Genomic DNA, 56443 nt, shown 5'->3' with positions numbered 1-56443 from the left:
AACGGGATCTAGTACGAGCGGCCGCTTGGGGGCCGGACCCTTGCGAGGCATATTACTTCTTCTCCATCTTTGCGCCGTAGCGGCTGCGGGCCTGCTTACGGTTCTTCACACCCTGGGTATCGAGGGCGCCACGGACGATCTTGTAGCGGACACCCGGGAGGTCCTTCACGCGACCGCCGCGAACGAGCACAATGGAGTGCTCCTGCAGGTTGTGGCCTACACCGGGGATGTAAGCGGTGACTTCAATGCCACCATTGAGGCGCACACGTGCCACCTTACGGAGAGCCGAGTTCGGCTTCTTCGGGGTGGTGGTGTAGACGCGGGTGCAAACGCCGCGGCGCATGGGGCTGCCGTTAAGCGCAGGAGCCTTGGTCTTTTTGACCTTAGGCGTGCGGCCCTTGCGGACCAGCTGGTTAATCGTAGGCACTCTCGTGTTCTCCGTTGGTTTGATCTCTACCGTCACGCGCAGGCGCCAGCCTGAGCACGATGGTTTTGGCGTTGCTCCTTGCAGCCGCGGCCTCTGTAAACTTGCGCAGGCGTGCAAAAGCGTGGCATTCGTTGCGCACCTTACCCGCAACCCGGAAACAAGCTCCACCCAGCATCATGAGAACAAAACCAAAATGATGCTGCGGCGGCCTTCATCCACTGCCACACAGAACAATTACAAAAATTCTAGCACGGCTTGCTCCCGCGCCTTAATCGGGTGTAAGGAGGCCGACGGCGGAACGTGCGCTCCGCCGTCGTCCTCCCCCGACGTCTTCCGGCTCTTAAACAGCAACGCGGGGTCACTTTGAGCCCAATCCTTGATGAGGATCGGGCCGTAAGTGACCCCGCGTTGCTTAGGCGTTAGCGGAAGTCGTTGCCGAGATCGTAGTCATCCAGCGGGATGGCGTGGAACTCAGGTGCTCCGTCGCCGCCCAGGGTGTCGTACGAGAAGTCACTGAATGCGCTCGGGCCGGTGAACAGGTTGGCCTTTGCTTCTTCAGTGGGCTCCACGGTGACCTCGGTGTAGCGCGGGAGGCCCGTGCCGGCCGGGATCAGCTTACCGATGATGACGTTCTCCTTGAGGCCGAGCAGCGGATCGCTCTTGCCTTCCATGGCCGCCTGCGTCAGGACGCGGGTGGTCTCCTGGAAGGAAGCTGCGGACAGCCAGGACTCGGTGGCCAGGGACGCCTTGGTGATACCCATGAGCTCAGGACGTCCGGAAGCCGGAGTCTTGCCCTCGGACACAACGCGGCGGTTGGCTTCCTCGAAGCGGCTGCGCTCGGCAAGCTCGCCGGGCAGAAGATCCGATTCGCCGGACTCGATGACCGTGACGCGGCGCAGCATCTGGCGGACGATAACCTCGACGTGCTTGTCGTGGATACCGATGCCCTGGCTGCGGTACACGCCCTGGACTTCGTCCACCAGGAACTTCTGCGCGGCGCGGGGGCCCATGATGCGCAGCACCTGCTTGGGATCCACCGGACCGTTGATGAGCTTCTGGCCTACGGTGACGTGCTCGCCGTCCTCAATGAGGAGGCGTGAACGGCGCAGGACCGGGTAAGCGATCTCTTCGGATCCGTCATCAGGGGTGATGACGAGGCGCATCTGGCGCTCGGACTCTTCGATGGCGATGCGGCCGGCTGCTTCAGCAATCGGTGCGACACCCTTCGGAGTACGGGCTTCGAAGAGCTCCTGGATACGGGGCAGACCCTGGGTGATGTCGTCGCCACCGCTGGCGGAAACAGCACCACCGGTGTGGAACGTACGCATGGTCAGCTGGGTACCGGGCTCGCCGATGGACTGTGCGGCGATGATGCCCACGGCCTCACCGATGTCCACGGTCTTGCCGGTTGCCAGCGAACGTCCGTAGCACAGGGCGCAGGTGCCGACGCTGGACTCACAGGTGAGTACGGAGCGGACCTTGACCTCGGTGATGCCGGCTGCAAACAGCTCAGCGATCACGACGTCGCCGCAGTCGGTGCCGGCCGGAGCCAGGACATTGCCCTTGGAGTCAAGGACATCCACGGCCAAGGTACGGGCGTACGCGCTGTTCTCGACGTTCTCGTCCAGGACCAGCTCGCCGTTGGCGTCTGCGACGGCGATGGCCGTCACCAGTCCGCGTTCGGTACCGCAGTCCTCTTCGCGGACGATAACGTCCTGGGACACATCCACCAGACGACGGGTCAGGTAACCCGAGTTGGCGGTACGCAGTGCGGTATCGGCCAGACCCTTACGGGCACCGTGCGTGGCGATGAAGTATTCCAGCACCGACAGGCCCTCACGGTAGGAGGACTTGATCGGACGCGGGATGATCTCACCCTTAGGGTTGGCCACCAGGCCACGGATACCCGCGATCTGGCGGACCTGCATCCAGTTACCACGTGCACCGGAGGACACCATGCGGTTGATGGTGTTCATCGGGGACAGGCTGTCACGCATCGCCTGGGCGATCTCGTTGGTTGCCTTGTTCCAGATCTCGATCAGTTCCTGGCGACGCTCGTCGTCGTCGATCAGGCCCTTGTCGTACTGGCCCTGGATCTTGGCGGCGCGCTCTTCGTAACCGGCGAGAATCACCGGCTTGTCCTTCGGCACCTCGATGTCGGAGATGGCGACCGTGACGCCTGAACGCGTGGCCCAGTAGAAACCGGCGTCCTTCAAGTTGTCCAGCGTTGCCGCCGTGACCACCTTCGGGTAGCGCTCGGCGAGGTCGTTGACGATCGTGGACAGTTCGCCCTTGTCCGCAACGTTCTCAACCCACGGGTAGTCGGCCGGCAGGGTCTCGTTGAAGAGAACCTGTCCGAGGGAGGTCTCGACCAGCGCGGTCTGACCCGGCTCCCAGCCTTCCGGAGCTTCCCATCCGGCGTAAGGGACAAAGCCCTCAAGGCGGATCTTGACCTTGGAGTTCAGGTGCAGCTCGTGCAGGTCGTAGGCCATGATGGCTTCCGAAACCGAACCGAAGATCCGGCCTTCGCCGGCTGAACCGACACGCTTGGTGGTCAGGTGGTACAGGCCGATGATCATATCCTGCGAGGGCAGGGTGACCGGGCGTCCATCGGACGGCTTCAGGATGTTGTTCGAGGACAGCATCAGGATGCGTGCCTCAGCCTGGGCTTCGGGGCTCAGCGGCAGGTGCACTGCCATCTGGTCGCCGTCGAAGTCAGCGTTGAACGCGCCACAGACCAGCGGGTGGAGCTGGATTGCCTTGCCTTCAACGAGCTGCGGTTCGAACGCCTGGATACCGAGGCGGTGCAGGGTAGGTGCACGGTTGAGCAGCACCGGGTGTTCGGTGATGATCTCTTCGAGCACGTCCCAGACCTGCGGACGGTAACGCTCGACCATGCGCTTGGCCGACTTGATGTTCTGGGCGTGGTTGAGGTCAACCAGGCGCTTCATCACGAACGGCTTGAAGAGCTCCAGGGCCATCTGCTTGGGCAGGCCGCACTGGTGCAGCTTCAGCTGCGGGCCGACGACGATGACCGAACGGCCGGAGTAGTCAACACGCTTGCCGAGGAGGTTCTGGCGGAAACGGCCCTGCTTGCCCTTGAGCATGTCGCTCAGGGACTTCAGCGGACGGTTGCCCGGTCCGGTGACCGGACGGCCGCGGCGGCCGTTGTCGAAGAGGCTGTCAACAGCTTCCTGAAGCATGCGCTTCTCGTTGTTGACGATGATCTCCGGAGCACCCAGGTCAAGCAGGCGCTTGAGTCGGTTGTTGCGGTTGATCACACGGCGGTAGAGGTCGTTGAGGTCGGAGGTCGCGAAGCGGCCACCATCCAGCTGGACCATCGGGCGCAGTTCCGGCGGGATCACCGGGACGGCATCCAGAACCATGCCAAGCGGGCTGTTGTTGGTGGTCAGGAACGCGTTGACAACCTTCAGGCGCTTCAGGGCGCGGGTCTTGCGCTGGCCCTTGCCGTTGGCGATGATGTCGCGGAGCAGGTCAGACTCGGCCTGCATGTCGAAGCCTTCAAGACGCTTCTTGATGGCTTCGGCACCCATGGAGCCTTCGAAGTAGATGCCATAGCGGTCGCGCAGTTCGCGGTACAGGCCTTCGTCACCTTCGAGGTCTGCGACCTTCAGGTTCTTGAAGCGGTCCCAGACCTGCTCGAGGCGCTCGATGTCGGCGTCGGCGCGCTTGCGCACGTTGGCCATCTGGCGGTCGGCGGAGTCGCGGGCCTTCTTCTTGTCGGCAGCCTTGGCGCCTTCACCTTCCAGGCGGGCAATTTCGCCTTCGAGGTCGCGGGCGATCGCCGCGATGTCGGAGTCGCGGTTGTCGATCAGCTGCTTCTTCTCGATGTCGTGCTCAACCTGCAGGTTGGGCAGTTCCTCGTGGCGGGAAGCTTCGTCGACGCTGGTGATCATGTAGGCGGCGAAGTAGATGACCTTCTCGAGGTCCTTCGGAGCCAGGTCAAGGAGGTAGCCCAGGCGGGACGGAACACCCTTGAAGTACCAGATGTGCGTGACCGGTGCGGCCAGCTCGATGTGGCCCATGCGCTCACGGCGGACCTTGGCACGGGTGACTTCAACGCCACACCGCTCGCAAATGATGCCCTTGAAGCGCACGCGCTTGTACTTACCGCAGTAGCATTCCCAGTCGCGGGAAGGGCCGAAGATCTTCTCGCAGAAGAGGCCGTCCTTCTCGGGCTTGAGCGTGCGGTAGTTGATGGTTTCCGGCTTCTTAACCTCGCCGTAAGACCAGCCACGGATGTCTTCCGCGGTGGCGAGGCCGATCTGCATGAGGCCGAAGGAGGATTCGCTGGACATATGGTCCCTGTTCTCTCTTGTTCTCTAAATTCTGAAGTCTTGGGTTACGGGAAGAGGGAGGCTGATGCCCCGGGAAAAGTCAGGCGGCGGGGCCGCTTGCTTTTCCCGGGACATCCACCTGCTAAACCTCTTCTACGGAACTGGGCTCTGCACGAGACAGATCGATGCCCAGTTCTTCCGCAGCCGTGAAGACTGCGTCATCAGAGTCACGCATTTCAATTGTGGTTCCGTCCGTGGAGAGTACTTCCACGTTCAGGCACAGTGACTGCATTTCCTTGATCAAGACCTTGAAGGACTCAGGAACGCCCGGCTCGGGGATGTTCTCGCCCTTGACGATTGCTTCGTAGACCTTCACGCGACCATGGATGTCATCCGACTTGATGGTGAGCAGTTCCTGGAGCGTGTAGGCAGCGCCGTAAGCTTCGAGCGCCCACACTTCCATTTCACCGAAGCGCTGGCCACCGAACTGTGCCTTACCACCCAGCGGCTGCTGCGTGATCATGGAGTACGGGCCGGTGGAGCGGGCGTGGATCTTGTCGTCCACCAGGTGGTGGAGCTTCAGGATGTACATGTAGCCGACGGAGATCGGGTCCGGGAACGGCTCGCCGGAGCGGCCGTCAAACAGGCGGGTCTTGCCTGAGGAGTTGATCAGGCGCTCACCGTCGCGGGTCACGTTGGTGGAGTCGAGCAGGCCCGTGATTTCCTCTTCGCGGGCGCCGTCGAACACCGGCGTTGCAACAGTGGTCTGGCCACTCTCGCGCGGCAGGTTCGGCAGCTGCTTGACCCACTCGGGCTCGCCTTCGATCTTCCAACCGGTCTTGGCAACCCAGCCGAGGTGCGTTTCGAGCACCTGGCCGACGTTCATACGGCCCGGAACACCCAGCGGGTTCAGGACGATATCAACGGGGGTACCGTCGGCAAGGAAGGGCATGTCCTCGATCGGAAGGATCTTGGAGATAACACCCTTGTTGCCGTGACGGCCGGCGAGCTTGTCGCCGTCGGTGATCTTGCGCTTGGCAGCCACGTAGACGCGGACCAGCTGGTTGACGCCCGGGGGCAGTTCGTCGTCGTTGTCGCGGTCGAAGACGCGGACGCCGATGACGGTGCCGGACTCGCCGTGCGGAACCTTCAGGGAGGTGTCGCGAACTTCGCGGGACTTCTCACCGAAGATGGCGCGCAGCAGGCGCTCTTCCGGGGTCAGTTCGGTTTCACCCTTCGGGGTGACCTTTCCGACCAGGATGTCGCCGGCTTCAACTTCGGCACCGATGTGGATGATGCCGCGCTCGTCCAGGCCTGCCAGGACTTCCTCGGACACGTTGGGGATGTCACGGGTGATTTCCTCGGCACCAAGCTTGGTGTCGCGGGCATCGATCTCGTGCTCCTCGATGTGGATGGAGGAAAGAACGTCCTCGGCAACAATGCGCTGCGAGAGGATGATGGCGTCCTCGAAGTTGTGGCCTTCCCATGACATGAATGCCACGAGCAGGTTCTTACCGAGGGCGAGTTCACCCTGGTCCGTTGCCGGGCCGTCAGCGATAATGCCGCCGACCTCAAGGCGCTGGCCTTCGTTGACCAGGACACGGTTGTTGTAGCAGTTGCCCTGGTTGGAGCGCGCGAACTTGTTGATGCGGTAGTTGGTTTCCGTGCCGTCGTCGTTGAGCATGATGACGAGCTCAGCGGAGACCTCGGTGACCACACCGGCCTTCTTCGCGATGGTGACATCACCGGCGTCGACGGCGGCGGCGCGCTCCATGCCGGTGCCCACGAAGGGAGCCTCGGAACGGACCAGCGGCACAGCCTGGCGCTGCATGTTGGCACCCATGAGTGCGCGGTTGGCGTCGTCGTGCTCGAGGAACGGGATCAGGGCCGTAGCCACAGACACCATCTGGCGCGGGGAAACGTCCATGAACTCGACGTCGGCGGCGGGAACCAGCACGGGTTCGCCTCCACCACCACGGGCGCGGACCAGGACGGTCTCTTCGGCGAACTTCTTGTTCTCATCCAGCGGAGCGTTGGCCTGTGCGATCAGGACCTCAGCTTCGTCGTCGGCCGTCAGGTACTGGACCTCATCGGAAACGACACCCTCGGACACGAGGCGGTACGGGGTCTCGATGAAGCCGAACGGGTTGATGCGTCCGTAGGAAGCCAGCGAACCGATCAGACCAATGTTCGGGCCTTCAGGGGTTTCGATGGGGCACATACGTCCGTAGTGGGACGGGTGAACGTCTCGAACTTCCATGCCTGCGCGGTCACGGGACAGACCACCCGGGCCAAGCGCGGACAGACGGCGCTTGTGGGTCAGACCCGACAGCGGGTTGTTCTGGTCCATGAACTGCGACAGCTGGGACGTTCCGAAGAACTCCTTGATGGCAGCCACAACCGGGCGGATGTTGATCAGGGTCTGCGGCGTGATCGCTTCGACGTCCTGGGTGGTCATACGCTCGCGGACAACGCGCTCCATGCGGGACAGGCCGGTGCGGACCTGGTTCTCGATGAGCTCGCCGACGGCGCGGATACGGCGGTTGCCGAAGTGGTCGATGTCATCGATCTCGACGCGCAGCTCGTGGTCCTGGCCGTCGCGCTTGCCCGTGAGGGTTTTCTCACCGGCGTGCAGGGCAACCAGGAACTTGATCATCGCAACGATGTCTTCAACGTGCAGGACCGAAGCTTCCTTGTCGCCAAGGGAGCGGTCGATGCCAAGCTTGCGGTTGATCTTGTAACGGCCAACCTTGGCCAGATCGTAGCGCTTGGAGTTGAAGTACAGGTTGTCCAGCAGCGACTGGGCAGCCTCGACTGTGGGCGGCTCGCCCGGTCGCAGCTTCCGGTAGATATCCAGCAACGCGTCTTCGCGGGTCTCGGTGGCGTCCTTCTCCAGCGTCGCGCGCATGGAGTCGTACTGGCCGAATTCTTCGAGGATCTGGCCTTCGGTCCAGCCAAGGGCCTTCAGCAGGACGGTGACGGACTGCTTGCGCTTGCGGTCGAGGCGTACGCCGACCTGGTCGCGCTTGTCGATCTCGAGCTCGAACCAGGCACCACGGGACGGGATGATCTTCGCAGTGAAGATGTCCTTGTCGCTGGTCTTGTCGGCGGTGCGCTCAAAGTAGGCGCCCGGGGAACGGACCAGCTGGGAGACGACGACACGTTCGGTGCCGTTGACAACGAACGTACCCTTCTCCGTCATCAGCGGGAAGTCGCCCATGAACACGGTCTGCTGCTTGATTTCGCCCGTGTTGTTGTTCATGAACTCGGCCTTGACGTACAGCGGTGCCGAGTACGTTGCGTCCCGGTCCTTGCACTCGGCCATGGTGTACTTCGGGTCAGCGAACTCCGGATCGGAGAAGCTCAGGGACATGGTGCCCTGGAAGTCCTCAATCGGGGAGATCTCTTCGAAGATGTCCGACAGTCCGGACGTGGTGGCGACGCTGAGGTCGTTTTCTTCTACGGCTTTCGCGACGCGTGCCTGCCAGCGTTCGTTGCCGACCAGCCAGTCAAAGCTGTCCGTCTGCAGGGCAAGAAGATTCGGAACGTCAAGCGGTTCGTGAATCTTTGCGAATGAGAGCCGGCGAGTGGCACCATCAGTGCTGTCGGCGGTGTTAGCGGTTTCGTTATTAGAGGTGCTCGAGGCGACCAAGAGGGATCCTTCCACAGACCTTCAGGCGTTTTCAGATCTCCCCCGCTGTGCACCCTGCAGAATGACTCCGCAGTGCTACCAATCCGGTTCCGCTATATGACCCGGGGCCCACGCTGCCCATACAATGACGTTGTTGACGGCACGTTGATGGTCAGCTGCCAGGCAAAGCCCACCGCTATATGAAGGCTGAAGGTAAACAGGGAAGACGCAAATATCTACGATACGGCAAAACCGATTACGTGTCTACCCCACATCGTGCGTTATTGCAAGACCCATCTTTTTTGTTCCGCCGGACCGCCTCAGAGCCGGAGCGTCACGCCCTCGGCGGTGCACTCCTGGGCGTTGGCGAAGACCGCGTCACGGACACGATCCTTTGACGACTGATCCACCTCGCCGCCGCTTTTAACCGCCGAAGAGCGGTCCAGGGACAGGATGCTCAGGGCCGTGAACAGCCCCTTCTGGTTGCCAGACACAGCATCTTTGGCGTCCTGGGCAGCGAAGTAAATGTCTTCATAAGCGTTGGCGTCGCCCTGTATCGCCTTGTAATCGGCGTAGAGCGCGTTGAACTGCTCGCAGGCCGCCTTGACCCCTCCTGCCTGGGGAGCCGGGGCGTCGGAGGAGCGCGACGGCGTCGGCCGCGACGGTGCGGGGCTGGACATCGCGGTGGTGGCATCGGGCGCGGGGGTGGCAACGGAGCAGGCAGTCAGCCCGGCGAGGCCGGCGAAAGCCGCCGCGGCGAGGATTTTTTTCACGATGCTGCTCCCTGTATACGAAAGGCGCGTCCCACAGGGGACCGACTGTCCCCGTGCTTAAGTGCCGCCGTCCACCCTACTGAGGCGTCCGCCGTCGTGCACGTTGTGGGCATGGGTAGTTCTCCCCTGCCGCAGGCCAGATGGAATTGCCCTGCCCCGGCCGGCGTTTGGATAATTAGGCGAGGAAGCTCACGGTAGCCTTGGCCTACATCGTTTCAGATCGGGAGAGATAACAATGGGCAACTCCACGGACAACACTGACGTTGTCATCCTTGCTGCGGCGCGGACACCACAGGGCCGCCTCAACGGGCAACTGGCGAGCTTCACCGCCGTCGAACTCGGGGCACACGCCATCAGGTCCGCCATCGCGGCCAGCGGTGTGGATGCCGGCCGCGTGGACGCGGTCATCATGGGACAGGTGCTGCAGGCCGGCGCGGGCCAGAACCCAGCCCGGCAAAGCGCCATCGCGGCGGGCATCGGCTGGAACGTCCCGACGGTCACCATCAACAAGGTGTGCCTGTCCGGCCTGACCGCCGTCATAGATGCGGCCCGCCTCATCCGCAGCGGTGACGCGACGGTAGTGGTGGCCGGCGGGCAGGAATCCATGACGCGCGCGCCGCACCTGCTGCCCGGCTCCCGCCAGGGCTGGACGTACGGCGCGATCCAGGCCCTCGACGTCGCGGCGCACGACGGACTCACGGACGCCTTCGACGGCCAGTCCATGGGGCTCTCCACCGAGACCCGGAACCTTTCCCTCGGCATTGACCGGACATCGCAGGACAACGTGGCTGCCCAGTCGCACCAGCGCGCCGCGCTGGCCGCGAAGAACGGCGTTTTCGACGACGAGATCGCTCCCATCAGCGTCAAACAGCGCAAGGGCGACCCCCTGGTTGTCTCCACCGACGAAGGCGTGCGGCCGAACACGTCCATCGAAACGCTGGCGGGCCTGAAGGCCGCCTTTGTCACGGACGGCACCATCACCGCCGGCAATTCCTCCCCCCTTTCCGACGGCGCCTCCGCGCTCGTGCTCACGACGCGGACGTTCGCCGAAGACAACGGCCTGGAGTACCTCGCCGTCGTCGGAAAGCCCGGACAAGTGGCCGGCCCGGACAATTCCCTCCACTCCCAGCCGTCCCATGCGATCCGGAGCGCCCTCGACCGGGCCGGCTGGAGCACGGCTGACCTGGACTTCATCGAGATCAACGAAGCCTTCGGTTCCGTGGCGGTGCAGTCGCTGAAGGACCTGGACTACCCGCTGGAAAAGTGCAATATCCATGGCGGCGCCATCGCCCTGGGCCACCCCATTGGCGCGTCCGGAGCCCGGCTGGCCCTGCACGCCGCGCACGAACTCAAACGGCGCGGGAGCGGCAAAGCGGCGGTCTCGCTGTGCGGCGGCGGAGGGCAGGGCGAAGCGCTCCTGCTCTACCGCGACTGATGGCTCCCTCTGCGGCAGCGGCCGACGGCGGCGGCAGGGCACGGTTCCTTGCCGACGCCGCGGCGCGGGGCCTCGACGTCGAGATAGTGGAACGGCTGGCCGCCCACAGCCTGGAGGAGGCGGCGGGCATCCTCGGCATCACCCCGGCGGATATCGTGAAATCACTCGTCGTCAAGCACAAGGACGGCAGCTTCCTGTTCGCCCTGATTCCCGGTGACCGGCAGATCTCCTGGCCCAAGCTCAGGGGTTTGGTAGGGGTCAACAAGCTGTCGCTGCCGCCCGCCGACGTCGCACTGGACGCCACGGGGTATGAACGCGGCACCATCACGCCGCTCGGCAGCACCAACGCGTGGCCGGTCTACGCCGACCGGACCATTACCGGCCGCCGGATCTCCATGGGCGCCGGGCAGCACGGCTACAGCGCCTTTGTGGACGCAGATGCCCTCACCTCGGCGCTGGACGCCGTGGTCGCGGACATCTCGGACCCCAACTAGCAACGCGGGGTCACTTACGGCCCGATAGTGGGCACTTCAGCGGTCTTATGTGACCCCGCGTTGGGTTAAAAGCAGGAAACCCCGCCCACCGGAGTGGACGGGGTTTCCTGTTGGAAAGCGAGTGTTACTTGAGGGTAACGGTGGCGCCGGCAGCCTCGAGCTGCTCCTTGGCCTTCTCGGCAGCTTCCTTGGTTGCACCTTCGAGGACAGCCTTGGGAGCGCTGTCAACCAGGTCCTTGGCTTCCTTGAGGCCCAGGGAAGTGATTGCGCGAACTTCCTTGATCACTGCGATCTTCTTTTCGCCAGCAGATTCGAGGACGACGTCGAAGTCGGTCTTCTCTTCGGCTTCTTCAGCAGCGGCGGCCGGGCCGGCAACGGCAACGGCAGCAGCGGTAACTTCGAAGGTCTCTTCGAAGAGCTTGACGAACTCGGAGAGCTCGATGATGGTCAGTTCCTTGAAAGCTTCAATGAGCTCTTCGTTGGTGAGCTTCGCCATGGTGTGGCGTCCTTCCTATAGGTGGTGCTTGGCGGCCTGGGCCATTGCCTTCGCACCGGAGTCTGGTTTGAAGAAGAGTTAGTTCTCTTCGGTGGCTGCGGCCTCGGCCGGAGCTTCGGTCTCTGCTGCTTCTGCGGCCGGGGCTTCTTCAGCGGCGGGCGCTTCGGCAGCTGCCGGTGCACCGTTCTCTTCTTCAAGCTTGAGGCGCAGGGCGTCAATGATGCGTGCAGCGGCGGCAGCAGGAGCCTTGAGGATTCCTGCAACCTTGGCGAGCTGCAGCTCGCGGGACTCGAGTGCTGCCAGGGCAGCAACTTCGCTGGCGTTCAGTGCCTTGCCCTCGAAGTAACCGGTCTTGATAACCAGCTGCTTGTTGGTCTTGGCAAAATCCGTCAGGCTCTTGGCCGCTGCAACTGCGTCACCCTTGATGAACGCGATTGCAGTGGGGCCGGCGAGCTGGCCGTCGAATGCTTCGACACCAGCTTCCTTGGCTGCAATGGCGGTCAGGGTGTTCTTGACGACCGAGAACTTGGTGTCCTGGCCGAGAGAAACACGCAGCTGCTTGAGCTGTGCAACAGTGAGCCCACGGTATTCGGTCAGGACAGCGGCGTTCGATTCCTTGAAATCGTTAGTGATCTCAGCTACTGCTGAAACCTTTGCAGGCGTTGCCATAACCCTCCTTCCGGGGATAGTGCCGGTATTCGACGGTCCCCGCTCAAGGTGAGCTAAAACTAAAAACGCCCCGCGCAGATGCACGGGGCTTGGCTCAACACAGTTTCAAACCGTGGAGCTTTGCTTCGTTCACCTGCGCCGGCCGCCCTACGTTCAGGGTCCTTCGTCCAGAAAACCACTTGACCTCCAGCGCACAAACTACAGAGTTGAGCTGTGTTCAGGAGAGTGGATTTCCAACAACCGACGGTCTTTGGTAGTTCAAGCTTACGGGACGCGCCGCCCCTCCACCAAATCGGGCACGATCGGCGTTCAGCTCTTGCTGGCGCCCAGGTGCGGTAGTTCCTTTTGCCAGATGCCCGTCACGCCCGCGGTGGTGAACCCCAGCTGCTTGTTGACAGTCAGGAGGTACCTGTTCTCCGGCGCGTTCCAGGTATAGATGACCCTGGCGTCGGGGAACTGTTCGGTCAGCCGTTCCATGTTGGCCACCTTGATCAGCAGCCCCAGTTTGTTTCCCCGGTGTTCCTGGAGCACCAGGGTGTCGTCCTGGAACACAACGTCGGCGCGGTGGGCCAGGACGGTGATGGTGGTCAGGCCCACCAGCGCTCCTGTGGCGAGGTGTTCGACGGCGGTAACCACTGTCTGCCGGCCCTGCGCAATGGTGGCCTCTTCGGCCTCGCGGAGGATGCCGCCGTCGAACACCATGTCCTGCTCAACGGGAGTCTCCAGCGAGGGGTCGACGTCGGCGCCCGCTTGGTTTTCCAGCACCGCCACCGCTTCCAGCCACTGGTCCGGGCAACGGTCGGTCCAGTGATGCAGGCGGTACCGCCCGTTGTTGGCTTCGTCGGCTTCCGCCTGCAGGTCCGCAACAAGCTTGGTGTCCAGAGGCAGGGCGCAGGAACTGAACTGCTCAATGTGCTGCAGCGTGTACCCGGTCTTCCGGGCGAACTCGACCTCACGGCTCTCCAGCGGCACAAAGCCCTGCCCCGAGCCGGGCACCAGCTGGGCTTTCTCGAACTCATGCAGCGACGCGCCGGGGTGGTTGGTGTCCACCAGGATCATGGTCCGGCCCTCGGCCCGCGCCAGGTGTTCGGCGGCGAGCAGCAGTTTCCGGCCTACGCCCTGCCGCTGGAATTCGGGGAGGATATCCAGCGTGAATTCGGCGAGGTCCAGGTTGTCAGTCAGCGGGAGGGCGATGTCCACCGTACCCACGATCTCGCCGTCGACCTTGGCCACCAGGATGATCTGGCGTTCGTAGGGATCCTCGAGCTCCAGCAGTTTCTCCAGCGGCGCGTAGGCCAGGTCGTCGCTCCCCCAGGTCTGCATCCGGACCTTGCGTCCCACCTCGACGGCGGCAAGGAAGTCCGCTGCGTCCGGCGAGTCCAGCGAACCCGGGATAAAAAGCTGCTCGATCTTCACGTCGTTTGCCATAAGGGGCATCATCCCAGCCGTTTCTGCCACTCACCTTCATAGCCAGCAGGCTTGAATCCAAGCGAAATATTAATCGCCAGCATATGCTGGTTTTCGCTGGCATTCCACGTAAGGACCGACCGCGCGGCGGGCCACCGCTGCTGCGCAAGGCGCAGGTTCCCGAGCTTGACCAGCATTCCCAGACGGTGTCCCCGGTGCTCCGCGGACACCAACGTGTCCTGCTGGATCACGGTTGCCGGCACGTCCGAGCGCCAATTCAGGACCGTGTACGCCGCAAGTGCGCCGGACGCAGTGTGCACAGCGGCGGTTACCTGGACCTGGACGCCGCTGCGGGCAAGCGTCCGCTCCTCATCCCGGACACGCGCGACGTCCCAATCCTCGGCGCCCCAGTCGAATCCCGCGGTGGGCACGTCCGTGCTCATCCGGGCCTTCAGGCCGGCATACTCAGCAACGAACCCATCAGGGCAGGACCCGGCCCAGGCAACCATCGCGTAGTCCCGCGCAAAGGCGGACGCCCCTGCCTCAAGCATCTCCAGACGCTCCGGCGGCACAGGCAGCGCGAGGCGGCTGGACCTCTCCACCTGCTCCAGCTCATACCCGGCCCCGGACGCGAAGGCGGTTGAGGCCTCGTCCCGCGGGAGTCCGCCGGCACCTGATTTGGCCGGAAGCAACCCGGCCGAACGATCCACCAGCTCCAGCGGGAGCTCGCAGTACGCGTCAAGGGACGTCCTGCCCCGCCCTGCCGCGACTGACTCTGCGTACTCCAGCAGCTGGCGACCCCACCCGCACCGCCGGTGCGCAGGGGCCACCAGGACGTCGATCCCGGCGGTGTTGGTGTTCTCACGCAGCGGCAGGGTGACTGAACACAGGCCCACCAGCTCCGTGCCCAGCCTCGCGATGTAGAGGTGCCGCTCCTCATACTCATTGCCCCGCCAGAATTCCATGGCCTCGGACGCGGTGGCGCAACGGTCCAGGTTGCCCCACTTCTGAAGCTCGTGGGCTTCGCGGAGGGCCTGGCAGGCACGGAAGTCCGCCGCACTGTCCGGGCGTTCCCCGCCGCCGGAACTGCCGCCGTCGGGCGTTTCCGGGATTTGAACGGCGGTGATGGCCAGGTCGGTCATGCCCCCAGCCTAGCCATCGGGGCGATTTAGTCGAGGAAGGGTTAAGCAAAGGGACCGCCCGGCGCGATGCCGGACGGTCCCTATGTAGATGCCGGACGAGCCGGCAGGAGCTGCTGAGGATTAGACCTCGGTCAGTACCTTGGTGACGTTGGGGTCAACGGAGATGCCCGGACCGAACGTGGTGGCAACGGTGGCCTTCTGGATGTAGCGGCCCTTGGAAGCGGACGGCTTCAGGCGAAGGACCTCTTCCAGTGCTGCTGCGTAGTTCTCGGCCAGCTTGATGGCGTCGAAGGAAACCTTGCCGATGATGAAGTGCAGGTTCGAGTGCTTGTCGACGCGGAAGTCGATCTTGCCGCCCTTGATGTCGTTAACAGCCTTGGCGACATCCGGGGTAACCGTGCCGGTCTTCGGGTTCGGCATCAGGTTACGGGGACCCAGCACCTTACCAAGACGGCCAACCTTGCCCATGAGGTCAGGGGTGGCTACGGCTGCGTCGAAGTCGGTCCAGCCGCCGGCGATCTTTTCGATCAGGTCATCGGAACCAACGAAGTCGGCGCCGGCAGCGATTGCTGCCTCTGCCTTGTCGCCCGTTGCGAAAACGAGGACGCGGGAGACCTTGCCGGTGCCGTGGGGCAGGTTGACCGTGCCGCGGACCATCTGGTCAGCCTTACGGGGGTCAACGCCCAGGCGGAAGGCAACCTCAACGGTGGCGTCGAACTTGGACGGGTTGGTGTCCTTGGCGAGCGTCACTGCCTCGAACGGCGCGTAGAACTTCTCCGCGTCGATCTTGGCGGCTGCTGCCTCATATGCTTTGCTGCGCTTTGCCATGCTGCTTACTTCTCCTTGTGCAGTTGTGGTCTGCGGACCGCGCTGGGCCCTGCCACAGTCGGTGGTCAGGCTGGTAGGCCCGGATTCCGACATTTCAATATTTCAGTGGTACCGGTTGCCCGGCGGGTGAAGGCGCTTAGCCTTCGACGGTGATACCCATGGAGCGGGCGGTGCCGGCGATGATCTTCGCTGCGCCTTCGAGGCTCGTGGCGTTGAGGTCTTCCATCTTGGTGGTGGCGATCTCGTTGACCTGGGCCTGCGTCAGCTTGGCAACCTTGACGGTGTGCGGCGTGGGTGAACCCTTGGCAACGCCTGCAGCCTTCTTGATGAGCTCTGCAGCCGGCGGGGTCTTGGTGATGAACGTGAATGAACGGTCCTCGTAAACCGTGATTTCCACGGGAATGACGTTTCCGCGCTGGGCTTCTGTGGCAGCGTTATACGCCTTGCAGAATTCCATGATGTTGACACCGTGCTGGCCAAGCGCAGGACCGATCGGCGGAGCCGGGTTAGCGGCACCTGCCTGGATCTGCAGCTTGATGAGGCCGGTGACCTTCTTCTTGGGAGCCAATGTAGGGTCCTTCTCTCAATAACGTCCTGGGACACAGGAGCGTGCCTCAGGTTTTTGGCCGCCATGGCGAGGCGGCCGGCCGTTCCGGAACTGCTAAGCGGGCAGCGCCGGAGCGAATTCTGTGCGTGGTGCTAGATCTTGGTGACCTGGTTGAACGCCAGGGTGACCGGGGTTTCGCGCTCGAAGATGGAGACCAGCACCACGAGGGTCTGGGATTCCACCTTGATTTCGGAAATCGTGGCCGGAAGGGTCTCGAACGGACCTTCCTTGACGATGACGGACTCGCCAACCTCGAAGTCGACGTCAACCGGGGTGGCGGCGTGCTTGACCGGCTTGCCCTTTTCGGCCTGCTCTTCTTCGAAGACCGGGGCGAGCATGGAGAAGACCTCATCGAGGCGCAGCGGCACGGGGTTGTGGGCGTTGCCCACGAAGCCGGTGACGCCCGGGGTGTGGCGGACGGCGCCCCAGGAGGCGTCTGTCAGGTCCATGCGGACCAGGACGTAGCCGGGGATGCGGACGCGGTTGATGACCTTGCGCTGGGCGTTCTTGATCTCAACGACTTCTTCCATCGGCACCTGGATTTCGAAGATGTACTCTTCCATGTCCAGGGTCTGGATGCGGGTCTCAAGGTTGGCCTTCACGCGGTTTTCGTAACCGGCGTAGGAGTGGATGACGTACCAGTCACCCTCCTGGCGGCGCAGCTTGGCCTTGAATTCCTCGGCGGGATCAACCTCTGCCTTGGCGGCCGCAGCGGCGAGGGCGTCGGCCTCTTCCGAATCTTCGTCGGAGTCGTCGCCGTCAACGTCTGCCTCTGAAGCGTCAGAGTCGTCGTCGGAATCATCAGCGTCGTCAGAGTCGTCGTCGGAATCATCAGCGTCGTCAGAATCGGCGAAGTCGGATTCGGACGCAGCGGACTCAACCTCAGACTCTTCACCGGCTTCTGCCGTGACGTCCGTGGACTCTTCCAGCTCAGTCTCGGTTACCTCGAGCTCCTGCTCAGACACTTGGTCTCCTGCTTCCTCATTGCCTAACATGCCTATTTAAATGGCTCAATTCCGCACACTGACGTGGCTTCCTCCGGTTTACCCGGACCAGACCACGCAGCCTGCGGACGATTCGCCTTAGCGGTCCCCGGGAGCGATCCCGCCGAAGACCCAGCTGACAGCGGTTCCAAAACCGATGTCCAGCAGGCTGACGATGACCATCATGATGGCCACGAACACCAGCACCACCAGTGTGTAATTGATCAGTTCCTTGCGGGTTGGTGCAACAACCTTCTTCAGTTCGCCGATGATCTGGCGGACGAAAAGTGCAATGCGAGCGAAGAAGTTTGCCTTGGCGGCCTTCTTAGCTGGGCGGCCCTTGGAGCTGCTGGCAGCTGTTTCGGTCACCTGGTCCTCACTCATCTTTGCAATGTTGGATTACCCGGTCCTGATCAGACCATGGTTGCTGCGCTTGCTCCGGCATTCCGCCGGAACAGCTTGCGCAGGGCAGACAGGACTCGAACCTGCAACCTGCGGTTTTGGAGACCGCTGCGCTACCAATTGCGCCACTACCCTATGGATCAAAAAACCGCACCTGACGAAACTTCCGCAGTTTGCACTGGGGCGCACGTCATCATCCGTGTTTTCAACACCGGAGAACCAGTCTACGCAACAACTTCGTGTTCGTCGAACCAGCCTCATTCCGGGCCCTTCGCGCCGCTGGAATTGGTGACCTGACCTGCAGTCATAAATCCAATCCGGCAACCCGAACGATCCGGTGAACAGCATAGAGTAGATCACGTCGAATTCCACCATTCAGCCATCGAGCTGCAAGCGAAGAACGGACCCTGCCATGTCTGCCGCCCGCGTTTCCCAGCGCATATCCGCCATTGCCGAATCCGCAACCCTGGCCGTTGACGCCAAGGCCAAGGCGCTGAAGGCAGCCGGCCGGCCGGTCATTGGCTTCGGCGCAGGCGAACCGGACTTCCCCACCCCGGACTACATCGTCCAGGCATCGATTGAGGCCGCCAGCCAGCCCAAATATCACCGCTACTCCCCCGCCGGCGGCCTGCCGGAGCTGAAAAAGGCCATTGCCGAGAAAACCCTCCGGGATTCCGGCTATGCCGTGGACGCGTCCCAGGTGCTGGTGACCAACGGCGGCAAGCAGGCCGTGTACAACACCTTCGCCACCCTGGTGGATCCGGGCGACGAAGTGATTGTTCCCACACCGTTCTGGACCACCTACCCGGAGGCCATCCGGCTCGCCGGCGGTGTCCCGGTTGAGGTCTTCGCCGGTCCGGAACAGGATTACCTCGTCACCGTCGACCAGCTTGAAGCGGCGGTCACGGACCGGACCAAGATCCTGCTGTTCGTCTCGCCGTCCAACCCCACGGGTTCGGTCTACTCCCCCGAGCAGGTCGCCGAGATCGGCAAATGGGCCGCAGCCAAGGGCCTCTGGGTGGTCACCGACGAAATCTACGAGCACCTGACCTACGACGGCGTCCCCTTCACCTCCATCGCCACCGCCGCCCCTGAACTGGGCGACAAAGTGGTGATCCTCAACGGCGTGGCCAAGACCTACGCCATGACCGGCTGGCGCGTGGGCTGGATGATCGGCCCTGCCGACGTCATCAAGGCCGCCACGAACCTGCAGTCCCACGCCACCTCCAACGTCTCCAACATCATGCAGATCGCCGCCCTCGCAGCGGTCTCCGGCCCGCTTACCGCCGTCGACGACATGAAGGTTGCCTTTGACCGCCGCCGCAAGGCGATCGTCGCCGGGCTGAACGCCATCGACGGTGTGGAATGCCCGACGCCGAAGGGTGCCTTCTACGTCTACGCGGACGTCCGCGGGCTGCTGGGGAAGGAATTCCCGACGGCGGCGGGCAGCGCAACGCCGTCGACCTCCGCTGAGCTGGCCGCCCTGATCCTGGACGAGGTGGAGGTGGCTGTGGTGCCTGGCGAGGCCTTCGGCCCCTCCGGCTACCTGCGCCTCTCCTACGCCCTGGGCGACGACGACCTGGCCACCGGCGTGGCCCGGCTCCAAGACTTCCTGGGCAAGGCCAAGTAGGACGCTCTCTCACTTAACGCAGGAAACCCGGAACGCTCAATCACTTTCTTCAGGAGAGTGATTGAGCGTTCCGGTTTAAGCCGCATCAAGTGAGAGAGCGTCCGGGGAAAACCCGCATCAAGTGAGAGAGCGTCCGGGGCGGGCTTAGAGGAGGCGGCGTTCGGCGGCCCACTTGGTGAGCTCGTGCCGGCTGGAGAGCTGGAGTTTGCGCAGCACCGCCGACACATGCGTCTCCACAGTCTTGATGCTGATGAACAGTTCCTTGGCCACTTCCTTGTAGCTGTAGCCGCGGGCGATGAGGCGCATGACTTCCAGCTCGCGGGCGGACAGCCGGTCCAGCTCGTCGTCGGCAATGTCTGCCGGGGCGGTGCCGAAGGCGTCCAGCACGAAGCCTGCCAGCCGGGGCGAAAACACGGCGTCCCCGCCCGCCACCCGGAAGACGGCGTCAGTAATTTCGGCACCGGAGATGGTCTTGGTGACATACCCCCGGGCCCCCGCCCGGATAACCGCCACAACGTCCTCGGCGGCGTCCGAGACACTGAGTGCCAGAAACTTGGTGGTCCCCAGGAGTCCGGCGGAACCGGCGATGACTTCGCGCCCGCCGCCGCCCAGGCCGCCGGGCAGGTGAACATCCAGCAGCACCACCTCCGGGCGCTCCCGGGCAATCACGGCAATGGCCTGCTCCACCGTGGCAGCCTCGCCCACCACCTGGATGCTCACGTCAAGGTCTGCCTTGAGGCCGGAACGGAAGATTGCGTGGTCGTCCACGATCACCACCCGGACAGGCTGTGGGGGGCGGATGGGTCCGGTCCCCTGTACGTTGTTCATGATTTCCCTTCCGCGTTATCCGTTTGAAGCGCCGGCAGGCCCAGCCGCACCTCAGTGCCGTCAGGGGTGCTGGTGATGGAGGCTGTGCCGCCGTGGCGCTTCATGCGTCCGATGATCGATTCCCGGACCCCCAGCCTGTCCTCCGGCACGTCACTGAGTTCGAAGCCAGGTCCGCGGTCCTTGACGAAGACCTCGGCGCGGCCGTCCGAGACCTCGAGGTAGACCGAGACGGATCCGCCGCCGTGCCTGGAGGCGTTCAGCATTGCCTCGCGGCTGGCCTGGACCAGGGCTTCGTGGGCTTCGGTCATGGCCGTGTCCCCCACGCTCACCACCTCCACGGCGTTGCCCAGGAAGTCCTCCACTTCGGCCGCGGTTGCCTTGATCCGTTCCGAGAGCTGGCCTGCGTCGCGGCCCGGGTCCTGGAAAAGCCAGCCCCGGAGCTCACGCTCCTGGGCCCGGGCGAGGCGGACCACGTCGTGTTCATTCCCGGCCCGCCGCTGGATCAGGGCAAGGGTCTGCAGGACGGAGTCGTGCAGGTGGGCTGCGATCTCGGCGCGTTCCGTTTCGCGGACACGGCCGGCACGTTCCGTTTCCAGGTCGCGCCAGAATTTGAGTGCCCACGGCAGGAGCACCAGCACGACGCCGCCCAGCACCGCCACCGACGCAAGCAGCGCCAGCCAAGTCTGTTCCCAGGAACCGGAGCCGGAAACCATCACCAGCACGCCGGCGACCACCAGGGCGAGTCCCGCGGCGAGGCGGGCCCAGCCGCCGGCCTGGTCGGCCTTGGTTTTGTCCACCAGCCCGGCACGGCGCGTCTCGTCCAGCTGCATCCAGGCGATGGCTGCGCCGCCGAGCACGGCCGCGGCCGGAATGAGGGTCCCCAGGGGCACATCCACGCCCAGGAGCTGCGCAATCAGGATCCCCGCCACCAGGAGGAGCCCGGCCCCCAGCAGGATCTCCTTGCCGTAACGCATGCTGCGGAACCGGAACCACGGCGGCCTGCTGGCCTGGCCCGCGAGGGGCGGACCGTAACCACCCGCAGAGGGACCAGCCGGCACCGCCGCGGTGCCGTACCTAGGAGCTGGCACCGCCCCGGGAGCGTACGCAGCGGCGGGGGCGGCAGCACCGGCGTCGGACATTCCCCAGGGTGGCGCGCCCGCGGCCTGGCCCACGGGCGGCGCAGCACTGAAGGCCGGGTCAATCCGTACGGGAGGCGCGAGGCTGACGGCGGGGGCAATGGGCGACGCCGGCCGCCTGGCGTTGCGCCGGGCGCTTTCGTCAGCAGTGGGCACCATGATCCACAGCCACGCATAGAAGGCCAGCCCGGCACCGCCGGCCAGGGTTGCGAGCGCCATGCCGATCCTGACGTTCTTCACCGGCCAGCCCAGATGCGCCGCGAGGCCGGAGCACACGCCCGCGATGATCCGGTCGCTGCTGCGGACCAGCGGTGGGCGGGTAAGGGCTGTGCTCATGTGTCAATCCAAGCACGGATCAGGGTTCCCCGGACCGGAATCGGGCCTGAACCGGGGGTAACTCAGGGACGGTTCAGGGTGTTCCCCAGTAGAGCGGGACAGTCCGGGACGGCAGGATCGAAGTATGAACTCGCAGACCCCCACCCCCGATGACGGACAACCCACGGAACCTCTCCCTCCCAGCGGAAGCGACCAGCCCACCGAGCCCCTCCCTCCCCGCGGAGCCGAAGATCCCGCCAAACCCCTGACGCCTGGTCCGGACGCTTCACAGGACGCGCCCCAGGCCCCGCCGCAGGACGCACCGCATGATGCGCCACACCAGCCGCCCTACGGCCAGCAGCCGGGCCCCTACGCAGGCCCGTATACCGGCGCCAAAGTACCAGGCCAGTCCAGTGACTTCTTCCCCTGGATCCGGAGCCACGGCATCCAACGCGGACGTGAGCGCTGGATCGGCGGTGTCTCCAGCGGCATCGCACACCGGATGGGCATCGACCCGCTGATTGTCCGCGGCATCTTCATCGTCCTCACCCTCTTCGCCGGCATTGGCGTGCTGCTCTACGGCCTCGCCTGGGCGTTCCTCCCCGAGCCCGACGGCCGCATCCACGTCCAGGAGGCCGGCGCCGGCCGGTGGTCCACGGGCATGACCGGTGCGCTGATCACCACCGTGGTGGGCCTTACCGGTCTCGGCGGCGGCTTCTGGGGCTGGAGCCGCAACGGCTTCGGCGGATTCATCTGGACCGTCTTCTGGGTGGGCGGCGCCATCTACCTCATCTACTACCTGACCCAGCGGAACAAGGCCCGGAATGGAGCACCCATGAACACCACCCCGCAGCCGGCGGGATCCGGCGGAAACGCCGCCTTCGCGGCCGCCTACCCCACCACCCCCTACACCTCGACCTACTCTGCTACCGACACCGGCTCCGCGGGAACCCCTCCCTACACGCCGGCACCGCCTTCCGGCCCCACACCGCCCTACGGCAGCGGCGGCTTCCCGGGTGGAGGCAACTATGGCGGCGGTTACCAGCAGCCGCAGGGCCCGGCGCGCCCGAACAAGGTCCGCCCGGCCGGCCCCGGAGCACCTGCAGTGGCAATCACCGCCGGCACGGCCCTCCTGGTGGGCGGCGGGCTCAAAGCCCTCGACGCCGGCAACGTGATCAACCTCGGCGACGCCGCCAACGCCATCGTCTGGGCCAGCGCCGCGGCGGTCCTGGGCCTCGGCATCCTCATCGCCGGCCTGCGCGGCAGGACCTCAGGGATCCTCGGGTTCTTCGCCGTCGTGTCACTGATCATCGGTGGCATCTTCAACGTCGTGGGCAACGGCGACAGGGTCCGCTTCACCCAGGTGGACTGGGCGCCCGCCAGCATTGAGCAGGCCAGGGACGGCTTCGACGTCACTGCCGGCCGCGGGACCGTAGACCTCACGAACCTCAATGTGGCCGCCCCGCTGCCATCCGACGTCGTTGTTCCCTTGAAAATCACGGCCAGCAACGTCACGGTGGCCATCCCGAATAACGTCCCCGTGGACATCAAAGCCGACATGACAATGGGCAACATCCACGAAGGCGCCAACAACCGCGGCGGCATCTCCACCAGGGAGAGCAGCTACAACACCGACCTGCCGGGCGCCCGCCTGGTGGTCGAGATCGACGGCACCTTCAGCAACGTCACCATCCAGGAAGGGAACTGACATGAGCAACGTTGATCCGGCACCGGATTCATACACCAAGGAAACGCCGACGGCGGAGTCCGCCGGGCCTGCGGGCCCCGCACCTACCAGGGTGGGAACCGTGGTCTGGGGCCTGGTGGTCCTGGCCCTCGCCGTCCTGATCATCATCGCCCAGCTGGGCGTCGTGACCCTGAACGGCACCTATGTGCTGATCGGCCTCATGATCGGGGCCGGGGCGGCGCTGGTGGTTGGCGGGCTGCTCTCGGCACGGAAACGTGACAACGAACCCACAACAGGGAAGTCTTGAGCCATGGACAAGTTTTTCAGCATCGTCAGGGGCTTCGGCCTGAAACGCGGTCCCGAGCGCTGGCTGGGCGGTGTCTGCGGAGGAATAGCGGCCAAGCTCAACGTGGACGTGGCCTTCGTGCGGATCGCGTTCCTGGTCTTCTGCCTCCTCCCCGGACCCGCAGTGGTCTTCTATGTGGCCGCCTGGCTGATCCTGCCGGACCAGCAGAACTCAATCCCGCTGCAGAACTTCCTGGACCGACGGTCCATCAGCTGACCTCATGCAGGAACCGCAAGGCCCCCGCTTCTTCGGAGAATCCTTCCCGGAGCGGGGGCCTTTCTGCTGTCCGTGTCCACCGGCCGGTGGACAGCAGGTTCAACCGCCCGGGCCTGTTGGCCGGTGCCCGGTGGCTGCCACGCTGGAAGCATGAACTCTTCGACCATCCCCGGGCCGCGGCCGGCCTCTGAAGCCATCACCGTCCGAGGCCTCAACAAAACCTACCGGCTGCCCAAAGGCGGCACCCTCACCGCCGTGGACCACCTGGACCTCACCATCCGTGCCGGCGAAACCTACGCCCTCCTGGGCCCCAACGGGGCCGGGAAGTCAACCACCATCGAGATGCTCGAAGGGCACCGTAAACCGGACAGCGGCGAGGTGAGGGTCCTGGAAACCCGTCCTTGGAAAGCTCCACCGTCCTTCCGCGCCCGTATCGGCATTGTGCTGCAGGAGGCCACCGACTCGGGGGAACTCCGGGTTGCGGAGGCGCTGCGGTCACTGGCCTCCTGCTTTCCTGCCCCGCGGCAGGTGGACGAGGTCATCGAAGCCGTCGGCCTCGACGGCAAGGGCGGCGTCCGCATCTCCACGCTGTCGGGCGGCCAGCGGCGCCGGCTGGACGTAGCACTGGGGATCATCGGCAACCCGGAAGTCCTGTTCCTGGACGAACCCACCACCGGATTCGATCCCGAAGCCCGGCGGCAGTTCTGGGACCTCATCCGCCAGCTGAGCAGCGGCGGAACCACCATTGTGCTGACCACGCACTACCTCGACGAGGCCGAACAGCTGGCGGACCGGATCGGCGTGATCAACCACGGCCGGCTGATCGCCGAGGGCAGCCCACAGGACATCGGCGGCCCTGGCCTCCGCGTGCCGCGCGTCCGGTGGCGGGATGCATCCGGCCTCCGCGAGGTGGTGACGGAGCAGCCGGCGGCACTGGTCAATTCGCTGTCCGACGGCGGCGCAACCGAGCCGGAGGAGCTCGCCGTCGTCCGTCCAAGCCTGGAAGACATCTACCTGCAGCTGATCGGGGCGGCCGATGGGGCCGATCGTCCGGACAGTACCGAAACAGCGGCTGACCCGGCGACGCCGCCGGACTCCTTGCCGGACACGGCAGCACCCTCCACGTCAGGAGCCCTCCGATGAGCACAACATTCCCCCCATCCGCAGCCCACGAAGCCGTCCGCCCGGCCTGGCGACCGTCACTAGTGCGCCTGGGGCTTGGCCGGATCATGCTGGAGATCAAACTATTTAACCGGGATGTGCTTTCACTGGTCCTGGTGCTGTTTTTCCCGATCCTGATGATGTCCCTCTTTGGCACCGTTTTCGGTGACGAGCCGGCCTTCGGGGCGGATCCGAACGGACAGGGCGGCATCACCCCGGCGCACTACTATTTGCCCGGCATGCTCGCACTGAGCACCATCCTCAGCGGCTTCCAGAACCTCAGCAGCTATGTGGCCACCGAGCGTTTCAACGGCACGGTGAAACGGCTGGCCGGTACACCTTTGCCCGCCGCGTCGTACTTCATCGGAAAAACGGGGCAGACCCTCTACCTGATCGTGGCCCAGACCGCCCTCCTGCTGCTGGCGGCCACCGTCCTCTTTGACGTGCCACTCCCCCGCGAAGCCGGCCAGTGGGGCCTGATGGCATTGCTCATGGTTCTGGCCACTGCCGCGTGGGCCACGGTGGCGATCGCCTTCACGGCGCTGCCCAAGTCTGCGCAGAGTGCCTCGACGCTCGCGGTCCTGCCCGTGCTGCTGCTGTCCTTCACCTCAGGGGTGTACTTCCCGTTTTCCCAGCTTCCGGACTGGCTGCAGTCCATCAGCAATTTCTTCCCGCTGCGCTGGACGGCGAGCGCCTTCCGGTCAGTTTTCCTCCCGGCCGGCTTTGAGTCCGTGGAGCCGGGCGGAGCGTACAACCTGCCCCTCACGTTCCTCGTGCTGGGCCTGTGGGTGGCCGCGGGTGCCGTCCTGGCCCGGCTGGCGTTCAAGTGGCCGCCGCAGAAGTAGTGGGCTCCGTGGCGCACCAACCGTTGGTCTTGGTGGCCTGGCGGCCCACCGATAGGGTGCACCCATGAGCTATATCAGCGGACGGACCGAGCGGCTGCTGCCTGCCCGCTCGGTGTGGACCACCTCCATGGTGTGGTGGCATGCGGGTTTCTACGCTGCCCTGGCCAGCGTGTCCTACCTCGCCCTTTTCGGCAGTGACCGGGAGCCCGGGACGCCGCTGGTGATCGGGTCGCTGCTGCTGCTGGGGATTGCCTACCCGTTCCTCACCCGCACCAAGGACCTGCGAACGTCACGGCCCACCGTCTACGTGGCACTGCTGGTGGTTGTGGTGGTGTTCCTGTCGTTTGTCTACGACGGCGCCGGCGTCCTGCTGTTTGTGGCCTTCCCGCAGGTCTGGATGTTTACCGCCTCGCAGCGCCAAGGCGTGGCCGCCACCGCGATCCTCTGCGCGGGCGTGGCCGTTGGTCAGGTCAGCCGCTGGGGACTGAGCGGCACCGAGGTTTACGGCATCACCGCCCAGCTGGTGACGTCATTCGTAGCCAGCTGCATGATCGGCCTCTGGATCTCGAAAGTCATCCAGCAAAGCGAACAGCGGGCCGAGCTGCTGGCCGAGCTCGAAGCCACCCGCCATGAGCTCAACGTCGCGGAGCAGGCCCGCGGCGCCCTCGCCGAACGCGAACGGATGGCCCGCGAAATCCACGACACCCTGGCCCAGGGATTCACGTCCATCGCCATGCTGTCCGAGGCGGCGCAGGCACAGCTCCGGGTCCAACCACAGGATCCTGCGGGGCTGCTGCGGAGCCTCGCGGCCATCTCGGGCACCGCCCGGGAGAATTTGACCCAGGCCCGTGCCCTGGTGGCTTCAGGCGTCCCGTCAGACGTCCAGGGCGGAGACCTGCTGGCCGCATTGGAACGGCTCCCGAACTCGCTGCACCTGGACGGCATCCGGCTGACCACGGCATTGCCGGACCGCCTGCCGCCGCTCCCGTCCACACAGCAGGTGGCCCTGCTCCGGACGGCACAGGAAGCCCTCAACAACGTCCGGAGGCACTCGGGGGCCACCGCCGCGGAACTGCTGGTGGAGACCCCGGCAGGCGACCCGCCGCTGCTCCGGCTCGCCGTGACGGACAATGGCCACGGATTCGATACCGCGGCCGACCACCCGGGGTTTGGCCTGAAGTCGATGGCTGCCCGGCTGGACGAAATAGGCGGCCGGCTCCAGGTCACGTCATCACCCGCCGGCACGCGCCTGGTGGCTGTCGTCCCGACGGCGGCACCAGGGCTTCGCGACGCGGACGCCCCGCAGGGGACGCACGCACCGGGAGCCGGGGCATGAGCGCCCCAGGAACTGTCACGGTGGTCCTTGCCGACGACCACCCCGTGGTCCGGAGCGGCCTTGCAGCGCTGCTGGACACTGCAGACGGCATCGACGTGGTGGCAGCCGCGGCCAACGGCCAGGAGGCCGTGGACGCCGTCAGCCGGCTGCGCCCCGCCGTCGTACTGATGGACCTGCGGATGCCTGTCCTTGACGGCGCCGGCGCCACCGCGCAAATCCGGGACCGGTTTCCGGACACCAAGGTGCTGGTGCTGACCACCTACGACGACGACTCCGACATCATGCGCGCGGTGGAGTCCGGCGCGGTGGGCTACCTCCTCAAGGACACGCCCGGAGACCGGATCATCGAGGCCGTGCGCGCGGCGGCGCGCGGTGAAACGGTCCTGGCGCCGCCGGTTGCGGCCCGCCTTGTCTCGCGCATGCGGTCGCCGGAGCTGCCGCGGCTCACGGCCAGGGAGGTGGAGGTCCTCCGCTGTGTCGCCCAGGGACTGAGTAATCCCGAGGTGGCCGGGCGGCTGCACATCGCCGAAGCGACGGTCAAAACACACCTCCTGAGGATCTTCAACAAGCTGGATGTGGACGACAGGACCCGGGCCGTGGTCCTCGCCATGGAACGGGGCCTTTTGTAACCGGTTTGTGTCGTACCCCACACCGACCACTAGAATCTAGGGTGAGCTCAGCGTGGCGCTCTGCCTGTAAACCTTCACACCAGGATTTGAGCCGAGACATGAAAATTGGAATTCTTACCAGCGGTGGCGACTGCCCCGGACTGAACGCCGTCATCCGCGGAGCCGTCCTCAAAGGCATCGCCATCCACGGCCACGAATTTGTGGGGTTCCTGGACGGCTGGCGCGGCGTCGTTGAAGGCGACATCATCGACATCCCCCGCACCATGGTCCGCGGCATCGCCAAGCAGGGCGGCACCATCCTGGGAACGTCCCGCACCAACCCGTTCGAGAACGGCGGCGGCCCGGACGTCATCAAGGCCCACATGGAACGCCTGGGCATCGACGCGATCATCGCCATCGGCGGTGAAGGAACCCTCGCCGCGGCCAAGCGCCTGACCGACGCCGGGCTGAAGATCGTCGGTGTCCCCAAGACCGTGGACAACGACCTCGACGCCACGGACTACACCTTCGGCTTTGATACCGCCGTCCAGATCGCCACCGAAGCCATCGACCGGCTGCGCACCACCGGTGAATCGCACCACCGCTGCATGATCGCCGAAGTCATGGGCCGCCACGTGGGGTGGATCGCCCTGCACGCCGGCATGGCCGCCGGCGCGCACGCCATCCTGATCCCGGAGCAGAAGGTCAGCATCGAACAGATCACCGAGTGGGTGCAGGAAGCCCACGACCGTGGCCGCGCACCCCTGGTGGTCGTGGCAGAAGGCTTCGTGCCGGACCACATGGAAACACCCCACTCCGAACGCGGCCTGGACACCTTCGGCCGTCCCCGCCTGGGAGGCATTGCGGACCAGCTGGCCCCCGAGCTGGAGGCACGCACCGGCATCGAGACCCGGGCCACCATCCTTGGCCACATCCAGCGCGGCGGTGTCCCGTCCGCCTTCGACCGCGTGCTGGCAACCCGGCTGGGCATGGCCGCCATCGACTCCGTCGTGGAGGGCTACTGGGGCACCATGGTGGCGCTCAAGGGCACAGACATCGAGCACGTGGGCTTCGCCGAAGCCTTGGGCCAGCTGAAAACCGTTCCGCAGAACCGCTACGACGAAGCCGCGGTCCTGTTCGGCTAGGCAAATTCGGCGCGAACGTACAGTTGAGGCCCCCTTTTGGACGCGGGGCCTCAAGTGTACGTTCGCGCTTCCCTGTGCTGGGTAGGCTGGGGATATGACTCTTGACCCCGGTTCGGCCGCCATCATCCAGCTCGCGTGGGCCCGGCGGCTGGGGCTCGACGACGATGCTTTCGCTGCGGCACTGGCCTCCGGCGAGCGGATCGTCAGGGCGGACGACTCGGCGAAGACTGTTGAATTTGTCCGGCTCTTCGGCAGTTCGGCCCTGGTGGGCCCGCAATGGGTAATTGATGCAGCCGCCGCAATCCCGGATGAAGAGATGGCCCAGCACGTCACCCTGCTGACGCTGACCCGGGCCCATGGCGGCCACGGCCTGGGCGCGGCGGCGCTGTTCTTCGCCGACGACCTGCCCCTGAAGCAGCCCTCCGACGACCTGACCGTGTCCCACGGCAACCCGGAAGCGATCGAACTGGAAGGGTTATGCCCGCCGGACGATGTGAACGAAGTGGGGCTCTCGGACCTCGAAAACCGGTACACGATCGTCCATGAGGTGGACGGCCGGCGGGTCCCGGTAGCCTGCGGAGCCTATTCGGAGTGGGAGGGCCTGCTGGGACACCTCGGGGTGCTGGTGGATCCGGATTGGCGGCGTCGCGGGCTTGGCTCGTTGGCGGCATCCATCGCTGCCCACGAAGCGCTCGCGGCCGGACTCACCGTTCAGTGGCGTGCCGAGGTCAGCAACACCGGATCGGTGGCCCTGGCCCGGAAGCTTGGGCTGTCCACCGGCGGGATCCAGACCAGCGTGCACCTGGGCTGACCCCGGGCCGCGCTCCGCAAGGAGACTCCGGCTACCTCGCCCGGGGCGCGCCTTCGGCGGCCGCATCCGCGGCAGGGGCAGGCTGCGCGCCCCAGCCGTTCACCGCCTTGGGCTTGGCGAAGAACAGGGCCACGGCTGCCCCCGCCAGGATCACGGCCGCCGGCAGCAGGATGGACTGGCCCATCGCCGTCGAAAATCCCTCATGGAGGGCTTCCGGAAGCCGACCGGAGAATTCCATGCTTTCGCCGCCGGGTCCGCCGGCGGGAAGTTCGGCAGCCAGCCGGGCCTGGATCAGCACTGCGATGGCCGCGCTGCCCAGCACGGCGCCGATCTGGCGGGTGGTGTTGTAAACGCCTGACCCCGCCCCGGCCTGCCGCGGCGGAAGGTTCCGCGTCGCCGTCGAACTCAACGGGGCCCAGATGCCGGCGTTCGCGAAGCCCAGCACGGCGCTGGGCAGCAGGAACAGCAGGATGGGCGTGTCCGGGTGCATCAGGACCGAGTTCCACACCAGCGCCACGGCCATCAGCACCAGACCGCCGGAGGTGATGTATTTGGGGTTGACGCGGTCAATGATCTTCCCGACCACGGGGGCGAGTCCGCCGGAGATGAGCGCCATGGGCACCATCATCAGGGCCGATTGCGTCGGGGTCATGCCCCGGACCATCTGGTAGTAGAAGATCAGCGGCAGCCCGAAGGCGGTGACGGTGAACCCGACGGTGGTGATGCCGATGTTTGCCAGCGAAAAATTACGGTCGCGGAAGAGATCCAGCGGCAGCAGAGGCTCACCGCGGTTGAACCGCTGCCAGGCGATGAAGCCGGCCAGCACCACAATGCCGGCGATGATGAGGCTCCAGACGCTGAGCGGCCCGGCGATGGTGCCCCAGTTGTAGGTCTCGCCCTCCTGGATGCCGAACACCAGCAGGAAGAGTCCGACGGCGCTGAGCAGCACGCCGGGGATGTCGAACCGGTGCGGGTGGGTGCTGAGTGACGGGACAAAGCGCCAGGCGAGGACAAAGCCCACGATCCCGACAGGGATGTTGATGAAGAAAATCCATTCCCAGCCAAGGCTGTCCACCAGGACGCCGCCGAGGATGGGGCCCACGAGGGTGGCCATGCCGGCGGTGGCTCCCCAGAGCCCCATGGCGGCACCGCGCCGGTCCGGCGGGAAGATCCTGGTGATGACGGCCATGGTCTGCGGCGTCATGATGGCAGCACCGAGGCCCTGGAGAACCCGCGCGGTGATCAGGGACCGGATATCGCCCGACAGTCCGCACCACAGCGACGCGAGGGTGAAAACCACCAGGCCCAGGAGGTACAGCTTCTTGGGACCGAAGCGGTCACCCAGCCGGCCCGTGATCAGCAGCGGCACGGCGTACGCGAGGAGGTAGGCGCTGGTCACCCAGATGACGGCGTTGATGTCCGTTCCCAGCCCCTCCATGATGCTGGGGTTGGCCACCGAGACGATGGTGGTGTCGATCAGGATCATGAAGAATCCGATCACCAGCGACCAGAGGGCAGGCCAGGGCCGGGCCACGTTTTCCACGGGTCAGTTTCCCAGCAGCTCGAGGATTTCGGTGCGGGCGAACATCTGCGCCGCCGCCCGGGCCGACGGCGTGCCGGCATCGGGATCGGCTCCGGCGTCCAGCAGCACCCGGGCAACGTCCGTGTAGCCCTTGAACGCCGCGCCGGCCAGCGGTGTCTGGCCGCGGTCGTTGGCTGTATCGGGCTCGGCCCCGTGCTCCAGGATCAGCCGCACTGTCTCGGCATGGCCGTGGTAGGCGGCCAGCATCAGCAGCGAATCCCCGGCAGCGTTGGTCATGGTGGCCGGAGCCCCGGCGCTCAGGTAGCCGCCGAGGAGCCCGGTGTCGCCTTCCCTGGCGGCCTGGAACAGCTTGTGGGCGAGCGCGACGGTTTCGTCGTCAGCTGCCGGTGAGCCGGGTGCGGCCGGGCCGGGTGTGTTTTCTGTCATCAGCGGGTCCCCCTCAGGAATCCTGTCGGGCGCCCCACTACCTGGCCGGCGTCGGGCGCAACTATCACTTCCTGGGCGGCGGTGTAGGGTTCCTCGCCGTCCAGCACAGTCAGTATTTCATCGGGTGAAACGGACCTCTTGATGACGGCCAGGGCCACGGGGCCCATTTCGAAGTGCTGGGCCACGGAGGTCACCGTGCCGACTTTCCGCTCGCCGACCAGGACCTGGCTGCCCGGGGCGGGCATGGTGTGCTGGGATCCGTCCAGCTGGAGGAACACCAGCCGCCGCGGCGGATGGCCGAGGTTGTGTACCCGCGCTATGGTCTCCTGGCCCTTGTAGCAGCCCTTGGACAGGTGCACGGCAGTGCGGAGCAGGTCCAGTTCGTGCGGAATGGTTTTGTCGTCGGTTTCCGCGCCGAGCCGTGGGCGCCACGCAGCAACGCGGAGGGCCTCGGCTGCCAGCACACCTGCGAGCGGACGTTCCCCCACCGTCTGCTCCAGCTCGGCGGCCGGTACCAGGTACTCGAACCAGGGGCGTTCCAGCCCGGGGTGGCTTTCGTCCGGAACCACCGCGTACGAGTAGCCGCCGGCGCCCACGTGGGGCCAGGGATCCCGCCACGCCTGCAGGCCGGACCATTCCGGCACCTCCTTGGTGGACCCAAGCACTGACCAGTCCGCGGAGACGTCGTTGATTTCGACGCGCAGCATGAACTTCATCCTGTTCAGCCACTCAGCCAGCGGCCCGGCTTCGGCGGCCTCAACGATCAGCCAGGTGGTTTCGCCGTCGTCCACCACGCGGGCGTCAAACTCGATCCGGCCCTGGATGCTGAGCAGGAGCAGCTCGCTTGATTCCCCGGGCTGCAGGCCGGTGACCAGCTGCGAGGACAGCGTGTTCAGCCAGCTGAGCCGGTCCGGACCGCTGACAGTCACCACGCCGCGGTGGGAGAGGTCGACGACGGCGGTACCGGCCGCGAGCGCGCGCTGCTCGCGCAGCGGCTCACCGTAGTGGGATGCGACGCCGGCGTCAGCGCCGCCGCCCTCGACGGCACCAGGGCGCGACAACAGGGGGCTGGGAGTAGTCATACTGGGGGCAACGTCCTTTGGTCAGTGAGTATTCCGGTCCCTGGGCAGCGGGCCTCGTTGGAGGCCCTTAGCGGTACTCGGGGTTTTCGAAGTCGAAGCGGGTTCCGGCTTTCCATTCTTCAGGAAGGTTGCCGTAGGCGGGAATCCCGCCGGCGTCCTTGAGCATCCTGGCGAAATGCAACAGGTTCCAGGTCATGAACGTGGTGTTCCGGTTGGTGAAGTCGGATTCGGGGCCGCCGGACCCTTCGTCCAGGTAGCTTGGGCCTGGGCCCACCGGCCCGATCCAGCCGGCGTCGGCCTGCGGCGGGATGGTGAAGCCGATGTGCTGGAGGCTGTAAAGGACGTTCATGGAACAGTGCTTGATGCCGTCTTCGTTGCCGGTGATCAGGCAGCCGCCCACTTTGGGGTAGAACGCCCACTGGCCTTTGCTGTTCAGCTGCCCCGAATGGGCATAGAGCCGTTCAATGAGCTTTTTGGTCTGCGAGGAGTTGTCGCCCAGCCAGATGGGGCCGGCAACCACCACGATGTCCGCTTCCTGCACCGCCGGATAGAGTTCGGGCCACTCATCGGTGGGCCAGCCGTATTCAGTCATGTCCGGGTACACGCCGCTGGCGATGTCGTGGTCGACGGTCCGGATGCTGCGGGTGCTGACGCCCTGCTTCTCCATGATGAGCCGGCTGACGTTGATCAGGCCTTCGGTGTTGGACGTCTGCGGGGATTTTTTCAGCGTCCCGTTAAAGAAGAGCGCCTTCAGGTCGCTGTAGTCAGTGGTGTTCTGCTGTGCAGCCATGGTGCTCCCTGTGATTCACTCGCGGGTGAAGCCTAGGAACCCAGTGTACTGAGGGCCGGGGCGGCGCGAGGGGTCAGGAAACTTTTTTCAGGAACGCCGAGGCATGCGCCTCGAGGCCTTTGCCCGGCTGCGACGTGCCGCCGGTGGCGACGTCCCAGCGCCAGAGCAGGTTGCCGTCCACCAGGCCAAAGATCCGGGTGGCGGCGCTGTAGTCCTTGGAGTGGCTGCCGCGCATCACCATGTCTGTGGTGAGCTGGATCTGCGGTCCCTTGATCTGGCCGTAGTACAGCTCGGAAATCCCGCCCGGGTGCGCGATCGAGACGGAGATGTCGAACCCGCCGTCGTTGTTGCGCAGGGCCTCCACCTCGTCGGCGCTCTTGAGGGCCGGGACGATGTCTGTAGGGATCAGGCCCGGGCCGCCGTCGGCGTCGAGCTGTTTGCGCTCCAGTGCCCAGAAACCGGTCTCAACGGTAAGCGGCCGCAGGCGCGTGCCGTCGTCGGCCGTTAACCAGCTCTCCGCGCGGTACTGCAGGTACGGCAGGCCGTTGTGCGTGAAGGACACGTGCTGGAAGAAGTGTTCCGAGTCCTCGTCGCCGCTGCCGAGCCGGCCGCTGCCTTCCCACTCACCAATGAGCCAGGAGAGCGGAACGAGTTCGGGAGTCAGGTCTGTGGGAATCTCAATCGGCACAGCAATTACCTCGGGAAACGGCTAGCTGGTGGAAACGGTCTACTTCTGGCCTTTGAAGAGGCGGTAGACAACAAAACCTGCGAACCAGGCCATGGAAAGGCTGGCGATACCGAGCAGGACAAGGAAGAAAATTTCAAATGCAAGTACGGACATGATGCCATCCTAACGCTTAGTAGATGAGTAGTTTGTCTATGAAGTACGCCAGCGAACCCACGGCCGAAACCGGTGCAAGACCCATACTAAGAGCCGCCAGAAGATTAAGTGGAGCTCCCCGGAGTGTGACGAGCCGGCGGAAGCTGACCAGCACCGCCCCGACCACGACGCCGAAAATCGCTGCCGGCAGGACGGCGATGTCGGAAAAAACCAGGCCCGCAAGCGGCCCGGCAAGCCCTGCCATAACAATGCCCAGCGGCGCCACAATGCTGTCAGGCCAGCGGATGAGTCCCGCAAGCAGTGCCACGGCCGCACTGATGGCTGCGACCAGCAGCATTTCCCTGACTCCGTTGAAGCGGGCCCCCGCGATCCAGCCGGCGCCGAGGCATGACAGCAGCACCCCGGCGCAGCAACCCAGTGTCGATTCGAGCCGTTGGGCCTGGCCTGTGCCGCGGATGAGCTGGACCACAAACACGGCCATCATCCCCAGAGCCACAAACGCCGGCGTCCAGTCCAGGTATCCCGGGGCCGGCACGAATCCGGCGGCGAGCGCGGACCCGACCCCGGGCAGTGCGATAACGGCGGCCAGGGTCTTTTTCGCCGGGATGCGGAGGAAGTGGGGCCAGCCGATGCCGACTGCCAGCGCCACAATCACGGCGACGGCAAGCAGGGCTTCGGGGGAGGTGTACACCCCGGCGATGATGGCCACCAGCCCGGCCATACCGAAGGCGCCGATGGTCCACGACGCCAAGGAACGGGCCGGGGCTTGCAGATCCGCACTCATGCGGGACCTGGCTCTGACGTGCGCGGCTTCAACTCTGCACCCAATTCGCGGCATTCCCATTCTGGCTGGAGACCGGGAAGGCTGTCCGGCCCCCGGCAGGGCACACTGCCCTGTGGTCCAATCCTGCCTTATATGACCGGCATGTGTCGCAAAACGGACACGTCCAAGGTCCTCATCAGTGTCTGTTGCGGGGCCGTTGGGTATACTCAAAGCTCAGCTACGCTTCCTGCTTCGGTTGCCGGCCGGATAGTTCCATCGACGGCCCAGACCGCAGCAGTGAGACAGTACCGGCCGGTGAAAACCCGGTTCAGTCGCCCAAAGATGCGCGGACGGCCCTTGGAGGAATAATGTCGCACATCCTGTTATTGACGAACAGCACCGGCTCATCGGTGGACATCCTGCCTGCCCTTGAACTGCTGAACCACCGCGTGCATATCCTGGCCGCTGAACCCACAGCCCTGCTTGAAACCGATCCGTGCGACATCGTGCTGCTCGATGCCCGCAAGGACCTGGTGGGTGCCCGATCCCTGACCCAGCTCCTGAAGGCTACCGGCCTGAGCGCCCCGCTCGTCCTGATCCTGACCGAGGGCGGCATGGCTGCAGTCTCCTCCGCCTGGGCCGTTGACGACATCGTGCTGGACTCTGCCGGGCCCGCCGAAGTGGAGGCGCGCATCAGGCTGTCCGTGGCACGGGCCGTTCCGGACGCCGACGACGCCCCCACCGAGATCCGGGCCGCGGGTGTTGTCATCGACGAAGCGAGCTATACGGCACGCGTCAATGGCGCCCCGTTGAACCTGACTTTCAAGGAGTTCGAACTCCTCAAATACCTGGCCCAGCATCCGGGACGGGTGTTCACCCGCCAGCAGCTGCTGACCGAGGTCTGGGGCTATGACTACTACGGCGGCACGCGCACCGTGGACGTCCACGTCCGGCGCCTTCGCGCAAAGCTTGGCGCCGACCACGAAAACCTGATCAGTACCGTGCGGAACGTGGGCTACCGGCTCACCCTGGTGCGCCAGCAGGAAGACGAGCTCACGGAAGCCTGAGCTTCCGACGCAACTGCCTCACAACACAACAGCCCCGGACCAGTGGTCCGGGGCTGTTGCTTGTTGTGGAGGACATACGGGTCGAACGTATCGAGGCCACCCCACTGGTGGATCCCCCTCGCATCCGGCGATGACGCCTGATCGGATATCGACTATACGGTCCGGCCACGCACGTATCAAATCGGCACAGCTGCGCCCCGGGCGTATAGCCTAGCTTCATGACCCCAGCACATCCGGAAAAATGGCCCGTCCTCGTCGTCAAGGGCGGTGTGGATGACCAGCTGCTGAAAGACTTCAGGGGGCTCCTGTCCGCGGCTGAGGAATCCGACGGGAATCCCTCGCTCTCCGAGCAGACGGTTGTCACGCTCCGGGCCGGCGATTCGGCCGAGCACTCCCTCCTGAGCCTTGCCCTGTACGCTCCGGATGAGGATTCGGATCCCGCCACCGGCCAGGACCTCGCCGGGTTCGCGGTAGTGGTGGAAGAGTCCGACGGCGGCGGGGTGCTGGAGATCGCTGTCCACCCGACGTACCGGAACCAGGGCGTTGCCGACCGCCTGGTGGGTGCACTGAAAACAGCACGCGGCCTGGACGGCCTGAAGGCCTGGTCCCACGGCAACCATGAGGCCGCGGCGGACCTCGCCGCCCGGTACGGCTTCGGCCCCGTCCGGGAACTGTGGAAAATGCGGCTGGCAACTGCCTCCGCCGAGCTTCCCGATGCCGGTCTGCCGGACGGCGTCTCACTCCGGGCTTTTGTGCCGGGCCAGGACGAGGACGCCTGGCTGGCAGCGAACCGTGAAGCGTTCGCCCACCACCCGGAGCAGGGCGGGATGACCCGGGCCGACCTCGACGCCCGGATGGCGGAGGACTGGTTTGATCCGGCCGGGTTCCTCCTGGCCGTGGACGCGTCCGGCCGGCTGCTCGGTTACCACTGGACGAAGGTCCACCCCCGGCACGGCGGCCACCCGGCAATCGGCGAGGTCTACGTCGTCGGCGTCTCCCCCGCGGCGCAGGGAATGGGCCTGGGCAAAGCGCTGACGGTGGCCGGCATCCGCCACCTCCAGAACCTGGGCCTCCACGCGGTCATGCTGTACGTCGACGCCGACAACGCCCCGGCAGTGCGGCTCTACCAGCGTCTGGGCTTCACGCGCTGGGACATGGATGTGATGTACGGGCCGGTTTCCGCGGGTTAGTCCAATCGACTGACGCACGGTTTCCGCCGCCCGAAATCTAGGGGTCCGCGCCGGCGAATGCTTGTAAGGTTGAAACAGGACCGCGCCGGCCGTGAAAGCCAGCATCCAGCGCCAGGTAAGAGGAGAACCCATGAAACCGGAACCCGCCGGAACAGTCACGTCCGAAGGCGCCGCAGCGCCCGTCAGGGCCCGTTTTGGTTCGTCCGAGGTTCCGGCGTCACGCGCCACGCAGGACCGGATCGACATCCCCGAGTTCGCTCCCAACCTTGAGCCTGAGGGCGATATCCGGCCGGACCGCTTCCTGGACCGTGAACTGAGCTGGCTGGCCTTCAACTCCCGAGTACTGGAACTGGCCGAAGACCCCACCCTCCACTTGCTGGAGAGGGTCAGTTTCCTGTCGATATTCGCGTCCAACCTGGACGAGTTCTTTATGGTCCGCGTCGCCGGACTGAAGCGTCGCATCGCCACGGGACTGGCCGTGCCGTCCCCGGCCGGCCTCAGCCCGGTGGAAGTCCTGGAAAAAATCGGTGAGGAAGCCCACCGGCTCCAGCAGCGCCACGCCCAGGTCTTCGCGGAGCAGATCCGTCCGGCCCTGGCGTACGAGCACATCCACGTCATGCACTGGGATGAACTGGACGACGCCGCGAAGCAGCAGCTGAGCGCCATGTTCGCGGAGAAGGTCTTCCCCATCCTGACGCCGCTGGCCGTGGACCCGGCGCACCCGTTCCCGTATATCTCCGGGCTGTCGCTGAACCTGGCCGTGGTGGTACGCAACCCTGTCAGCGACAAGGAACTCTTCGCCCGCGTCAAGGTCCCGGACCAGCTTCCGCGGCTGATCTCCATCGACGGGCCGCGTGCCGGCGCAGTGGCAGGCCGGGTTGCCCGCTTCATCGCCCTTGAAGAAGTCATCGCTGTGCACCTGGACAAGCTCTTCGCCGGGATGGAAGTCCTGGAACACCACATCTTCCGCGTCACCCGCAACGAGGACGTCGAAGTGGAAGAGGACGACGCCGAGAACCTCCTGCAGGCGCTGGAGAAGGAACTGCTGCGCCGCCGGTTCGGCCCGCCGGTCCGCCTTGAGGTCACCCACGACATCAACCCCAACATCCGCGCCCTGCTGATCCGCGAACTCGGCGTGGAAGAGTCGGAGGTCTACTCCGTCCCCGCGCCGCTGGACCTCCGCGGCCTGTCCGTCATTGCCGGCATCGACCGGGCTGACCTGCACTACCCCAAGCATGTGCCGCACACCTCCCGGTACCTCAACGAGTCCGAGACGTCCAAGGCAGCCAACGTTTTCGCGGCCATGCGCCGCCGGGACATCCTGCTCCACCACCCGTACGACTCCTTCTCCACGTCGGTCCAGGCCTTCCTGGAGCAGGCGGCTGCGGACCCGAAGGTTCAGGCCATCAAGCAGACCCTGTACCGTACCTCGGGCGATTCACCCATTGTTGATGCGCTGATCGATGCCGCCGAAGCCGGCAAGCAGGTCCTCGCCCTGGTGGAGATCAAGGCCCGTTTTGACGAACAGGCGAACATCTCCTGGGCGCGGAAGCTGGAGCAGGCAGGTGTCCACGTGGTCTACGGCATCGTGGGCCTCAAGACCCACTGCAAGCTGTCGCTGGTGGTCCGCCAGGAAGTGGACGGGCTCCGCCGCTACTGCCACATCGGCACCGGAAACTACCACCCGCGGACCGCACGCTACTACGAGGACCTCGGCCTGCTGACTGCCAACGAGCAGGTGGGCGAAGACCTTTCCAAGCTGTTTAACCAGCTCTCCGGCTACGCCCCCAAGTCAACGTTCAAGCGCCTCCTCGTGGCGCCCAGGTCGGTCCGCTCCGGGCTCATTGACCGGATCGAGACCGAGATCCGCAACGCCCGCGCCGGACTCGCTGCGCGGGTCCAGATCAAGGTCAACTCCATGGTGGATGAGGCGATCATCGATTCCCTCTACCGCGCGTCGCAGGCAGGCGTGAACGTGGACGTCATTGTCCGCGGCATCTGCTCGCTGCGCCCCGGCGTGCCGGGCTTGAGTGAGAACATCACGGTGCGCTCGGTGCTTGGCCGGTTCCTGGAACACTCGAGGGTGTTCGCCTTCGCGAACGGCGGCGACCCGGTGGTCTACATCGGCTCGGCGGACATGATGCACCGCAACCTGGACCGCAGGGTCGAGGCGCTGGTGCAGCTCGCCAGCCCCGATGACATCACCTACGTCCTGGACCTGCTGCGCCGCTACATGGACCCGGAGACCGCCAGCTGGCATCTGGACAACCAGGGCGACTGGAACCGGCACCACATCGCCGACGACGGCACCCACCTTGACGATGTCCAGTCCTGGCTGCTCGCCTCGCGGCCGCGCCAGCGCTCCTTGAGCCGCCGGTAGGGCAGCGGTGTTGGCGAGCGATACACCGGTAGCAGACCAGACAGACCATCCCGGTGAGCCGGTGGCCGTTACGGCCGCCGGCGCACTGCCGTGGCGGATCACCAAGGACCGTCTCGAGGTCCTGCTGATCCACCGGCCGCGGTATGACGACTGGTCCTGGCCCAAGGGAAAGATCGACGCAGGCGAGACCATTCCCGAATGTGCCGTCCGCGAGATCCAGGAGGAGATCGGGCTGACCGCCCAGCTTGGCATCCCGCTTCCGCCGATCCACTACCACGTGGCGTCCGGGCTGAAAGTGGTCCACTACTGGGCAGTCCAGGTCAACGGTGCAACCCTCATGCCTGACGGCAAGGAGGTTGACAGTGTGATGTGGTGCGCCCCGGAGAAGGCGGCGGCGCTGCTGTCCAACCCGTCCGACGTCGCGCCCCTTGAATACCTCGTGGAGGCCCACAAACGCCATGAGCTGGCCACGTGGCCGCTCATTGTGGTGCGGCACGCCAAGGCCAAGCCGCGCTCTTCCTGGACCAAGGCCGAAGGCGAGCGGCCGCTGGCCGCCACGGGCATCAGGCAGGCCCAGTCCGTGGGGCGCCTGCTGCAGGCCTGGCGGCCGCAACGGGTGGTCAGCAGCCCGTGGCTGCGCTGCGTTGCCACCATCGCGCCGTATGCGAAGACCGTGGACGCCAAGGTCAAGCTCGTGGACGCATTGACGGAACACCGGCACGCGCGAAACCCGAAGAAGACTGCCGGCGTGTTGTCAGCGCTGCTGGACAAACAGCGCGGCGTTGCCGTCTGCACGCACCGCCCCGCCCTGCCCACCGTCCTGGACCAGCTGGGCAAGTCCATGCCGGGCCGCCTGCGCGGACTCCTGCCGGATGCCGATCCCTACCTGGCCCCGGGCGAAATCCTCGTGTTCCATGTGTCGCACCACAGCAGGCAGCGGATCGTGGCCGTGGAACAGTTCAAACCGTTCGACGATTAGGGCTGGCGATTAGGGCTGACGTTTAGGCCCAGCGATGAGCTGTTGCCGGCTGGCTGCCTTCACTGCGTGGCGTTTTCGGCTTCACAGCGATGTCATCGGCGGCCGCGGGCGGAGGGCCCCGGTAGACTTTAGCCGTGAGCATCCCTACGCCTTATGAAGACCTCCTGCGCGATGTCATGGCCCATGGCACGCACAAATCCGACCGTACAGGGACGGGCACCACCAGCGTGTTCGGCCGCCAGATCCGCTTCGACCTGGCCAAAAGCTTCCCGCTGATCACCACCAAGCGCGTCCATTTCAAGTCCGTCGCCGTGGAACTGCTGTGGTTCCTGCGCGGTGAATCGAATGTGAAGTGGATGCAGGACCAGGGCGTCACCATCTGGAACGAATGGGCTGACGCCGAGGGCGAGCTCGGGCCGGTCTACGGGGTCCAGTGGCGCAGCTGGCCCACGCCGGACGGCGGCCATATCGACCAGATCGCCGAGCTCGTGGCGAACCTCAAGTCCAACCCGGACTCACGCCGGCACATCGTCTCCGCCTGGAATGTCTCGGAGCTCAAGGACATGGCGCTGCCGCCGTGCCACGCGTTCTTCCAGTTCTACGTCGCGGACGGCAAGCTGTCCTGCCAGCTGTACCAGCGTTCCGCGGATATGTTCCTGGGCGTTCCGTTCAACATCGCCTCCTACGCCCTGCTGACCCACATGGTGGCGCAGCAGGCGGGCCTGGACGTCGGCGAGTTCGTCTGGACCGGCGGCGACGTGCACATCTACGAGAACCACATGGACCAGGTCCTCAAGCAGCTGGAGCGCGAACCCTACGACTACCCGCAGCTGGTGATCACCCGGAAGCCGGCGTCGATCTTCGACTACACGCTGGAGGACTTCGAAGTGGTCGGCTACCAGCACCACCCCACGATTAAGGCTCCGATCGCCGTATGAGCACCGAGAACACAGCAGACCCGCAGGCTTTTTCCGAGGAACTCGCCGGCTCCGTCACCGGCGTCGGCCTGGTGTGGGCGCAGACCTCCGGCGGCGTCATCGGCAAGGACGGCGACATGCCCTGGCACCTGCCCGAGGACCTGAAGCACTTCAACCGGCTGACCATGGGACACCCGGTGATCATGGGCCGCAAGACGTGGCTGTCGTTCCCGGACAAGTACCGTCCGCTCCCCGGCCGCACCAACATCGTCATCACCCGGCAAAAAGGCTGGGGCGAGTCACCCGAGGCGGAGGGCGCCGTCGTGGTTCCGTCCCTTGATGACGCGCTCCTGGAGTCCCAGTTCGTCGACGGCGGCGAGACGGTGTGGATCCTGGGCGGCGGCGAGGTCTTCCGCCAGTCCACCGACCTCGCCAACGTTGCGGTGGTCACCACCATCGATGTGGAGGCCGACGGCGACACGTTCGCTCCCGAGCTTGGCGAAACCTGGGAGGCGGCTGCTTCGGTTCCGCCGGACGGCTGGCTCACTGCCGCCAACGGCACGCAGTACAGGTTCACCAAATGGGTACGGACGGCGGGCTGAGATGCTGAAGAAACCAGAGACCCTCTTTGTCCTCGGGTACATGCTGCTGCCGCTGCTGGCCCTGCTGTCCGCCATTGTTGGCCTGACCATGATCCTGGGCGGCAACAAGATCGCCGGCGCCATCGTGCTGGTGGTGGTGACCCAGGTATTCGCCTTCGGGGCCTTCTACGCGCTGCGGCTCCGCAAAGCCGCGGTGCTGGAGGAAAGCGACCGCGGCTGACGCTTGCTGCCGGTTGGGCCGATGGGGAGCACAACCCATCGCGGCCCTATCGCTCCGCTATTAGAGTTGTGCAGGCAGCCTGAACGACATTTGCTGCAGAGACATTTGGGGGATGATGCCTTGTGGCAGGAAACATGTGGGGCGCGGACGTCGCCGAGCTCCGGACGCTGGCGCAGCAGTTCGGTAAGGCGTCTGACACCCTGCTGCAGCAGTCAACGCTGCTGAGCAACCAGATCAACAACAACCCTTCCTGGAAGGGCCAGGACGCTGCCAGGTTCCGCTCAGAGTGGAACGGCAGCCACCGGGCAATGCTCCAGCAGGCGGTCTCCGCGCTCAAGCAGGAGTCGAAGAAGCTGCTGGAGAACGCTGATCAGCAGGAGAAGGCGAGCAACGCGGCGTCCGGATCGGGCGGCGGGCCTGGCATCTCCGCAGGCGTTCCCGGCTCGCCCTTCATTCCGTTGGGTGAAGAGTGGATGTCGAACGGAGACTCACCTTTCCGCAAGGGCTGGGACGCCTACAACGGTGTCCTCGGCCTGAAGTCCGTTCCGCTTGGCCTCAGGGACATTTCACAGTTTGCCGCCCGGCACGGCGACGAAATCCGGGCACTGTCTGCCGCCGGCCAGGACTGGAATGCCCTGAAGCGGGCCCTCAACACGGACCTGTGGGAGGCCTCTGCCCGCGCGGACAGCCTGCGCGGCGCCTTCTCCGGCACTTCTGACCTGCTGAGCGGCAAGTTCGGCGATTTCGCAGAGATGGCCCGAGGCGCCGGAGCCGCTGATATCGCTCCCTTGGCAAAATATGGCCTGAACGCCGCAGGACACGCTCTTGGCGGTATCAGTGTCGGCTTGGATGGCCTCGACACCATCAATGCAATCCGCGCCGGCGAAACTGGGGATGCCCTGAAATCGGGACTTAAGACCGCACTCGGCGTCGGCTCATTCTTCCCGCCACCGGTGGGCGTTGCGTGCATGGTGGTCGGCGGCGCGTGGGCGGCCGTCGAGCTGATTCCCGGGGCCAAAGACGCCATGGACGGCGCGTTCGATGCCGGTGGAGAAATCGCCGAAGACGTCGTAGAAAACATCGGCGAAGGCGTCAAGGACTTCTTCGGCTTCTAGCCAGCTTCTCACTCATAGGATGATAAACATGACTGCAGAACAAACAGAGACAGACACTTCTGTCGGATTTGGCCAGGCCGAAATGGCCTACCTCCTGCACCTGCAACCGACGGCTGGATCCCGTGCCAGTGCTTCATGGCTGCGGCTCAGCGAAGAATCTGAGAACCAGGAGCTCATCCGTGCAGGGCTGTCGTCCCTAATCGCCCGGGGCCTGGCAACCGTAGATGGCTCCGACATCGACTTCGACATGCGGGTGGATATCGTGGCCTACACCCTTGCGAATGCCCAGAGGTGGACGCAGTTGGATTTGCTCGTAGACGCTGCGGAAGGCGACTCCGTGCTGCACGCCGAGTCAGACCGGACCAAGCTGCTTCTTCAGCCAAGAACCATGATGAGCTGGTTCGCCCTGCCACAGGACCCCAACGTCTCGGCAGAAGCTGCGGAAGCCTACATAGTCCGCGATCATTTAGCGCGTAACCCGGACGGCGGCGTCAGGATCCGGTCCGGCCTGCTCCGCGAAGGGCGGCAGCTTCTCATCCGCAAAGACAGTCGTGGCTGGGTTCACGCCGTGGCGGTGGACGACGTCGTTGGGGCTGAAACACTGGCGCAGACCGACGAAGAGCTGACCGCCACGCTGAGCGCTTTCAGGTCTGAGTCCGGAGCGTCTGATGGCATCTGATCCATCGGTGCAAAGCATCATTGTTGACCGTCCCTTCTACTACGCCACCGGGATGGAACGAACCGTATACGCCTATACGCAGGAGGAATGGGGCATCGGCGGGGCGCAGCCATCCGGAAACTACTCGGTCCACAGCACCACGGGCCTCTACATTGTCACCATCCTGATGACGATTCCCGCCATAGTCGCGCCTGTCGTTCTAATAATCGGGGTGGCAAGCCTCAACATACTTTTTGGTCTCTTCGGGCTTATCTTTACGGTGCTCTTCACCGGCGGGTGGCTCCTGGGGATCCGGAGCCTCCGTCGGGAGTGGCAAGCGTCCAAGCTGAGGCGTCTGAAGGGGCTGCCCAAGCCCCGCTTCGCCCTCAACGATGACAAGGCCCGCAGCTGGTTCGAAGCCAACCCGTCCGGGATTGCAATTACCCGGGAAAACTTCCCCGACAGCACCCGCCCGTTTCCGGATGAATCGAACTAGGCGAGGCGCACGAAGGACACCCACGCTGACCCCGCCCCGCGGAGGTGACGTAACCGACTGCGCCCTGCCGGTTCCGAAGTCTAAACTGTACGAATGACTACAGCAGCTACCCCGTCCGTTGGACTTGTCGGTTGGCGTGGCATGGTCGGTTCCGTCCTCATGCAGCGCATGCAGGACGAGGGCGACTTCGCCAACATCAACCCGGTGTTCTTCTCCACCTCAAACGCAGGAGGTGCCGCCCCGTCGTTCGCTGATGGGGCCGGCAAGCTCGAGGACGCGTTCGACGTCGACACCCTGGCTAAGCTGCCCATTATTGTCACCGCCCAGGGCGGGGACTACACCAAGCGCGTACACGCCGAGCTGCGAGGCCGCGGCTGGGACGGCCTCTGGATCGACGCCGCCTCCACCCTGCGCATGAACGACGACTCGATCATCGTGCTGGACCCGATCAACCGCGACGTCATCGACAAGGGCCTGGTCAACGGCACCAGGGACTTCATCGGCGGCAACTGCACCGTGTCCTGCATGTTGATGGGCCTCGGCGGGCTGTTCAAGAACGGCCTCGTCGAGTGGGGCACGTCCATGACCTACCAGGCTGCTTCAGGCGGCGGCGCACGGCACATGCGCGAACTGCTCAGCCAGTTCGGCACGCTCAACGCGGAGGTCAGCTCGGAACTGGACGACCCGGCGTCGGCCATCCTGGAAATTGACCGCAAGGTCCTGGCGCACCAGCGCACCGACATCGACGCCACCCAGTTCGGCGTGCCGCTGGCCGGTTCGCTGATCCCGTGGATCGACGCGGACCTGGGCAACGGCCAGTCCAAGGAAGAGTGGAAGGCCGGGGTTGAGACCAACAAGATCCTGGGCACCTCGGACGAGAACCGCGTCATCATGGACGGCCTCTGCATCCGGATCGGCGCCATGCGCTCCCACTCCCAGGCCCTTACCCTCAAGCTCCGCGAGGACCTTTCTGTGGCCGAGATCGAGAAGCTCCTGGCCGAGGACAACCAGTGGGCCAAGGTCATTCCGAACACCAAGGAAGCCTCCATGGCCGAGCTGACTCCCGTGGCCGCATCCGGCACCCTGGACATCCCGGTGGGCCGTATCCGCAAGATGGACATGGGCCCGCAGTACATCAGCGCGTTCACCGTGGGCGACCAGCTCCTCTGGGGTGCCGCCGAACCGCTGCGCCGCATGCTCAACATCGCCACCGGCAACCTGTAGCCCCCAATCGACCGCCCCATACAGCAACGCGGGGTCACTTAACGCCCATTCCGCACCGTCGGATGGGCGTTAAGTGACCCCGCGTTGCTGTCACTGTCAGGTGTTGAGGAACGCGAGGTACTGCTCGGCGGCCTTGTTGAAGGTTGCCAGGCCCCCGGGTCCGAGCGGCCTGGCGTCGTCAAAGAGTTCAGGCACGACGGCGGCGCTCCTGGTGCTCCCGGCGCGCGCCCAGGTGCCGATCACCTCTCCCCCGGCCACGGTGGTCTTCTTGAACACTCCGTTGCCGCCGGGAACGATCTTGTTGGCGTGCTCCGGCGCCAGGACCAGGCTCCGGTCCTGGTAGCCGAGCACGAACTCGTCAAAGCCGGGCAGCAGGAGGACGGACCGCTGGCCCGGCACACGGTCGTCGAGCAGTGACGCGGTCTCCGGGGACATCCAATAGCTGGTGTCGCCGAATTCGAGCTCGACCAGCTGCCCCCGGACCAGCTCAAACGCGGGCCGCACATCGGTCAGCGGGATTTGTGTCCACCACGCGAAGTCGCGGATGGTGGCCGGCCCGTGGCTCTGGAAATAGCGCAGCATGAACTCGGCAATGCCCTCCTGCCGCTCAAGGGTCCGCGACACCGGGATCCACTCATCGAAGGCCACCAGCAACTGCTGGTTCCCGGCCAATGGGCCCTGGACCAGCCATCCGTGCCGGCACAGCGTCCCCAGGATGTGGATCCCGCGCTGGCCTGTGGTGGGCTGCCCCGCCGCCTCAAACACCCCGAAGAGCTCAGTCCTGCTCAGGGAACCGCCACCAGCCACGCGCTCCAGGGCAACGTCGCGGCACTTTTCGATGTCCGCCCAGGTGATATCCAGCTCGCGGTGTCTGCCGGCGATACTGCGGGTAAGCCGCTCGGCGGTAAGTCCCAGCATCCAGCGCAGATCCTCGGGTGCCACCAGGTGGAGCGTTCCGCGCATCGGCCAGGAGCGGACCACGCTTCCGCTGTCCAGGGCTGCCCGGACGTCCGACAGCCCGGCCCGCGGAACCCGAAGCCCGACGGCCCACAGCGCCTCCTGCAGGTTCTGCGCCTGGGAAGCCGTCATCCACCGCACGGCTTCCGGCACAGAACCCAGCCCCGTTCCAAGAAGTCCCTGGGAAGCTAGCCGGAGCCTGCCCATGACCTTGCTGCTCACGCGTTGTGACGACGTTCCTGCCATGCACTTATCCTAGGTTCTCCACGAAGGCCGCCGCTGGGTTGAACGCCCAGGTGGGGGCCGGCTGGCCACCATGGTCCGCGCCCCAAGGCCTGGCGGATAGGGTAGAACCATGACTTTGGGGAGTTTGTGGCAGTTGTTCGCGCGCGAAACAAAAGGGTGGCTGGTGGGAGGGACTGTTTCGGTCCTGATTGGTGTGGCGGTGGGGGTTCCGGCCGTCACCGGGTTCCTGGCAAACGGGGAATCAGAACTTTCGCTGCTGCTGTCATCGCTGGCCTTCAGCCTCGGCGGAGGCTACGCCGTCCTCTTTCCCGGGATCCGGGTGTGCCGCGGCACACTCCATGTTCTTCGCGACTGGAAGCGCCACCCGCTCAGCGGGAAGGCCCTCTGGATCCTGTCGCACGCCGTTGCCGTCACCGGCCTGGTGGTCTGCATCCTTGCCGGCGGCGGAAATCCGTCCCTTCCCGGGCTCCTGGTCTGGCTGTTCATGGGCCCCTACCTCGCCCTGACCGGCTGGGCCGCGGCCGTGCTCGGGATGGCGGTAAACGTCCGGCTCATAGCCGGAGAAGGCGGCGCGAACGACGACGCCGTCCTCCCGGACGACGCTAGAGCGCCACGCCGATAAGCAGCGGTTCCGGGTGCAGCTCAATGCCAAAGCGTTCGACGACGCCGGCACGCACCTCGCGCGCGACGGCCACCATGTCGGCAGCGCTGGCGGAGCCGCGGTTGGTGATGGCCAGCGTGTGCTTGGTGGACAGCGAGGCCCGTCCGCCGGACACGCTGCCGTCCTCCAGCCCGTAGCCTTTGCCGAACCCCGCCTGGTCGATAAGCCAGGCAGCGGACAGCTTCACCAGCCCGTCGATCCCTGCCGGATATCGCGGCGCTGACTCCGGTAACTGGTCAGCCACGTCCAACGGAACGATGGGGTTGGTGAAGAACGAGCCGGTGGAATACGTGTCCCGGTCGGTGGGGTCCAGCACCATGCCCTTGGAGGCGCGCAGCCGGAGCACCTCCCGGCGGACATCGTTGGAATACGCCCGCTTGCCCGGCTCCACGCCGAGGGACCGGGCCAGTTCGGCGTACCGGATGGGGGCGCTCATCCGGCCCAGAGGCAACTGGAACTCCACCGTCAGCACCACGTAGCGGGGCGATCCGTCGACGGTGGTCTGCTTGAGGATTGAATCGCGGTACCCGAACTTCAGCTCGGAGCTGGTGAATGTCTGCACGGCGTTCCGGGTCCGGTCCCAGGTCCGCACAGCGGCGATGGTCTGCGAGACGTCCGAACCGTAGGCCCCCACGTTCTGGACCGGCGTGGCACCCGTGGCGCCGGGGATGCCGGCGAGGGCCTCAATCCCGGACCAGGCGTGCAGCACTGCGTGCTCCACCAGCGCATCCCAGTTGTGCCCGGCCTGGACCACCACCGCAACGCCGCCGCAGGAGTCCTCCGCGTTTACCGTGAATCCCTCCGAGGCGATTTTGACCACCGTGCCGGGGAACCCGTCGTCGGAAATCAGCAGGTTGGAGCCGCCGCCGATGATGAGGACCTGCTCCCCCGCCGCGTCGGCCGTCCGCACGGCGTCGATGATCTCTGCCTCGGTCCTGGCCTCGATGTACTTGCCGGCGGGGCCACCGACGGCGGCCGTGGTCAGGGTTGAAAGGAGTGTCTGGGTCACCAAACCAGCCTAACGCAGGGAAAAGCTAGGGAATTTTGCGTGCCACCGGTGAGAGCAGGAAGCTCATCACGAGCATCACCATGACAGCCAGCAGCGAATGCAGGATGCCCACGTGTTCTGCCAGCAGGCCCAGCAGCGGCGGGCCGCACAGGAAGGCGCCGTAACCGATCGTGGAGACGACCGAGACGCGGGCGGCTGCCTTGGCGGGGTCGTCGGCGGCGGCGGACATTCCCACCGGGAAGCCCAGCGAGGCGCCAAGCCCCCAGATGGCCAGGGCCACGAAGGCCAGCCAGGGAACCGGGGCGAACACAAACAGCCCCAGTCCCAACACGGCCAGCGCGGCGCACCAGCGCATCACCGGGACCCGGCCAAAACGGTCCAGGACCAGGGTTCCGGCGAACCGCCCAACGGTCATGAACGTGACGAAAAGGCCGTACCCGGCGGCTCCGGCGGCGTCCGTCTGGCCGTGGCCGTCCGCGAGGGCCAGGGCAACCCAGTCGCCCGCCGCGCCTTCAGCAAGTGCCAGTCCCAGGACCATCACGCCGAGCAGCAGGGTGCGTTTGTCCCGCCAGGCCTGGGCGATCTTCCGCTTGTTGTCGAGCGGGACGCCGTCGGCCTGCGCCGCGCCGGGCGTGATGACGGGGATTGGTCCCGTGGAGGGGTCCTCGAACGTGTCCGGGACATATGTCCGTTCCCCCGTCACGGGGGTGACATCGGCGCGGAACCATGCGGCCGCCGTCGTCACCGATACCGCAACGACGGCGCCTGCCGCTGCAAGGTGCCACAACACCGGGACCGAGGCCGCCGCGGCCCAGGCGCCAAGTCCGGCGCCGGCCACCGTGCCCAGGCTGAACGCGCCGTGCAGCCGGGGCATGATGTGCCGGCCCACCGCGCGCTCCACCGCGGCCCCTTCAACGTTGGAAGCGGTGTTCCAGCTGGCGGTGCCCAGGCCGGTGATGGCCAGGCCCACGGCCACCGCTACGGGGGTGGCAAGGACCGACGTCCCGAATCCTGCGATCGCGAGGCCGCAGCCCACCATGATGCTTCCGGTCCGGATGGTCCGGGTGGATCCCAGCCGCAGCACAATCAGGCCGGACGCAGACACTGAGATGAAGGAGCCGAGGGTCATGCACAGCAGGAGCATGCCGATGTTGCCCGGGGTCAGGTCCAGTCCGTCCCGGATGGCCGGCAGGCGCGATACCCAGGACGCGAACGCCAGGCCGCTGGCGCCGTAGGCCACCACCACGGCGTTGCGCCAGGCGGTGACCTCGGCGGCGGCAGTTGCCGTGGTGGTCAAAGGCTCCCTGCGGTTCAGGATCCGGAGAGCCTGACCACGGCCTGGGCCTTCATCAGTACTTTCTGGCCGGCCGAGACCACGGTGAGGTCGACGCGGGCGGTGCCGGCATCGGCGTCGAGCTTTCCAATGGCGCCGCTGACCTCGATGGTGGCGCCGGGCTCGGTGGTTCCGGTGGTGTCCGCGACGAGGACGGGCTTGGTGAAGCGGGTCTGGAAATCGACGACGGCGGCGGGGTCGCCTGCCCAGTCGGTCACCAACTGGACTGCGGCGCCCATGGTGAACATGCCGTGGGCGATGACGCCCGGGAGTTCCACTCCGGTGGCGAAGGCTTCGTTCCAGTGGATGGGGTTGAAGTCGCCGGATGCGCCGGCGTACTTGACCAGGTCGGTGCGGCTGACCTCGACGGTGCGGCTGCCGATGTCCTGGCCTGCCGTGAGTTCGCTGAAGGTGGGGCTCATGGTTACTGTCCCTCTCCGCGGACGAGGATGGATGAAGTGGTGGTGGCGACGCTTTCACGCGAATCGTCAGCTGTGAGGGCAAAGATTTCCTGGCGGGTGGTGATCATGGCGCCGCCGCCCATGGCGCGGACGCCGTCAACGTGCAGTTCCGCCACCAGCCGGTCGCCCGCGAAGATGGGGCGGTGGTGGATGAAGCGCTGGTCGGCGTGGACCACGCGGGAGAAATCGATGCCGGACTCCGGATCCTCGATCAGCTGCGCGTCGGCGCGCTGGGCGATGATGATGGCGAACGTGGGCGGCGCCACCAGGTCGCTGTGGCCCAGGGCTTTGGCTGCCTCGACGTCGAAGTGGGCTGGGTGGGTGGCCTTCACGGCGCGGGCGAACTCGCGGATTTTCTCGCGGCCGACGTCGTATACCTCTGCGGCAGGGTAGCTGCGGCCCTGCAGGTCCGGATTGATAGTCATGGGTTCAAGCCTATCGCCAGCCGCCGATGGGGAGGGCCTTGCGTCACATTGATATGATGGATTTATCATTTCATCAAGTGAAGTTACGGAGCGTTCCCGATGTTGTCTCCCGCCCAGGCTCCGCTCTACGAGATCAAAGCCAACCTGTTCAAGGCGCTGGCCCACCCGGCACGGATCCGGATCCTGGAGCTGTTGGCCGCCGCTCCGGAGAACACGGCTGCGGTGAGCTACCTGCTTGCCGAAACCGGGCTTGAGGCCTCCCATCTGTCCCAGCATCTGGCCACGCTGCGCAAGCACAAGGTGGTGACGTCGGTGCGGTCCGCCAACGCAGTGACCTACCGTCTGGCGCACCCGGGTGTTTCGGAACTTCTCGCCATCGCGCGGACCTTCCTGCTGGACAGCCTCGCTGACTCCAACGAACAGTTCCGGCTGGCACAGCAGCTGCCGGCGGGGCACCTGCGGGAGGGATCCGCACCGTGAGCCGGGACCTCCGCCCGGGCTCCCGGGGACTCAGCCGGTTCCTGCCTTCCCGGGCCGACTACACCGGCCTGCGGCAGTCCTGGCGGGCGGACCTGCTGGCGGGCATCACAGTGGGTATCGTGGCCCTGCCGCTGGCCCTGGCGTTCGGCGTCAGCTCCGGCGTGGGTGCGGAGGCCGGACTCATCACGGCAATCGTGGCAGGGCTGGTGGCTGCCGTCATGGGCGGATCCCCGGTCCAGGTGTCCGGGCCCACCGGCGCCATGGTGGTGGTCCTGGCGCCGGTAGTGGCGGTCCACGGCACCGGCAGCGTGGCGCTGCTGTCCCTGATGGCGGGCCTGCTGGTCTGCATCCTGGGAATCAGCGGCCTGGGCCGGGCCGTGGCATTCATCCCCTGGCCTGTGGTGGAAGGCTTCACGCTGGGCATCGCCGCCATTATCTTCCTTCAGCAGGTTCCGCTGGCCACCGGCACCTCCGGCATCCCGGGGCACAACACCCTGCTGGCGGCCATCGAAGCCGCGTCCGGGGCAGTGCCGTCCACGGTCCGGCTGACGCTCGCACTCGTGGCGGGGGTCGCCGTCGTGATGATCCTGGTGCAGAGGCTGTTCCGGGCCCTTCCCGCGAGCCTGCTCGCCGTGTTGCTGGCCACCGCGGCGGCCGAGCTCCTGCAGCTGGACATCCCGCGGATCGGTCCCCTGCCGCATTCCCTGCCGTCCCCCTCTTTCCCCGCGCTTGATCTGGCTTCCCTGGGCAGCCTGGCGATGCCGGCCGTGGCCATTGCGTGCCTGGCATCCATCGAGTCCCTGCTCTCGGCGCGGGTGGCAGCGGGAATGAAGGGGCCGGACGGCGCAGCCGGCACTTCCTACAGCCCTGACCGCGAGCTCACGGGCCAAGGGCTGGCTTCCGTCGCCGCCGGCCTGTTTGGCGGAATGCCGGCCACCGGCGCCATCGCACGGACGGCCGTCAATGTGCGCTCAGGAGCCAAAACCCGGATGGCCGCCGCCATCCATGCCATCGTCCTGCTGGGCATCGTCTATCTGGCGTCGGGAATGGTCAGCCGGATCCCCCTGGCGGCTCTGGGCGGCGTCCTGATGGTCACGGCCGCGCGAATGGTGTCCCGGCGGACCGTTGCCGCGATCCTCCGCTCAACGCGCTCGGACGCAGCGGTCTTCATCATCACTGCAATCATCACCGTGGCTTTCGACCTGATCGTCGCGATCCAGATCGGGCTGGCCGCGGCGGCGCTCTTCACCCTCCGGAAATTCGCCTCGCTGAGCAGCGTGCAGCGCGAAGGGATCACCGGGCCGGGCGTGGACGGTGACGAGCATATTGCCATCTTCCGGCTGGACGGCGCCATGTTCTTCGGCGCCGCGGAACGGATCCTCCAGGAAATCAGCGAGGTGAAGGACATCCAGGTGGCCATCATCAGGCTCTCCCAGCTGCGGATGCTGGACGCCACCGGCGCCCATGCACTGGTGGAAGTCATTTCTGCCCTGGAGCTGCGCGGCATCACCGTGCTGCTCAAGGGAGTCCGGCCGGATCATCTGGCCCTGGTGACCAACGTTGGAGTGATCCGTTCGCTCCGCCACCACAACCATCTGTTCGCCGACCTTCCGGCCGCCGTCGAGCACGCCCGCAGCCACGTCCTGCGGAACGCGGCGGCAACTAGCGCTTGAGGTTCTTCCGGATGGCCTGGCCGCGGACCACGATCCCGGCGATGTGCAGCAGGAGGCCGAGCCCGATCAGCGGCAGCGATGCGGTGGCCAGGCCCTGGTTTCCGGAGGTGTTGCCGATCAGGTTCAGGACGATTCCGACGCCGATCAGCCCCATGGCGGTGAAGACCATGACCTTGTAGGCGGTGGGCGCGGTGTTCCAGAATTCGTTCAGCACCGTCCAAGTCTACCGAGCAGGCTCAGAACAACGATTCCTGCACGGCCGGCACATCCGAGGCAAAGTCCCCCAGGACGATGGTCCGGGCGGCCAGCCGGCCGAGGTTCACCACGAAGGCGGCGTCCGTTCCGTCCAGCCGTGCCAGGGCGTTCGTCCCGCTGAGCGCCGCAATGCCGAACCCGTGCCGGCCGCCGTCGAGCGGGTGCGGGTAGGGGTGCCGCGCCGTGGATTCGCAGAGCCCGGTTGCCTGCGCCGGGCGCACCCACTGTTCGTCCACGATGCTGAAATGTTCGACGGCGGCGCGCGCCAGCAGCGCACGGACGGAGGCCGCGTGCCGGGCATTGATGGCATCCAGCCCGGATCCGGGCAGGGGCTGCACAAGGGCTTCCTCCTTGGCCGCGGAACGGACCTGCTGGGTGAGTCCGGCTTCCCGGGTGACCATGTCCTCCAGGATCCGCACTACCCGGCCGTCCTGTGCCCTGGCCACGTACCTGGCAACTACCGCGCCCTGCTCCGCGAGCCGGTTCCATTTCCGCAGATGGGACGCGGTTCCCACTTTGCTGGCGCCGCCGGCGAAAGTTGCCACGTACAGCCAGTGCTGCTGCATCAGGTAGGTCCGCAGTCCGGCCGGAACGCGGCCGCCGCGGTGGAAATCGTGGATGAGCCTGGAGTCGTCCAGCACAAAGCAGTGCTCGCACTGTTTGCCTTTGGCGGCCGGAGCGGCGGCCGGGCACAGCACGTGGTCGCGGCGGGACTCCGAGTGCACCTTATGGTGGCCCAGGCAGGACCTGCCGCCGGAGGCCACCTGGAAGCCGAGCCTGGCACCCGGGTGGAGGCTGACCTCCCGGAAGGCGCCCGATGGCGGCTGGAGGCGCAGGACCGGGCTGCCGCCGTCGTACTCCCCGCCCGGAGCCGGCTCCCCGTCCCAAAAGACCCCGTGCACCAGATAACGGGTATCGGTCACGGGGTCTCCTGAACTGGACTGGGCTAGAGCGCCGGCTGCACGCCAAAGGCTACTGCGAGCTTCATGATCTTCTCGGCGCGGCCCAGGCGGGGCAGGTCCGAGCCGTCACGGATGACGCGGCCGTTGGCCTCGAAGTCGGACATGAAGTCCGTGGCCCAGGCGACGTCGGACGGCGTGGGGCTGATGACCTCGTTGATGATTGCGGTCTGGTCGATGGCGAGGCACAGTTTGCCCGTCATGCCCATCATCACGGTGACGGCGGTCTGCTCGCGCAGGATGGGGTGGTTGGTGCCCACGGTGGGTCCGTCGATGGGGCCGGGCAGGTTGCCGACGCGGCTGGCAACCACCAGCTTGGCGCGGGGGTAGGCCATGGCTTCCTGGGTGGCGGCCATGCCGGTGTCGCGGCGGAAGTCGCCGGAGCCGAAGGCCAGGCGGAAGGCGCCCTGGGCCTTGGCGATGTTGTTGGCTTCCTCGATGCCCAGGGCGGATTCCACCAGCGGGATGACCGGCGTCTTGCCGTCCATGCGGTGGAAGCTTTCGGTGACCTGGTCAGCGGATTCGGTCTTGGCCAGCATTACGCCCAGCAGGCCGGGGGTGCCGCGCAGGCCGGCGAGGTCGTCGGCCCAGAACGGGCTGGTGGCATCGTTGATCCGGACCCATGCCTTGCCGCCGCCGGAGAGCCAGTCCACCACGTGGCCACGGGCGCGGTCCTTCTGCGACGGGTCCACAGCGTCCTCGATGTCGAGGATGATCGAGTCGGCGCGGGAAATGGCCGACTGGTCAAAGAGCTCCGTTTTCATGGCATTGACGAGAAGCCACGAACGGGCGATCTCTGCGGGGATATTGCGTTCCGGCCGTACGGTCTCGGTGGCGGTGGTAGACGTCATGTATCTACCGTATCCGGCCCGCAACCGGCACGCCGAAGAAAACGGCCTGCTTGTGAGGATCAATACGAACTAAACGGGATGTGACCGGCCCCTGGTGGAGTTACGGGAGGTTGCTGCCCCTTGCGGTGACCCACAGGCCGTACCACTGGGCCCTGGTCATGGCCCGGGCCACCCGGGCGGCGTCCGCGCAGGCTGCGATCCTTGCCGGATTCACGGTGCCGATCACCGGTGCGATCCCGGCGGGGTGCTTCATCAGCCAGCCCAGGAGGACGGCCTCCCCGGTGGTGCTGTGTTCCCGTGCCAGCTCCGCCACCAGCTCTGCGGTGGCAGCCTCGGCCGCTGTGGGGTCGTCCGGGCCGGCCCCGGTGTACAGCCCGCGGGCAAGGGCGCCGTAGGCCTGCAGCGTGACGCCGTTGCTGGCGCAGTACTCCAGCGTCCCGTGCGGAAAGCTGTAGTCCAGCGACTCAGCATGGTTCACCAGGACGGTGCTCTCCAGCCACGCTCGCTTCAGCAGGCTCATCTCCAGCTGGTTGGCCACCACCGGCACTTCCAGCCGGTCCTGCAGCGCCTGGATCTGCGCGCCGGACATGTTTGACACGCCAATCGCCCGCACCTTTCCCTCAGCCAGCAACTGCCCGACGGCGGCAGCCACCTCCGCTACATCGGTCAGCGGATCGGGGCGGTGCAGCAGGAGCACGTCCACGAAGTCCGTCTGCAGCCTCTGCAGGCTGGCGCCGACCCGTTCGAGGATGGACTCCCGGCTGAGGTCATAGTGCCCGGCCAGCCCGGGCCCGCCGAGCCGGATCCCGCACTTGGTCTGCAGCCGGATCCTCCCGCGCAGGCCAGGCGTTGCCGCCAGGACCTCACCGAAGACGGCCTCGGACTTGCCCCGGCGGTAGATGTCGGCGTGGTCGAACAGTGTGATTCCGGCAGCCAGCGCAGCCTCGACGGCGGCAGCGGCCTCGTCCACATGGACGGTCCCATGCGGTTCGTCGGACCAGCTGCCGCCCAGGCCCATGCATCCGTAGATGAGTTTCTGCGCAGTGGATGGGACGTTGTGTTCAGTCATGGCGCCACTCTTTCATGGGTCGGGGCAGACGCGCAGGTGGCGGGGCCCGCCCGGGCCCCGCCACCTGTGCTTGCTATGGATGCGCTTGCTACGGAGTCAGGTCAGCGCAGCCAGG

General features: G+C 65.7%; 57 protein-coding genes and 1 tRNA gene (2 of these 58 cut by a window edge). 26 read left to right on the top strand and 32 right to left on the bottom strand.

Annotated elements, in window-relative coordinates:
* From rpsG to J2X42_RS00780, 5 genes are all read right to left on the bottom strand, one after another.
* Nucleotides 1-51 carry the start of a 30S ribosomal protein S7 gene (gene rpsG / locus J2X42_RS00800; protein ID WP_026531948.1) on the bottom strand. Its footprint begins 420 nt before the window's first position, so the window shows 51 of its 471 coding nt (coding positions 1-51); the start codon lies at nt 49-51; the stop codon falls past the left edge of the window.
* A gap of 1 nt (nt 52) precedes the next feature.
* The gene (gene rpsL / locus J2X42_RS00795; protein ID WP_018773658.1) at nt 53-427 is read right to left on the bottom strand and encodes a 30S ribosomal protein S12; all 375 of its coding nucleotides are present in this window, start codon (nt 425-427) and stop codon (nt 53-55) included.
* A 419-nt stretch (nt 428-846) separates the two neighbouring features.
* On the bottom strand, nt 847-4746 hold the full coding sequence (locus J2X42_RS00790) for a DNA-directed RNA polymerase subunit beta' (RefSeq protein WP_310161220.1): 3900 nt from the start codon (nt 4744-4746) through the stop codon (nt 847-849).
* 121 nt (nt 4747-4867) lie between these two features.
* A complete protein-coding gene (gene rpoB / locus J2X42_RS00785; protein WP_131131295.1) occupies nt 4868-8377 on the bottom strand; it encodes a DNA-directed RNA polymerase subunit beta in 3510 nt (1169 codons plus the stop codon).
* A 299-nt stretch (nt 8378-8676) separates the two neighbouring features.
* Nucleotides 8677-9129 carry a hypothetical protein gene (locus J2X42_RS00780; protein ID WP_310161216.1) on the bottom strand — a complete coding sequence of 151 codons (453 nt, stop codon included), beginning with the start codon at nt 9127-9129 and terminating at the stop codon, nt 8677-8679.
* Nucleotides 9130-9364: 235 nt separating this feature from the next.
* Here J2X42_RS00780 and J2X42_RS00775 point away from each other — a divergent pair, with 235 nt between their 5' ends.
* Complete coding sequence (locus J2X42_RS00775) at nt 9365-10564, top strand: acetyl-CoA C-acetyltransferase (protein ID WP_310161213.1); 1200 nt, start codon at nt 9365-9367, stop codon at nt 10562-10564.
* Complete coding sequence (locus J2X42_RS00770; protein ID WP_310161212.1) at nt 10564-11058, top strand: YbaK/EbsC family protein; 495 nt, start codon at nt 10564-10566, stop codon at nt 11056-11058. Before J2X42_RS00775 ends, J2X42_RS00770 begins: the two co-directional genes overlap by 1 nt.
* Nucleotides 11059-11182: 124 nt before the next feature.
* Here J2X42_RS00770 and rplL read toward each other — a convergent pair whose 3' ends face one another.
* The 9 genes from rplL to J2X42_RS00725 all read right to left on the bottom strand — a co-directional run bounded on the left by rplL (nt 11183) and on the right by J2X42_RS00725 (nt 17727).
* Nucleotides 11183-11554, bottom strand: a complete 372-nt coding sequence (gene rplL, locus J2X42_RS00765; RefSeq protein ID WP_050684404.1) for a 50S ribosomal protein L7/L12 — start codon at nt 11552-11554, stop codon at nt 11183-11185.
* 78 nt (nt 11555-11632) lie between these two features.
* Nucleotides 11633-12223 carry a 50S ribosomal protein L10 gene (gene rplJ, locus J2X42_RS00760; RefSeq protein WP_028269591.1) on the bottom strand — a complete coding sequence of 197 codons (591 nt, stop codon included), beginning with the start codon at nt 12221-12223 and terminating at the stop codon, nt 11633-11635.
* Nucleotides 12224-12532: 309 nt separating this feature from the next.
* The gene (locus J2X42_RS00755; protein WP_310161210.1) at nt 12533-13651 is read right to left on the bottom strand and encodes a GNAT family N-acetyltransferase; all 1119 of its coding nucleotides are present in this window, start codon (nt 13649-13651) and stop codon (nt 12533-12535) included.
* Between the two features lie 8 nt (nt 13652-13659).
* Complete coding sequence (locus J2X42_RS00750; protein WP_310161209.1) at nt 13660-14772, bottom strand: GNAT family N-acetyltransferase; 1113 nt, start codon at nt 14770-14772, stop codon at nt 13660-13662.
* Between the two features lie 120 nt (nt 14773-14892).
* Nucleotides 14893-15600: a 50S ribosomal protein L1 gene (gene rplA / locus J2X42_RS00745; protein ID WP_310161206.1), complete on the bottom strand. Its 708-nt coding sequence runs from the start codon at nt 15598-15600 to the stop codon at nt 14893-14895.
* Nucleotides 15601-15736: 136 nt separating this feature from the next.
* The gene (gene rplK, locus J2X42_RS00740; RefSeq protein ID WP_024365990.1) at nt 15737-16168 is read right to left on the bottom strand and encodes a 50S ribosomal protein L11; all 432 of its coding nucleotides are present in this window, start codon (nt 16166-16168) and stop codon (nt 15737-15739) included.
* 131 nt (nt 16169-16299) lie between these two features.
* Entirely contained in the window at nt 16300-17172 is an 873-nt protein-coding gene (gene nusG / locus J2X42_RS00735) for a transcription termination/antitermination protein NusG (RefSeq protein WP_310161203.1), read from the bottom strand.
* A 117-nt stretch (nt 17173-17289) separates the two neighbouring features.
* Complete coding sequence (gene secE, locus J2X42_RS00730) at nt 17290-17574, bottom strand: preprotein translocase subunit SecE (RefSeq protein ID WP_310161201.1); 285 nt, start codon at nt 17572-17574, stop codon at nt 17290-17292.
* 80 nt (nt 17575-17654) lie between these two features.
* Nucleotides 17655-17727 (bottom strand) — tRNA-Trp (locus J2X42_RS00725).
* A gap of 277 nt (nt 17728-18004) precedes the next feature.
* Here J2X42_RS00725 and J2X42_RS00720 point away from each other — a divergent pair.
* Nucleotides 18005-19222 carry a pyridoxal phosphate-dependent aminotransferase gene (locus J2X42_RS00720; RefSeq protein WP_310161198.1) on the top strand — a complete coding sequence of 406 codons (1218 nt, stop codon included), beginning with the start codon at nt 18005-18007 and terminating at the stop codon, nt 19220-19222.
* A 144-nt stretch (nt 19223-19366) separates the two neighbouring features.
* On the opposite strand, the gene J2X42_RS00715 is transcribed toward J2X42_RS00720, so the two are convergent.
* Together J2X42_RS00715 and J2X42_RS00710 are read right to left on the bottom strand one after the other, a co-directional pair.
* Nucleotides 19367-20050, bottom strand: coding sequence for a response regulator transcription factor (locus J2X42_RS00715; RefSeq protein ID WP_310161195.1), 684 nt, complete (start codon nt 20048-20050; stop codon nt 19367-19369).
* On the bottom strand, nt 20047-21522 hold the full coding sequence (locus J2X42_RS00710; RefSeq protein WP_310161192.1) for a PspC domain-containing protein: 1476 nt from the start codon (nt 21520-21522) through the stop codon (nt 20047-20049). Before J2X42_RS00710 ends, J2X42_RS00715 begins: the two co-directional genes overlap by 4 nt.
* Nucleotides 21523-21646: 124 nt before the next feature.
* Between J2X42_RS00710 and J2X42_RS00705 the strand changes: the two genes are divergently transcribed.
* The 9 genes from J2X42_RS00705 (at nt 21647) to J2X42_RS00665 (ending at nt 29656) form a co-directional block, all read left to right on the top strand.
* Nucleotides 21647-23209 carry a PspC domain-containing protein gene (locus J2X42_RS00705; RefSeq protein WP_310161190.1) on the top strand — a complete coding sequence of 521 codons (1563 nt, stop codon included), beginning with the start codon at nt 21647-21649 and terminating at the stop codon, nt 23207-23209.
* Nucleotide 23210: 1 nt separating this feature from the next.
* A complete protein-coding gene (locus tag J2X42_RS00700) occupies nt 23211-23495 on the top strand; it encodes a hypothetical protein (RefSeq protein WP_310161187.1) in 285 nt (94 codons plus the stop codon).
* A 3-nt stretch (nt 23496-23498) separates the two neighbouring features.
* Entirely contained in the window at nt 23499-23750 is a 252-nt protein-coding gene (locus J2X42_RS00695; RefSeq protein WP_310161185.1) for a PspC domain-containing protein, read from the top strand.
* Nucleotides 23751-23900: 150 nt separating this feature from the next.
* Nucleotides 23901-24893 (top strand): ABC transporter ATP-binding protein, encoded by a 993-nt coding sequence (locus J2X42_RS00690; protein WP_310161183.1) that lies wholly within the window; start codon nt 23901-23903, stop codon nt 24891-24893.
* The gene (locus J2X42_RS00685) at nt 24890-25756 is read left to right on the top strand and encodes an ABC transporter permease (protein WP_310161180.1); all 867 of its coding nucleotides are present in this window, start codon (nt 24890-24892) and stop codon (nt 25754-25756) included. The genes J2X42_RS00690 and J2X42_RS00685 overlap by 4 nt, the downstream gene beginning before the upstream one ends.
* 64 nt (nt 25757-25820) lie before the next feature.
* Entirely contained in the window at nt 25821-27092 is a 1272-nt protein-coding gene (locus J2X42_RS00680) for a sensor histidine kinase (protein WP_310161178.1), read from the top strand.
* Nucleotides 27089-27721: a response regulator transcription factor gene (locus J2X42_RS00675; protein WP_310161176.1), complete on the top strand. Its 633-nt coding sequence runs from the start codon at nt 27089-27091 to the stop codon at nt 27719-27721. The genes J2X42_RS00680 and J2X42_RS00675 overlap by 4 nt, the downstream gene beginning before the upstream one ends.
* A 98-nt stretch (nt 27722-27819) precedes the next feature.
* Nucleotides 27820-28845, top strand: a complete 1026-nt coding sequence (locus J2X42_RS00670; RefSeq protein ID WP_310161175.1) for an ATP-dependent 6-phosphofructokinase — start codon at nt 27820-27822, stop codon at nt 28843-28845.
* Between the two features lie 94 nt (nt 28846-28939).
* Nucleotides 28940-29656: a GNAT family N-acetyltransferase gene (locus tag J2X42_RS00665; RefSeq protein WP_310161173.1), complete on the top strand. Its 717-nt coding sequence runs from the start codon at nt 28940-28942 to the stop codon at nt 29654-29656.
* Between the two features lie 31 nt (nt 29657-29687).
* On the opposite strand, the gene J2X42_RS00660 is transcribed toward J2X42_RS00665, so the two are convergent.
* From J2X42_RS00660 to J2X42_RS00635, 6 genes are all read right to left on the bottom strand, one after another.
* Nucleotides 29688-31199, bottom strand: a complete 1512-nt coding sequence (locus J2X42_RS00660; RefSeq protein WP_310161171.1) for a DHA2 family efflux MFS transporter permease subunit — start codon at nt 31197-31199, stop codon at nt 29688-29690.
* A 3-nt stretch (nt 31200-31202) separates the two neighbouring features.
* Nucleotides 31203-31625, bottom strand: coding sequence for an ankyrin repeat domain-containing protein (locus tag J2X42_RS00655; RefSeq protein WP_310161169.1), 423 nt, complete (start codon nt 31623-31625; stop codon nt 31203-31205).
* On the bottom strand, nt 31625-32707 hold the full coding sequence (locus J2X42_RS00650; RefSeq protein WP_310161167.1) for a folate-binding protein: 1083 nt from the start codon (nt 32705-32707) through the stop codon (nt 31625-31627). The genes J2X42_RS00655 and J2X42_RS00650 overlap by 1 nt, the downstream gene beginning before the upstream one ends.
* A gap of 67 nt (nt 32708-32774) precedes the next feature.
* A complete protein-coding gene (locus J2X42_RS00645; protein WP_310161165.1) occupies nt 32775-33497 on the bottom strand; it encodes a flavodoxin family protein in 723 nt (240 codons plus the stop codon).
* Nucleotides 33498-33570: 73 nt separating this feature from the next.
* Nucleotides 33571-34185 carry an FABP family protein gene (locus J2X42_RS00640; RefSeq protein WP_310161164.1) on the bottom strand — a complete coding sequence of 205 codons (615 nt, stop codon included), beginning with the start codon at nt 34183-34185 and terminating at the stop codon, nt 33571-33573.
* Nucleotides 34186-34354: 169 nt separating this feature from the next.
* Nucleotides 34355-35122, bottom strand: coding sequence for a permease (locus J2X42_RS00635; protein ID WP_310161163.1), 768 nt, complete (start codon nt 35120-35122; stop codon nt 34355-34357).
* A 347-nt stretch (nt 35123-35469) separates the two neighbouring features.
* On the opposite strand from J2X42_RS00635, the gene J2X42_RS00630 reads away from it, so the two are divergent.
* The 11 genes from J2X42_RS00630 to asd all read left to right on the top strand — a co-directional run bounded on the left by J2X42_RS00630 (nt 35470) and on the right by asd (nt 45949).
* Nucleotides 35470-36168, top strand: a complete 699-nt coding sequence (locus tag J2X42_RS00630; RefSeq protein ID WP_131131270.1) for a response regulator transcription factor — start codon at nt 35470-35472, stop codon at nt 36166-36168.
* Between the two features lie 218 nt (nt 36169-36386).
* The gene (gene mshD / locus J2X42_RS00625; RefSeq protein ID WP_310161159.1) at nt 36387-37358 is read left to right on the top strand and encodes a mycothiol synthase; all 972 of its coding nucleotides are present in this window, start codon (nt 36387-36389) and stop codon (nt 37356-37358) included.
* A 130-nt stretch (nt 37359-37488) separates the two neighbouring features.
* Nucleotides 37489-39738: an RNA degradosome polyphosphate kinase gene (locus J2X42_RS00620; RefSeq protein ID WP_310161156.1), complete on the top strand. Its 2250-nt coding sequence runs from the start codon at nt 37489-37491 to the stop codon at nt 39736-39738.
* Nucleotides 39739-39748: 10 nt separating this feature from the next.
* A complete protein-coding gene (locus J2X42_RS00615) occupies nt 39749-40717 on the top strand; it encodes an NUDIX hydrolase (protein WP_310161154.1) in 969 nt (322 codons plus the stop codon).
* 134 nt (nt 40718-40851) lie between these two features.
* On the top strand, nt 40852-41655 hold the full coding sequence (locus J2X42_RS00610) for a thymidylate synthase (protein WP_310161152.1): 804 nt from the start codon (nt 40852-40854) through the stop codon (nt 41653-41655).
* The gene (locus J2X42_RS00605) at nt 41652-42236 is read left to right on the top strand and encodes a dihydrofolate reductase (protein ID WP_310161150.1); all 585 of its coding nucleotides are present in this window, start codon (nt 41652-41654) and stop codon (nt 42234-42236) included. Before J2X42_RS00610 ends, J2X42_RS00605 begins: the two co-directional genes overlap by 4 nt.
* Nucleotide 42237: 1 nt before the next feature.
* Nucleotides 42238-42456, top strand: coding sequence for an NF038396 family protein (locus J2X42_RS00600; protein WP_131131263.1), 219 nt, complete (start codon nt 42238-42240; stop codon nt 42454-42456).
* A gap of 122 nt (nt 42457-42578) precedes the next feature.
* Nucleotides 42579-43571, top strand: a complete 993-nt coding sequence (locus J2X42_RS00595; RefSeq protein ID WP_310161146.1) for a WXG100 family type VII secretion target — start codon at nt 42579-42581, stop codon at nt 43569-43571.
* A gap of 28 nt (nt 43572-43599) precedes the next feature.
* Entirely contained in the window at nt 43600-44250 is a 651-nt protein-coding gene (locus J2X42_RS00590) for a hypothetical protein (RefSeq protein WP_310161142.1), read from the top strand.
* Nucleotides 44240-44725, top strand: a complete 486-nt coding sequence (locus tag J2X42_RS00585; protein WP_310161140.1) for a hypothetical protein — start codon at nt 44240-44242, stop codon at nt 44723-44725. The genes J2X42_RS00590 and J2X42_RS00585 overlap by 11 nt, the downstream gene beginning before the upstream one ends.
* Nucleotides 44726-44818: 93 nt before the next feature.
* Nucleotides 44819-45949 carry an aspartate-semialdehyde dehydrogenase gene (asd, locus tag J2X42_RS00580; protein ID WP_310161138.1) on the top strand — a complete coding sequence of 377 codons (1131 nt, stop codon included), beginning with the start codon at nt 44819-44821 and terminating at the stop codon, nt 45947-45949.
* Nucleotides 45950-46045: 96 nt separating this feature from the next.
* Here asd and J2X42_RS00575 read toward each other — a convergent pair whose 3' ends face one another.
* On the bottom strand, nt 46046-47152 hold the full coding sequence (locus tag J2X42_RS00575) for a winged helix DNA-binding domain-containing protein (protein WP_310161137.1): 1107 nt from the start codon (nt 47150-47152) through the stop codon (nt 46046-46048).
* Nucleotides 47153-47261: 109 nt separating this feature from the next.
* On the opposite strand from J2X42_RS00575, the gene J2X42_RS00570 reads away from it, so the two are divergent.
* A complete protein-coding gene (locus J2X42_RS00570; RefSeq protein WP_310161136.1) occupies nt 47262-47774 on the top strand; it encodes a hypothetical protein in 513 nt (170 codons plus the stop codon).
* Here J2X42_RS00570 and J2X42_RS00565 read toward each other — a convergent pair.
* From J2X42_RS00565 to J2X42_RS00550, 4 genes are read right to left on the bottom strand one after another with little or no spacing between them, the layout of a single operon-like run.
* Complete coding sequence (locus J2X42_RS00565) at nt 47755-48822, bottom strand: UDP-N-acetylmuramate dehydrogenase (protein ID WP_310161134.1); 1068 nt, start codon at nt 48820-48822, stop codon at nt 47755-47757. The genes J2X42_RS00570 and J2X42_RS00565 overlap by 20 nt on opposite strands.
* 25 nt (nt 48823-48847) lie before the next feature.
* Complete coding sequence (locus J2X42_RS00560) at nt 48848-50119, bottom strand: MFS transporter (protein ID WP_310161131.1); 1272 nt, start codon at nt 50117-50119, stop codon at nt 48848-48850.
* Between the two features lie 14 nt (nt 50120-50133).
* Complete coding sequence (locus J2X42_RS00555; protein WP_310161130.1) at nt 50134-50577, bottom strand: MaoC family dehydratase; 444 nt, start codon at nt 50575-50577, stop codon at nt 50134-50136.
* A 2-nt stretch (nt 50578-50579) separates the two neighbouring features.
* On the bottom strand, nt 50580-51041 hold the full coding sequence (locus J2X42_RS00550) for a MaoC family dehydratase N-terminal domain-containing protein (protein WP_310161128.1): 462 nt from the start codon (nt 51039-51041) through the stop codon (nt 50580-50582).
* A gap of 99 nt (nt 51042-51140) precedes the next feature.
* Here J2X42_RS00550 and J2X42_RS00545 point away from each other — a divergent pair, with 99 nt between their 5' ends.
* Both J2X42_RS00545 and J2X42_RS00540 read left to right on the top strand, forming a co-directional pair.
* Nucleotides 51141-51521: a metalloregulator ArsR/SmtB family transcription factor gene (locus tag J2X42_RS00545; protein WP_310161126.1), complete on the top strand. Its 381-nt coding sequence runs from the start codon at nt 51141-51143 to the stop codon at nt 51519-51521.
* Nucleotides 51518-53194 (top strand): SulP family inorganic anion transporter, encoded by a 1677-nt coding sequence (locus tag J2X42_RS00540; RefSeq protein WP_310161124.1) that lies wholly within the window; start codon nt 51518-51520, stop codon nt 53192-53194. The genes J2X42_RS00545 and J2X42_RS00540 overlap by 4 nt, the downstream gene beginning before the upstream one ends.
* Here J2X42_RS00540 and J2X42_RS00535 read toward each other — a convergent pair.
* The 5 genes from J2X42_RS00535 to J2X42_RS00515 all read right to left on the bottom strand — a co-directional run.
* Complete coding sequence (locus J2X42_RS00535; protein ID WP_310161122.1) at nt 53184-53408, bottom strand: DUF3188 domain-containing protein; 225 nt, start codon at nt 53406-53408, stop codon at nt 53184-53186. The genes J2X42_RS00540 and J2X42_RS00535 overlap by 11 nt on opposite strands.
* Nucleotides 53409-53430: 22 nt before the next feature.
* The gene (locus J2X42_RS00530) at nt 53431-54372 is read right to left on the bottom strand and encodes a DUF2797 domain-containing protein (protein WP_310161120.1); all 942 of its coding nucleotides are present in this window, start codon (nt 54370-54372) and stop codon (nt 53431-53433) included.
* Nucleotides 54373-54395: 23 nt separating this feature from the next.
* Nucleotides 54396-55259 carry a CoA ester lyase gene (locus J2X42_RS00525; RefSeq protein ID WP_310161117.1) on the bottom strand — a complete coding sequence of 288 codons (864 nt, stop codon included), beginning with the start codon at nt 55257-55259 and terminating at the stop codon, nt 54396-54398.
* A 100-nt stretch (nt 55260-55359) separates the two neighbouring features.
* Nucleotides 55360-56328 (bottom strand): aldo/keto reductase, encoded by a 969-nt coding sequence (locus J2X42_RS00520; RefSeq protein ID WP_310161115.1) that lies wholly within the window; start codon nt 56326-56328, stop codon nt 55360-55362.
* A gap of 101 nt (nt 56329-56429) precedes the next feature.
* A protein-coding gene (locus J2X42_RS00515; protein WP_310161113.1) for a glycoside hydrolase family 13 protein crosses the window boundary here: on the bottom strand, nt 56430-56443 show its end. 1699 nt of this gene lie beyond the right edge of the window; only the last 14 of its 1713 coding nucleotides appear in the window; the start codon falls outside the window, past its right edge; it ends in the stop codon at nt 56430-56432.

The sequence above is a fragment of the Arthrobacter sp. BE255 genome (genome assembly GCF_031457335.1).
Lineage (GTDB): Bacteria > Actinomycetota > Actinomycetes > Actinomycetales > Micrococcaceae > Arthrobacter.
This window is presented reverse-complemented; position numbering and strand designations above follow the sequence as displayed.

What these genes read in the sequence shown, in the direction of transcription:
- secE (WP_310161201.1), bottom strand. Translation starts at nt 17,574, where the DNA reads ATGAGTGAGGACCAGGTGACCGAAACAGCTGCCAGCAGCTCCAAGGGC.
- J2X42_RS00630 (WP_131131270.1), top strand. Translation starts at nt 35,470, where the DNA reads ATGTCGCACATCCTGTTATTGACGAACAGCACCGGCTCATCGGTGGAC.
- J2X42_RS00555 (WP_310161130.1), bottom strand. Translation starts at nt 50,577, where the DNA reads ATGAGCCCCACCTTCAGCGAACTCACGGCAGGCCAGGACATCGGCAGC.
- J2X42_RS00680 (WP_310161178.1), top strand. Translation starts at nt 25,821, where the DNA reads ATGAGCTATATCAGCGGACGGACCGAGCGGCTGCTGCCTGCCCGCTCG.
- J2X42_RS00720 (WP_310161198.1), top strand. Translation starts at nt 18,005, where the DNA reads ATGTCTGCCGCCCGCGTTTCCCAGCGCATATCCGCCATTGCCGAATCC.
- J2X42_RS00655 (WP_310161169.1), bottom strand. Translation starts at nt 31,625, where the DNA reads ATGACAGAAAACACACCCGGCCCGGCCGCACCCGGCTCACCGGCAGCT.
- J2X42_RS00650 (WP_310161167.1), bottom strand. Translation starts at nt 32,707, where the DNA reads ATGACTACTCCCAGCCCCCTGTTGTCGCGCCCTGGTGCCGTCGAGGGC.
- J2X42_RS00520 (WP_310161115.1), bottom strand. Translation starts at nt 56,328, where the DNA reads ATGACTGAACACAACGTCCCATCCACTGCGCAGAAACTCATCTACGGA.
- J2X42_RS00645 (WP_310161165.1), bottom strand. Translation starts at nt 33,497, where the DNA reads ATGGCTGCACAGCAGAACACCACTGACTACAGCGACCTGAAGGCGCTC.
- J2X42_RS00750 (WP_310161209.1), bottom strand. Translation starts at nt 14,772, where the DNA reads ATGACCGACCTGGCCATCACCGCCGTTCAAATCCCGGAAACGCCCGAC.
- J2X42_RS00675 (WP_310161176.1), top strand. Translation starts at nt 27,089, where the DNA reads ATGAGCGCCCCAGGAACTGTCACGGTGGTCCTTGCCGACGACCACCCC.
- J2X42_RS00790 (WP_310161220.1), bottom strand. Translation starts at nt 4,746, where the DNA reads ATGTCCAGCGAATCCTCCTTCGGCCTCATGCAGATCGGCCTCGCCACC.
- J2X42_RS00545 (WP_310161126.1), top strand. Translation starts at nt 51,141, where the DNA reads ATGTTGTCTCCCGCCCAGGCTCCGCTCTACGAGATCAAAGCCAACCTG.
- rplA (WP_310161206.1), bottom strand. Translation starts at nt 15,600, where the DNA reads ATGGCAAAGCGCAGCAAAGCATATGAGGCAGCAGCCGCCAAGATCGAC.
- J2X42_RS00600 (WP_131131263.1), top strand. Translation starts at nt 42,238, where the DNA reads ATGCTGAAGAAACCAGAGACCCTCTTTGTCCTCGGGTACATGCTGCTG.
- rplJ (WP_028269591.1), bottom strand. Translation starts at nt 12,223, where the DNA reads ATGGCAACGCCTGCAAAGGTTTCAGCAGTAGCTGAGATCACTAACGAT.
- J2X42_RS00620 (WP_310161156.1), top strand. Translation starts at nt 37,489, where the DNA reads ATGAAACCGGAACCCGCCGGAACAGTCACGTCCGAAGGCGCCGCAGCG.
- mshD (WP_310161159.1), top strand. Translation starts at nt 36,387, where the DNA reads ATGACCCCAGCACATCCGGAAAAATGGCCCGTCCTCGTCGTCAAGGGC.
- J2X42_RS00635 (WP_310161163.1), bottom strand. Translation starts at nt 35,122, where the DNA reads ATGAGTGCGGATCTGCAAGCCCCGGCCCGTTCCTTGGCGTCGTGGACC.
- J2X42_RS00585 (WP_310161140.1), top strand. Translation starts at nt 44,240, where the DNA reads ATGGCATCTGATCCATCGGTGCAAAGCATCATTGTTGACCGTCCCTTC.
- J2X42_RS00690 (WP_310161183.1), top strand. Translation starts at nt 23,901, where the DNA reads ATGAACTCTTCGACCATCCCCGGGCCGCGGCCGGCCTCTGAAGCCATC.
- J2X42_RS00570 (WP_310161136.1), top strand. Translation starts at nt 47,262, where the DNA reads ATGACTTTGGGGAGTTTGTGGCAGTTGTTCGCGCGCGAAACAAAAGGG.
- J2X42_RS00685 (WP_310161180.1), top strand. Translation starts at nt 24,890, where the DNA reads ATGAGCACAACATTCCCCCCATCCGCAGCCCACGAAGCCGTCCGCCCG.
- rplL (WP_050684404.1), bottom strand. Translation starts at nt 11,554, where the DNA reads ATGGCGAAGCTCACCAACGAAGAGCTCATTGAAGCTTTCAAGGAACTG.
- J2X42_RS00775 (WP_310161213.1), top strand. Translation starts at nt 9,365, where the DNA reads ATGGGCAACTCCACGGACAACACTGACGTTGTCATCCTTGCTGCGGCG.
- J2X42_RS00695 (WP_310161185.1), top strand. Translation starts at nt 23,499, where the DNA reads ATGGACAAGTTTTTCAGCATCGTCAGGGGCTTCGGCCTGAAACGCGGT.
- J2X42_RS00670 (WP_310161175.1), top strand. Translation starts at nt 27,820, where the DNA reads ATGAAAATTGGAATTCTTACCAGCGGTGGCGACTGCCCCGGACTGAAC.
- J2X42_RS00700 (WP_310161187.1), top strand. Translation starts at nt 23,211, where the DNA reads ATGAGCAACGTTGATCCGGCACCGGATTCATACACCAAGGAAACGCCG.
- J2X42_RS00715 (WP_310161195.1), bottom strand. Translation starts at nt 20,050, where the DNA reads ATGAACAACGTACAGGGGACCGGACCCATCCGCCCCCCACAGCCTGTC.
- J2X42_RS00575 (WP_310161137.1), bottom strand. Translation starts at nt 47,152, where the DNA reads ATGGCAGGAACGTCGTCACAACGCGTGAGCAGCAAGGTCATGGGCAGG.
- J2X42_RS00665 (WP_310161173.1), top strand. Translation starts at nt 28,940, where the DNA reads ATGACTCTTGACCCCGGTTCGGCCGCCATCATCCAGCTCGCGTGGGCC.
- J2X42_RS00550 (WP_310161128.1), bottom strand. Translation starts at nt 51,041, where the DNA reads ATGACTATCAATCCGGACCTGCAGGGCCGCAGCTACCCTGCCGCAGAG.
- J2X42_RS00710 (WP_310161192.1), bottom strand. Translation starts at nt 21,522, where the DNA reads ATGAGCACAGCCCTTACCCGCCCACCGCTGGTCCGCAGCAGCGACCGG.
- J2X42_RS00705 (WP_310161190.1), top strand. Translation starts at nt 21,647, where the DNA reads ATGAACTCGCAGACCCCCACCCCCGATGACGGACAACCCACGGAACCT.
- asd (WP_310161138.1), top strand. Translation starts at nt 44,819, where the DNA reads ATGACTACAGCAGCTACCCCGTCCGTTGGACTTGTCGGTTGGCGTGGC.
- J2X42_RS00590 (WP_310161142.1), top strand. Translation starts at nt 43,600, where the DNA reads ATGACTGCAGAACAAACAGAGACAGACACTTCTGTCGGATTTGGCCAG.
- J2X42_RS00770 (WP_310161212.1), top strand. Translation starts at nt 10,564, where the DNA reads ATGGCTCCCTCTGCGGCAGCGGCCGACGGCGGCGGCAGGGCACGGTTC.
- J2X42_RS00605 (WP_310161150.1), top strand. Translation starts at nt 41,652, where the DNA reads ATGAGCACCGAGAACACAGCAGACCCGCAGGCTTTTTCCGAGGAACTC.
- J2X42_RS00525 (WP_310161117.1), bottom strand. Translation starts at nt 55,259, where the DNA reads ATGACGTCTACCACCGCCACCGAGACCGTACGGCCGGAACGCAATATC.
- J2X42_RS00755 (WP_310161210.1), bottom strand. Translation starts at nt 13,651, where the DNA reads ATGGCAAACGACGTGAAGATCGAGCAGCTTTTTATCCCGGGTTCGCTG.